The sequence below is a fragment of the Streptomyces sp. NRRL F-5755 genome (assembly GCF_001279365.1).
GTDB lineage: Bacteria > Actinomycetota > Actinomycetes > Streptomycetales > Streptomycetaceae > Streptomyces > Streptomyces rimosus.
This window is the reverse complement of the sequence record NZ_LGCW01000288.1, coordinates 1-57671: the sequence shown is the minus strand read 5'-3', so window position 1 is coordinate 57671 and position 57671 is coordinate 1. Positions and strand designations below refer to the sequence as shown.

Annotated in this window: 51 protein-coding genes and 1 pseudogene (1 of these 52 running past the window's edge); 27 read left to right on the top strand and 25 right to left on the bottom strand. The window is 72.4% G+C overall.

The features are described 5' to 3' along the window. The 5 genes from ADK86_RS29990 to ADK86_RS29970 form a co-directional block, all read right to left on the bottom strand. On the bottom strand, positions 1-737 hold the 5' portion of the coding sequence (locus ADK86_RS29990) for a DUF475 domain-containing protein (RefSeq protein WP_053699429.1). It extends 433 nt beyond the left edge of the window; the window shows 737 of its 1170 coding nt (coding positions 1-737); the start codon lies at positions 735-737; its stop codon lies off the left edge, out of view. Positions 738-792: 55 nt separating this feature from the next. After that, positions 793-1368 (bottom strand): TerD family protein, encoded by a 576-nt coding sequence (locus tag ADK86_RS29985; protein WP_003979714.1) that lies wholly within the window; start codon positions 1366-1368, stop codon positions 793-795. Between the two features lie 254 nt (positions 1369-1622). Then, positions 1623-2198 (bottom strand): TerD family protein, encoded by a 576-nt coding sequence (locus ADK86_RS29980; protein WP_030597448.1) that lies wholly within the window; start codon positions 2196-2198, stop codon positions 1623-1625. Positions 2199-2368: 170 nt separating this feature from the next. After that, positions 2369-2827, bottom strand: coding sequence for a peroxiredoxin (locus tag ADK86_RS29975; protein WP_003979716.1), 459 nt, complete (start codon positions 2825-2827; stop codon positions 2369-2371). Positions 2828-3032: 205 nt separating this feature from the next. Beyond that, the gene (locus ADK86_RS29970) at positions 3033-3473 is read right to left on the bottom strand and encodes a DUF3052 domain-containing protein (protein ID WP_003979717.1); all 441 of its coding nucleotides are present in this window, start codon (positions 3471-3473) and stop codon (positions 3033-3035) included. A gap of 469 nt (positions 3474-3942) precedes the next feature. Between ADK86_RS29970 and aceE the strand changes: the two genes are divergently transcribed. Beyond that, positions 3943-6675, top strand: a complete 2733-nt coding sequence (gene aceE, locus ADK86_RS29965) for a pyruvate dehydrogenase (acetyl-transferring), homodimeric type (RefSeq protein WP_053699428.1) — start codon at positions 3943-3945, stop codon at positions 6673-6675. Positions 6676-6834: 159 nt separating this feature from the next. On the opposite strand, the gene ADK86_RS29960 is transcribed toward aceE, so the two are convergent. The 4 genes from ADK86_RS29960 to ADK86_RS45300 all read right to left on the bottom strand — a co-directional run bounded on the left by ADK86_RS29960 (position 6835) and on the right by ADK86_RS45300 (position 9466). Further along, positions 6835-7164, bottom strand: a complete 330-nt coding sequence (locus ADK86_RS29960; RefSeq protein ID WP_053699427.1) for a hypothetical protein — start codon at positions 7162-7164, stop codon at positions 6835-6837. A gap of 69 nt (positions 7165-7233) precedes the next feature. After that, positions 7234-7638: a peptidase inhibitor family I36 protein gene (locus tag ADK86_RS29955; RefSeq protein ID WP_030597457.1), complete on the bottom strand. Its 405-nt coding sequence runs from the start codon at positions 7636-7638 to the stop codon at positions 7234-7236. Between the two features lie 269 nt (positions 7639-7907). Next, positions 7908-8771 (bottom strand): MFS transporter, encoded by an 864-nt coding sequence (locus ADK86_RS45305; protein ID WP_267888820.1) that lies wholly within the window; start codon positions 8769-8771, stop codon positions 7908-7910. Then, positions 8693-9466: an MFS transporter gene (locus tag ADK86_RS45300; RefSeq protein ID WP_267888818.1), complete on the bottom strand. Its 774-nt coding sequence runs from the start codon at positions 9464-9466 to the stop codon at positions 8693-8695. Before ADK86_RS45300 ends, ADK86_RS45305 begins: the two co-directional genes overlap by 79 nt. Positions 9467-9580: 114 nt before the next feature. Here ADK86_RS45300 and ADK86_RS29945 point away from each other — a divergent pair, with 114 nt between their 5' ends. The 7 genes from ADK86_RS29945 (at position 9581) to ADK86_RS29915 (ending at position 17873) form a co-directional block, all read left to right on the top strand. Next, entirely contained in the window at positions 9581-10339 is a 759-nt protein-coding gene (locus ADK86_RS29945; RefSeq protein ID WP_234346090.1) for a TetR family transcriptional regulator, read from the top strand. A gap of 259 nt (positions 10340-10598) precedes the next feature. After that, positions 10599-11819, top strand: coding sequence for an alpha/beta hydrolase (locus ADK86_RS29940; RefSeq protein WP_053699426.1), 1221 nt, complete (start codon positions 10599-10601; stop codon positions 11817-11819). A 265-nt stretch (positions 11820-12084) separates the two neighbouring features. Beyond that, entirely contained in the window at positions 12085-12981 is an 897-nt protein-coding gene (locus tag ADK86_RS29935) for a DUF4429 domain-containing protein (protein WP_053699425.1), read from the top strand. A gap of 181 nt (positions 12982-13162) precedes the next feature. Then, positions 13163-14506: a sensor histidine kinase gene (locus ADK86_RS29930; RefSeq protein ID WP_234346089.1), complete on the top strand. Its 1344-nt coding sequence runs from the start codon at positions 13163-13165 to the stop codon at positions 14504-14506. After that, positions 14503-15183 (top strand): response regulator, encoded by a 681-nt coding sequence (locus ADK86_RS29925; protein ID WP_003979726.1) that lies wholly within the window; start codon positions 14503-14505, stop codon positions 15181-15183. The genes ADK86_RS29930 and ADK86_RS29925 overlap by 4 nt, the downstream gene beginning before the upstream one ends. Positions 15184-15398: 215 nt before the next feature. Continuing rightward, positions 15399-16565, top strand: a complete 1167-nt coding sequence (locus ADK86_RS29920; protein WP_053699424.1) for an alpha/beta hydrolase — start codon at positions 15399-15401, stop codon at positions 16563-16565. 69 nt (positions 16566-16634) lie between these two features. After that, entirely contained in the window at positions 16635-17873 is a 1239-nt protein-coding gene (locus tag ADK86_RS29915; RefSeq protein ID WP_053699423.1) for an acyltransferase family protein, read from the top strand. An 84-nt stretch (positions 17874-17957) separates the two neighbouring features. Here ADK86_RS29915 and ADK86_RS29910 read toward each other — a convergent pair whose 3' ends face one another. Continuing rightward, a complete protein-coding gene (locus ADK86_RS29910) occupies positions 17958-18986 on the bottom strand; it encodes an aldo/keto reductase (protein ID WP_053699422.1) in 1029 nt (342 codons plus the stop codon). Positions 18987-18993: 7 nt separating this feature from the next. Continuing rightward, the gene (locus ADK86_RS29905) at positions 18994-19467 is read right to left on the bottom strand and encodes a MerR family transcriptional regulator (RefSeq protein WP_078952350.1); all 474 of its coding nucleotides are present in this window, start codon (positions 19465-19467) and stop codon (positions 18994-18996) included. Positions 19468-19647: 180 nt separating this feature from the next. Between ADK86_RS29905 and ADK86_RS29900 the strand changes: the two genes are divergently transcribed. Beyond that, on the top strand, positions 19648-20466 hold the full coding sequence (locus ADK86_RS29900; protein ID WP_030183464.1) for a serine hydrolase domain-containing protein: 819 nt from the start codon (positions 19648-19650) through the stop codon (positions 20464-20466). A gap of 65 nt (positions 20467-20531) precedes the next feature. Here ADK86_RS29900 and ADK86_RS29895 read toward each other — a convergent pair whose 3' ends face one another. Continuing rightward, the gene (locus tag ADK86_RS29895; RefSeq protein ID WP_053699421.1) at positions 20532-21248 is read right to left on the bottom strand and encodes a pirin family protein; all 717 of its coding nucleotides are present in this window, start codon (positions 21246-21248) and stop codon (positions 20532-20534) included. 31 nt (positions 21249-21279) lie between these two features. On the opposite strand from ADK86_RS29895, the gene ADK86_RS29890 reads away from it, so the two are divergent. The 5 genes from ADK86_RS29890 to ADK86_RS29870 all read left to right on the top strand — a co-directional run bounded on the left by ADK86_RS29890 (position 21280) and on the right by ADK86_RS29870 (position 26272). Continuing rightward, entirely contained in the window at positions 21280-22470 is a 1191-nt protein-coding gene (locus ADK86_RS29890) for a PucR family transcriptional regulator (protein ID WP_030597484.1), read from the top strand. Between the two features lie 89 nt (positions 22471-22559). After that, on the top strand, positions 22560-23501 hold the full coding sequence (locus ADK86_RS29885) for an ACP S-malonyltransferase (RefSeq protein WP_199834499.1): 942 nt from the start codon (positions 22560-22562) through the stop codon (positions 23499-23501). A 13-nt stretch (positions 23502-23514) separates the two neighbouring features. Then, positions 23515-24561 carry a ketoacyl-ACP synthase III gene (locus ADK86_RS29880; RefSeq protein ID WP_053699419.1) on the top strand — a complete coding sequence of 349 codons (1047 nt, stop codon included), beginning with the start codon at positions 23515-23517 and terminating at the stop codon, positions 24559-24561. 118 nt (positions 24562-24679) lie between these two features. Further along, a complete protein-coding gene (locus ADK86_RS29875; protein WP_053699418.1) occupies positions 24680-24928 on the top strand; it encodes an acyl carrier protein in 249 nt (82 codons plus the stop codon). 78 nt (positions 24929-25006) lie between these two features. Beyond that, positions 25007-26272 (top strand): beta-ketoacyl-[acyl-carrier-protein] synthase family protein, encoded by a 1266-nt coding sequence (locus ADK86_RS29870; RefSeq protein WP_053699417.1) that lies wholly within the window; start codon positions 25007-25009, stop codon positions 26270-26272. A gap of 73 nt (positions 26273-26345) precedes the next feature. On the opposite strand, the gene ADK86_RS29865 is transcribed toward ADK86_RS29870, so the two are convergent. After that, entirely contained in the window at positions 26346-27221 is an 876-nt protein-coding gene (locus tag ADK86_RS29865) for an NAD(P)-dependent oxidoreductase (RefSeq protein WP_053699416.1), read from the bottom strand. 55 nt (positions 27222-27276) lie between these two features. After that, positions 27277-27771, bottom strand: coding sequence for a DUF3145 domain-containing protein (locus ADK86_RS29860; RefSeq protein WP_030597503.1), 495 nt, complete (start codon positions 27769-27771; stop codon positions 27277-27279). Positions 27772-28097: 326 nt separating this feature from the next. Here ADK86_RS29860 and ADK86_RS29855 point away from each other — a divergent pair, with 326 nt between their 5' ends. Both ADK86_RS29855 and ADK86_RS29850 read left to right on the top strand, forming a co-directional pair. Then, positions 28098-28991 (top strand): SGNH/GDSL hydrolase family protein, encoded by an 894-nt coding sequence (locus ADK86_RS29855; RefSeq protein WP_053699415.1) that lies wholly within the window; start codon positions 28098-28100, stop codon positions 28989-28991. Positions 28992-29129: 138 nt separating this feature from the next. Then, the gene (locus ADK86_RS29850; protein ID WP_053699414.1) at positions 29130-29915 is read left to right on the top strand and encodes a DUF4097 family beta strand repeat-containing protein; all 786 of its coding nucleotides are present in this window, start codon (positions 29130-29132) and stop codon (positions 29913-29915) included. Positions 29916-29917: 2 nt separating this feature from the next. On the opposite strand, the gene ADK86_RS29845 is transcribed toward ADK86_RS29850, so the two are convergent. Then, positions 29918-30316: a hypothetical protein gene (locus tag ADK86_RS29845; RefSeq protein WP_053699413.1), complete on the bottom strand. Its 399-nt coding sequence runs from the start codon at positions 30314-30316 to the stop codon at positions 29918-29920. 79 nt (positions 30317-30395) lie between these two features. Further along, a complete protein-coding gene (locus ADK86_RS29840; protein WP_053699412.1) occupies positions 30396-32933 on the bottom strand; it encodes a beta-glucosidase family protein in 2538 nt (845 codons plus the stop codon). A gap of 149 nt (positions 32934-33082) precedes the next feature. On the opposite strand from ADK86_RS29840, the gene ADK86_RS29835 reads away from it, so the two are divergent. From ADK86_RS29835 to ADK86_RS29825, 3 genes are all read left to right on the top strand, one after another. Then, complete coding sequence (locus tag ADK86_RS29835) at positions 33083-33715, top strand: TetR/AcrR family transcriptional regulator (RefSeq protein WP_053699411.1); 633 nt, start codon at positions 33083-33085, stop codon at positions 33713-33715. A gap of 63 nt (positions 33716-33778) precedes the next feature. Then, positions 33779-35113, top strand: coding sequence for a pyroglutamyl peptidase (locus tag ADK86_RS29830; protein ID WP_107088595.1), 1335 nt, complete (start codon positions 33779-33781; stop codon positions 35111-35113). Continuing rightward, entirely contained in the window at positions 35110-35925 is an 816-nt protein-coding gene (locus ADK86_RS29825) for a carbon-nitrogen hydrolase family protein (RefSeq protein WP_063789117.1), read from the top strand. The genes ADK86_RS29830 and ADK86_RS29825 overlap by 4 nt, the downstream gene beginning before the upstream one ends. A 326-nt stretch (positions 35926-36251) precedes the next feature. Here the strand turns inward: ADK86_RS29825 and rbsK are convergent, their stop codons facing one another. The 6 genes and pseudogenes from rbsK to ADK86_RS29790 form a co-directional block, all read right to left on the bottom strand. Next, complete coding sequence (gene rbsK, locus ADK86_RS29820) at positions 36252-37166, bottom strand: ribokinase (RefSeq protein WP_234346087.1); 915 nt, start codon at positions 37164-37166, stop codon at positions 36252-36254. Further along, positions 37159-39167, bottom strand: a pseudogene (locus ADK86_RS45750) (substrate-binding domain-containing protein). The gene rbsK and the pseudogene ADK86_RS45750 overlap by 8 nt, the downstream one beginning before the upstream one ends. Continuing rightward, the gene (locus ADK86_RS29805) at positions 39157-40803 is read right to left on the bottom strand and encodes a sugar ABC transporter ATP-binding protein (RefSeq protein WP_053699409.1); all 1647 of its coding nucleotides are present in this window, start codon (positions 40801-40803) and stop codon (positions 39157-39159) included. Before ADK86_RS29805 ends, ADK86_RS45750 begins: the two are co-directional and overlap by 11 nt. Further along, the gene (locus ADK86_RS29800) at positions 40800-41867 is read right to left on the bottom strand and encodes a LacI family DNA-binding transcriptional regulator (RefSeq protein ID WP_053699408.1); all 1068 of its coding nucleotides are present in this window, start codon (positions 41865-41867) and stop codon (positions 40800-40802) included. Before ADK86_RS29800 ends, ADK86_RS29805 begins: the two co-directional genes overlap by 4 nt. Positions 41868-42110: 243 nt before the next feature. Continuing rightward, positions 42111-42539 carry an organic hydroperoxide resistance protein gene (locus tag ADK86_RS29795; RefSeq protein ID WP_030597537.1) on the bottom strand — a complete coding sequence of 143 codons (429 nt, stop codon included), beginning with the start codon at positions 42537-42539 and terminating at the stop codon, positions 42111-42113. Between the two features lie 299 nt (positions 42540-42838). Beyond that, a complete protein-coding gene (locus ADK86_RS29790; protein WP_053699407.1) occupies positions 42839-43861 on the bottom strand; it encodes an NADP-dependent oxidoreductase in 1023 nt (340 codons plus the stop codon). A gap of 88 nt (positions 43862-43949) precedes the next feature. Between ADK86_RS29790 and ADK86_RS29785 the strand changes: the two genes are divergently transcribed. The 3 genes from ADK86_RS29785 (at position 43950) to ADK86_RS29775 (ending at position 46019) form a co-directional block, all read left to right on the top strand. Further along, the gene (locus ADK86_RS29785) at positions 43950-44381 is read left to right on the top strand and encodes a MarR family winged helix-turn-helix transcriptional regulator (RefSeq protein WP_053699406.1); all 432 of its coding nucleotides are present in this window, start codon (positions 43950-43952) and stop codon (positions 44379-44381) included. Between the two features lie 155 nt (positions 44382-44536). Beyond that, on the top strand, positions 44537-45175 hold the full coding sequence (locus ADK86_RS29780; protein WP_053699405.1) for a DsbA family protein: 639 nt from the start codon (positions 44537-44539) through the stop codon (positions 45173-45175). A gap of 40 nt (positions 45176-45215) precedes the next feature. Further along, positions 45216-46019 (top strand): maleylpyruvate isomerase family mycothiol-dependent enzyme, encoded by an 804-nt coding sequence (locus ADK86_RS29775; protein WP_053699404.1) that lies wholly within the window; start codon positions 45216-45218, stop codon positions 46017-46019. Here ADK86_RS29775 and ADK86_RS29770 read toward each other — a convergent pair. Further along, a complete protein-coding gene (locus ADK86_RS29770) occupies positions 46006-47646 on the bottom strand; it encodes an MFS transporter (RefSeq protein ID WP_053699403.1) in 1641 nt (546 codons plus the stop codon). The genes ADK86_RS29775 and ADK86_RS29770 overlap by 14 nt on opposite strands. Positions 47647-47806: 160 nt before the next feature. On the opposite strand from ADK86_RS29770, the gene ADK86_RS29765 reads away from it, so the two are divergent. Beyond that, a complete protein-coding gene (locus ADK86_RS29765; protein WP_053699402.1) occupies positions 47807-48823 on the top strand; it encodes a GntR family transcriptional regulator in 1017 nt (338 codons plus the stop codon). Here ADK86_RS29765 and ADK86_RS29760 read toward each other — a convergent pair. Both ADK86_RS29760 and ADK86_RS43935 read right to left on the bottom strand, forming a co-directional pair. After that, the gene (locus tag ADK86_RS29760) at positions 48789-50024 is read right to left on the bottom strand and encodes a helix-turn-helix domain-containing protein (RefSeq protein WP_053699401.1); all 1236 of its coding nucleotides are present in this window, start codon (positions 50022-50024) and stop codon (positions 48789-48791) included. The two genes, ADK86_RS29765 and ADK86_RS29760, sit on opposite strands and share 35 nt — an antisense overlap. A gap of 14 nt (positions 50025-50038) precedes the next feature. After that, positions 50039-50182 carry a hypothetical protein gene (locus ADK86_RS43935; protein WP_165417060.1) on the bottom strand — a complete coding sequence of 48 codons (144 nt, stop codon included), beginning with the start codon at positions 50180-50182 and terminating at the stop codon, positions 50039-50041. Between the two features lie 203 nt (positions 50183-50385). On the opposite strand from ADK86_RS43935, the gene ADK86_RS29755 reads away from it, so the two are divergent. From ADK86_RS29755 to ADK86_RS29740, 4 genes are all read left to right on the top strand, one after another. Beyond that, entirely contained in the window at positions 50386-51333 is a 948-nt protein-coding gene (locus tag ADK86_RS29755) for a DUF3068 domain-containing protein (RefSeq protein ID WP_053699400.1), read from the top strand. Between the two features lie 216 nt (positions 51334-51549). Further along, positions 51550-52782, top strand: coding sequence for a glycosyltransferase family 4 protein (locus ADK86_RS29750; protein ID WP_053699399.1), 1233 nt, complete (start codon positions 51550-51552; stop codon positions 52780-52782). A gap of 7 nt (positions 52783-52789) precedes the next feature. Beyond that, positions 52790-53515 carry a class I SAM-dependent methyltransferase gene (locus ADK86_RS29745; protein WP_053699398.1) on the top strand — a complete coding sequence of 242 codons (726 nt, stop codon included), beginning with the start codon at positions 52790-52792 and terminating at the stop codon, positions 53513-53515. After that, a partial coding sequence (locus ADK86_RS29740) for an alpha-(1->3)-arabinofuranosyltransferase domain-containing protein (protein WP_053699397.1) occupies positions 53512-57671 on the top strand: 4160 nt, incomplete at its 3' end. The genes ADK86_RS29745 and ADK86_RS29740, both read left to right, overlap by 4 nt.

The window sequence follows — 57671 nt, the reverse complement described above, 5'->3', positions numbered from 1 at the left end:
GAGGCCGCGCCGTTCGAGCCGGCGCCCCCGGATACCACGGCCGCCTTCGCCGCCGGGGCGTCGTCGTCCTCGTCGTCCTCGGCCTCCTCCAGCTTGTCCTCGAAGTAGCCGGAGATGCCGCCCACGACCAGATACGTGAGCAGGCCGGCGACGCCGGAGAGCAGCACCGTCGCGCTCTTGTCACCGCCGCCGTGCGCGACGTCGGTGGCCACCGTCATGGCCGTGACCAGCAGGACGACCAGCGCGATGATGACGGACAGCATGTCCAGCTTGCCCATTTTGGCGAGCGGCCGCTCCAGCCAGCCCAGCCACTTGTGCTCGCGCTCCTCGAAGATGAAGTCGAGGAAGATCATCAGCAGGAACATGCCGCCGAAGGCCGCGATGGCCGGGTGGGCCGCCGTGACCAGGTGTTCGTACTGCGGCTTGTCGTTGATCGCCAGGTTGACGGCCTCGATCGGCCCCATCTTCGCGGTGATCGCGACGATGACCACCGGGAAGACCAGACGCATGCCGAAGACGGCGATCAGAATGCCGACGGTCAGGAAGATCTTCTGCCAGAAGGCGTTCATCTTGCGCAGAATGCCGGCGTTGATGACCGCGTTGTCGAACGAGAGCGAGATCTCCAGGATCGACAGGATGCCGACGATCGCGAGCCCCTGCCACCCCCAGAGGACGCCGGCCAAGGCCAGGCCCGCCGCCGTGATGGCGAACGACCAGCCAAAGGTTCTCAGGAGCACTGCCTAACCCATTCCCTCGCTGTGTGGGGTCCCCCGCGCTGGGCGCGCGGCGCCTTTACGAAACGTTGACCCCGAAGTCTAGAGCGATGCCTCGCAACCCCGACGCGTACCCCTGGCCCACCGCGCGGAACTTCCATTCACCGCTGTACCGGTAGACCTCACCGAAGATCATTGCCGTTTCGCTGGAAGCGTCCTCGCTGAGGTCGTAACGCGCCAGCTCACTGCCGTCGGCCTGATTGACGACCCGGATGAAAGCGTTGCTGACCTGGCCGAAGCTCTGGCCGCGCAGATCCGCCTCGTGGATCGAGACCGGAAATACGATCTTGTCGACCTCGGCGGGAACCTTGCTCAGGTCGACGAGAATCGACTCGTCGTCCCCCTCGCCCTCACCCGTGAGGTTGTCGCCGGTGTGTTCGACCGAGCCGTCCGGGCTCTTGAGATTGTTGTAGAAGACGAAGTACTCGTCCCCGAGCACCCGCCCCGACCTGCACAGCAGCGCGCTGGCGTCCAGATCGAACGGCGCTCCCGTGGTCGAGCGCGCGTCCCAGCCCAGGCCGACCATGACCTGCGTGAGATTCGGCGCGGCCTTGGAGAGGGAGACGTTGCCTCCCTTTGCGAGCGTGACGCCCATGGTGTTCGCATCCTCCCCGGTGACGGTGGTGCCGCGGTGGTCCACGGCTTTCTACGGGTTCGTACACCGCCCGTACGACAGGACACGGCCCTGGATACGGCACCTTGACGGCGCGCGCGTGGACCGTGCGCGGTGCGCGCACGCCGCTCTCCGGGGTCCGCGTCCCGTACGGGGGCGTACGGGCTTCAAGCACGCCCGGCGCCGTACGCCCCGGGACAGGGGTGTACGGCGCCGGGCGCGGAAGGTGACTCCGGTCAGACGTTGACGCCGAAGTCCTGCGCGATGCCGCGCAGGCCCGAGGCGTAGCCCTGACCGATGGCACGGAACTTCCACTCCGCGCCGTTGCGGTACAGCTCGCCGAAGACCATGGCGGTCTCGGTCGAGGCGTCCTCGCTCAGGTCGTAGCGCGCGAGCTCGTTGCCGTCGGCCTGGTTCACGACGCGGATGAAGGCGTTGCGGACCTGGCCGAAGCTCTGCTGGCGGTTCTCGGCGTCGTAGATCGACACCGGGAACACGATCTTGGCGACGTCGGCCGGCACCGCGGCCAGGTTCACCTTGATCTGCTCGTCGTCGCCCTCGCCCTCACCGGTGATGTTGTCGCCGGTGTGCTCGACCGAGCCGTCCGGGCTCTTCAGGTTGTTGAAGAACACGAAGTTCTGGTCGTTGGCGACCTTGCCCTGGTCGTTGGTCAGCAGGGCGCTGGCGTCCAGGTCGAAGTCCGTACCGGTGGTGGTACGGGCGTCCCAGCCCAGACCGACGACGACCGCGGTCAGATTGGGGGCTTCCTTCGTCAGCGAGACGTTGCCGCCCTTGCTGAGGCTGACTCCCACGAGTCCTCCTTGGGTTCGAGGGGTACGAAATGCTTTGCGCCCCCATCGTGCATGGCATCGGATCAACGATTTGATCCTAGTGACCGGTTCCCACCGATTACAGGTTCCGGTCCGGACACCGCTTCGATGTCGCGGCCCGGGCCGTCCGGCCGGCCCGGCGCGCGCCCCGGTCAGAGGGTGTCGAGCGCCTTGAGGTAGTCGTTGAGGTCACGGGCGTCGGGCAGGCCGTTGACGACCGTCCAGCGCACCACGCCCTCCTTGTCGATGATGAAGGTCCCGCGCACCGCGCAGCCCTTTTCCTCGTCGAAGACGCCGTACGCCCGCGACGCCTCGCCGTGCGGCCAGAAGTCCGACAGCAGCGGGTACTCCAGGCCCTCCTGCTCGGCGAAGACGCGCAGCGAGAAGGGCGAGTCGTTGGAGACGGCCAGCAGCTGCACGTCGTCGTTGACGAACTTCGGCAGCTCGTCGCGCAGGGCGCACAGCTCGCCGGTGCACACGCCGGTGAAGGCGAAGGGGTAGAAGAGGAGGACGACGGCCTTCTCGCCGCGGAAGTCGGAGAGCTTGACCAGCTCGCCGTGCTGGTTCTTCAGCTCGAAATCCGGAGCCTTCGTGCCGACCTCGATCGCCATGGGGACCGTTCCCTTCGCAGACGCCGTGAGCGGGCGCGCCGCCGTGCCCGGACGCCGTTCCCGGCGTACGTACGGGCACCGCCGCCGACGGCCGCTCCGGCGGATTCCAACAGGTTGCGGCCAACCCTACGCGCCGGCGTGCACACACCGAGCCCCCCACCGGATCACCCGGCGGAGGGCTGGGTACGGATCGTGGGGGCGCGGCTCAGCGCTTGCCGGACTTGGCGCCCTTGGGGGTGACCAGGCGGCTGCCGCTCCAGTCCTTGCCCGCGTTGATGCTCCGGGTCTGGCTCAGGCCCGCGGTCTGCGCGGCTTCATTGATGTCGCTCGGCTCGACGTACCCGTCACGGCCGGTCTTGGGCGTCATCAGCCAGATCTCGCCGCCCTCGTCGATCAGACCGATGGCATCCACCAGCGCGTCCGTGAGGTCGCCGTCGTCATCGCGGAACCACAGCACCACGACGTCGGCGACGTCGTCGTAGTCCTCGTCAACGATCTCCTGGCCGATCACGGCCTCAATGGCTTCGCGGAGCTCCTGCTCGACGTCGTCGTCGTAGCCGATCTCCTGGACCACCTGTCCGGGCTCGAACCCCAGCTTGATGGCCGGGTTGGTCCGCTCCTCCGCGTGGTCCGCGGTCGCGCTCACGGATTGCCTCCTGTCATGTTTCGGTAAATGGCTTGCACCCACGCACGCGCGGGGCATTGGGCGTAGTCCACACGGGCCGGGCGGATCGCGCAAGTACCCGGCGGCCGAGACCGTCGAAACGGTGACGTTTACCGCCGTCTCGCCGCAACTGCGACCCCGCGCGCACGGCGGGAAGTGATTCACCCCACACCGTTTCGTGGTCTTTATGTAGTTTTGAGAGGGGACTGCGCCCTTTGGGGGTCGCCACCCCGCACCCGTACCCCTCTTCGGGGTTCGCACGACCGTACGGCAGCCGGTTTCGGCGTGGGCGTATGGTTGCGATTTGGCCGACCTGAAAAACCGGCCTTTCAGCGCCCGTCTCTTAGGGAGTGGTTACCCACCGGTAGAGATGACGTATCCCGGCGAGCCGGTACACGATGGAAGACGGCGCGACACCAAGCAGAGCAATACCGAACAGCGAAGGAACAGCGTGGCTTCCGGATCCGATCGCAACCCGATCATCATTGGCGGCCTTCCCAGCCAGGTCCCGGACTTCGATCCCGAAGAGACCCAGGAATGGCTCGACTCGCTCGACGCAGCCGTCGATGAGCGAGGCCGGGAACGTGCCCGCTACCTCATGCTCCGCCTGATCGAGCGTGCCCGCGAGAAGCGCGTGGCCGTGCCCGAGATGCGCAGCACGGATTACGTCAACACCATCGCGACCAAGGACGAGCCGTTCTTCCCCGGCAACGAGGAGATCGAGCGCAAGGTCCTGAACGCCACCCGGTGGAACGCCGCGGTCATGGTCTCGCGGGCGCAGCGCCCCGGTATCGGCGTCGGCGGCCACATCGCCACCTTCGCGTCCTCCGCCTCCCTCTACGACGTGGGCTTCAACCACTTCTTCCGGGGCAAGGACGACGGCAAGGGCGGCGACCAGATCTTCTTCCAGGGCCACGCCTCGCCCGGCGTGTACGCCCGCGCCTACCTGCTGGACCGCCTCACCGAGACGCAGCTGGACGCCTTCCGCCAGGAGAAGTCCAAGTTCCCCAACGGCCTGTCCAGCTACCCGCACCCGCGGCTGATGCCGGACTTCTGGGAGTTCCCGACCGTCTCGATGGGCCTCGGCCCGCTCGGCGCGATCTACCAGGCCCGGATGAACCGCTACATGGAGGCGCGCGGCATCGCCGACACCTCCGACTCGCACGTGTGGGCCTACCTGGGCGACGGCGAGATGGACGAGCCGGAGTCGCTCGGCCAGCTGTCCATCGCCGCGCGCGAGGGCCTGGACAACCTGACCTTCGTGGTCAACTGCAACCTGCAGCGCCTGGACGGCCCGGTCCGCGGCAACGGCAAGATCATGCAGGAGCTGGAGTCGCAGTTCCGCGGCGCCGGCTGGAATGTGATCAAGCTGGTGTGGGACCGCAGCTGGGACCCGCTGCTGGCCCAGGACCGCGACGGCATCCTGGTCAACAAGCTGAACACGACCCCGGACGGCCAGTTCCAGACGTACGCGACGGAGACCGGCGCGTACATCCGCGAGCACTTCTTCGGCGACGACCACCGCCTGCGCGCGATGGTCGAGAACATGACCGACCACCAGATCCAGCACCTGGGCCGCGGCGGTCACGACCACAAGAAGATCTACGCGGCGTACGCGGCGGCCAAGGCCCACAAGGGCCAGCCGACGGTGATCCTCGCGCAGACCGTCAAGGGCTGGACGCTCGGCCCGAACTTCGAGGGCCGCAACGCGACCCACCAGATGAAGAAGCTGACGGTCGAGGACCTCAAGGGCTTCCGCGACCGGCTGCACCTGCCGATCCCGGACAAGGACCTGGAGGACGGCCTGCCGCCGTACTACCACCCGGGCCGCGACTCCGAAGAGATCCAGTACATGCACGACCGCCGCAAGTCGCTGGGCGGCTATGTGCCGACCCGCGTCGTGCGGGCCAAGCCGCTGCCGCTGCCGGACGAGAAGGCGTACGCGGGCGCGAAGAAGGGTTCCGGTCAGCAGAAGATCGCCACGACCATGGCGTTCGTGCGGGTCCTGAAGGACCTCATGCGGGACAAGGAGATCGGCAAGCGCTTCGTGCCGATCGCGCCCGACGAGTACCGCACCTTCGGCATGGACGCGTTCTTCCCGTCCGCGAAGATCTACAACCCGCTGGGCCAGATCTACGAGTCGGTCGACCGCGAACTGCTGCTGGCCTACAAGGAGTCGCCGACCGGCCAGATGCTGCACGACGGCATCACCGAGGCCGGCTGCACCGCCTCGCTGATCGCGGCGGGCTCCGCCTACGCCACGCACGGCGAGCCGCTGATCCCGGTCTACGTCTTCTACTCGATGTTCGGGTTCCAGCGGACCGGTGACCAGTTCTGGCAGATGGCCGACCAGCTCGCGCGCGGCTTCGTGCTGGGTGCGACCGCCGGCCGTACGACCCTGACCGGTGAGGGCCTCCAGCACGCGGACGGCCACTCCCAGCTGCTCGCCTCGACCAACCCGGCGTGTGTCGCCTACGACCCGGCGTACGGGTACGAGATCGCGCACATCGTCAAGGACGGTCTGCGCCGGATGTACGGCGAGAACAGCGAGGACGTCTTCTACTACCTCACCGTCTACAACGAGCCGATCCAGCACCCGGCCGAGCCGGCGGACGTGGACGCCGAGGGCATCATCAAGGGCCTGTACCGCTTCAAGCAGGGCGAGAAGGGCGAACACGCGGCCCAGATCCTCGCCTCCGGCGTGGCGGTGCCGTGGGCGCTGGAGGCCCAGCAGATCCTGGCCGACGAGTGGAACGTCAAGGCGGACGTCTGGTCGGCGACCTCCTGGAACGAGCTGCGCCGCGACGCGGTGGAGGCCGAGGAGCACAACCTGCTCCACCCGGAGGAGGAGCAGCGCGTCCCGTACGTGACGCAGAAGCTGGCCGACGCCGAGGGCCCGAAGGTGGCCGTTTCCGACTGGATGCGGGCGGTTCCGGACCAGATCGCGCGCTGGGTGCCGGGCACCTACCAGTCCCTGGGCGCCGACGGCTTCGGCTTCGCGGACACGCGTGGCGCGGCCCGCCGCTTCTTCCACATCGACGCGCAGTCGATCGTGCTCGGCGTGCTCACCGAGCTGGCCAAGGAGGGCAAGGTCGACCGTTCGCTGCTGAAGCAGGCGATCGACCGCTACCAGTTGCTGGACGTCGCCGCCGCCGAGGCCGGCGAGGCGGGCGGCGACGCGTAGGCGTCCCGCTACCGTCAGCGGCTCGTAGAGCCACAGCGCGGCGCCCCCGGCCGGAACTCTCCGGCCGGGGGCGCCGCGCTCTGCTGTTCCGGTGGTCCCGTCCGCCGCCGGATGCCCGGTGACGGACAGGTGATCGCCTACGGCTGCCGCGGGGCCCGGTCAGACCGGGAAGCCCGCGGCGACGCCGGCGATCCGGATGATCGCCAGCACCGTGTCGATCGCACCGAGGACCACAGCCACCAGTGCCGGGAGCGCCTGGCTTCCGGCACTCCACCGGCGGCCCATCGCGAGCCACCCGAGGAGCACGGCCACCGGTCCCAGGACGATGCTGAGGATGAAGAATCCGGCGACCGCGCAGATGAGTCCGATCACGCCCAGCGTCGCGCGGTCCGGCCCGCTCCGAGGTCCCGTCCGGCCCCGTGAGCGGGGGGTCTTGCGCGAGTGGGTACGCCATCGCGTACGGCTGTGCTGTCCGAGGCCCGCCATCATCCCTCCCGAGGGTCGTGTGGTCCGGGCTCGCCACCCGGGTACCCCGCGTCGCCGCCTCCACTCCCCCGCTCAGCGCTCCCAGATTTTGAACGCCCGCACCTGGTAGGGGGATTCGGGCACCCAGCTGCCGCCGCCCGGGTAGGTGTCGAACTCCCCGGTCTCCTGGCACTCGGCGCTCTGGTACGTGGTCACCGGCCGCCCGGTGCGGTTGGCGAAGGAGGCGGCGCGGGCCCCGGCGGGCAGCGTGACGCAGCTTTCGATGTCGGTGTCGGCCAGTTCGTGGACCTGCCGCTCGCCGCTGAAGCCGCGGCCCGGCCAGAGGCAGAACTGACCGGTGGCGCAGTCCCCGGCGGCCGGGCCGGTGTGCGCCCGCGGCCGCGGCTGCGGCGTGCCGTGCGCGGGCGGGACGCCGAGGTGGGCGGCGGCCAGTGCGGCGGCTCCCGCGATCAGGAGGCCGGTGTGGACCGTACGCATGTGGATCACTCCCCCGTGGAGTACGAAGTGGGCTGCCGCGGCGGGCGGTTGGCCGCCGCGGGGTCGGTGATCCGAGCTTGGCGGGGTGCGGGGGCGGGCGCCAGGCCCGCACGGATCGGTCCACCCGGACAGGCGATGCGCTGCCGCCGGGCGTTCAACGGGGCCCGCACGGACGCCGGTTGACGCGGTTCACGGGCGTACGGCCCGGTCAGCGTACGCGCGGGTGCGGAGAACCGCGCGTCAACGCGACCCGGTCGTCCGGCGGACGGTCAGATGTGTCCGACGCCCGCGCCCGCCTCCGCGTTCGCGCCGCGCTTGGTGAAGAGCGCGACGACGGCCGCGACGACCGACACGGCGCAGGCGACGGTGAAGGCCAGGCCCATGCCCGAGACGAACGTGTCGTGCACCGCGGTGCCGATCCGGTCGACGATCTGCGGCGTCATGCCCGGGGCCTGGGCCACCTGCGGCGGCACCGCGCCGACCTCGGCGGCGGCCTTCAGGGCCGGGTCCGGAGCGCCCGGCAGGCCCGCCTTGGTCCAGTTGCCCGCGAAGTCCGAGCTGACCTTGCTGGACATCACGGCGCCGAGCACGGCCGTACCGAGGCTGCCGCCGACCTGCATGGCGGCCTGCTGGAGGCCGCCCGCCACGCCGGAGAGCTCCAGCGGCGCGTTGCCGACGATGACCTCGGTGGCGCCGACCATGACCGGCGCGAGGCCCAGGCCGAGCAGCGCGAACCACAGGGACATGGTCGGCGTGCCGGTGCCGGTGGTCAGCGTCGTCATGCCGAACATGGCGACGGCGGTGCAGACCATGCCGCCGACGAGCGGGATACGGGGGCCGAACTTGGTGATCAGCGCGCCCGCCGCGGGCGAACCGACGATCATCATCGCGGTGAGCGGCAGCAGGTGCAGGCCGCTGTCGACCGGGCTCAGACCGTGCACGTTCTGCAGGTAGAAGGTGACGAAGAAGAGGCCGCCCATGAAGCCGAAGGCCATCAGCACCATCAGGACCGTACCGGCCGTCAGCGGCACGGAACGGAACATCCGCAGCGGGATCAGCGGCTCGCGGACCTTGGTCTCCAGGATCGCGAAGGCGGCGAAGACGACGACGCACCGGCCTTGATCAGGGCCCAGATGAGGCAGAACATGCCACCCGAGAGCAGCACGATGCCGGGGATGTCGAAGGAGCGCGGGGCGTTCTGGGCGCGGTGGTCCTTGAGGATGACCAGGCCCAGGACCAGGGCGAGCACACCGACCGGCACGTTGATGAAGAACACCGACTGCCAGCTGACGTGCTCGACGAGCAGGCCGCCGACGATCGGGCCGCCGGCGGTGGAGGCGCCGATGACCATGCCCCAGATGCCGATGGCCATGTTGAGCTTCTCGGCCGGGAAGGAGGCGCGCAGCAGTCCGAGGGCGGCGGGCATCAGGAGCGCGCCGAAGATGCCCTGGAGCACGCGGAAGGTGATGACCAGCGAGACCTCGCCGGACAGACCGATCGCTCCGGAGGCGAGCGCGAAGCCCACCACGCCTATGAGGAACGTCTGCCGGTGGCCGAAGCGGTCACCGAGCTTGCCGGCGGTGATCAGCGAGACGGCGAGGGCCAGCAGATAGCCGTTGGTGATCCACTGGACGTCGGCGAGGGACGCCTTCAGGTCCGCCTGGATGGCCGGGTTGGCGATGGCGACGATGGTCCCGTCGAGGGCCACCATCATCACGCCGATCGCGACGGAGAACAGGGTCAGCCACGGATGGCCCCGGAGTCCCTTGCGAGGCTCCGGTACGGGAAGGTCCGGTGCTGCTTGGGCAACCGGGGTCTGAGAGCTCATTCTCCGAGGCTAATGTCAGCCACTGACAGTTGACAAAGCAATTCATGAGTCGGTAACTGTCATCTAGCTCACAGGTATTCTGAGCAGCGGCAACAACGAGAAAGGCGGCGCAGGATGACTCCCTCCACGCCGCAGGTGACACGACCTGAAACCGCCTGGTCACCCGGTCCGGGCGACGGGGACGCGACTTCTTCCGCGGGCGCCGGCCCGGCCTCCGGGCGTCCGGCGCGGCCCGCCCCCGCCCCTTCCGGCGGCCTGCGCGAGCGCAAGAAGCAGCGCACCCGCGACGCGCTGATCCGCTCCGCCCTCGAACTGTTCACGGCGCACGGCTACGAAGAGACGACGATCGACGAGATCGCCGAGGCCGTCGACGTCTCGCAGCGCACGTTCTTCCGCTACTTCGCGAGCAAGGAGGAGGTCGTCTTCGCCGTCCACGAGATGGTGGAGGCGCGCTTCGCCGAGGAACTGGAGCGGCGGCCGGAGGGCGAGGCGCCTTTGGAGGCGCTGCACAACGCCGTGATGTCCTCGTGGGACGACATCGGCGGCGCGATCCAGTCGGTGATTCCGCTGGAACTGCACATGCGCACCTACCAGATGATCGAGTCGACGCCCGCGCTGGTCTCCGCGCACTGGCGCCGCTACGCGATCCTGGAGGAGCAGATCGCCCGCCTCATCGCCCGGCGCGAGGGCGTGGACGTGATGACGGACCCGCGCCCGCGGGTCGTCGTGGCGGCGTTCAGCGGGGTGATGCGGATCGCCGGGAAGGTGTGGGGCGAGGGCGAGGACGTGAGCGTGGAGTCGATCCGCGAGATCACGGAGGAGTACCTCGCGCAGATCGTTCCGGCCGTGAGCGGTGAGTGGCGGGGCCGGTAGGCGGCGAGCGGCACGGCCGGTGAGCCGACGGCCGCGGCGGTCCGCCCGTGCCCCCGGCCGCCGCGCACCCAGTCGCAGCACCCCCGAACACCGCACCCCAGCCCGCCCCACCCGACTACCTACCTGAGAATGTTTCTGCACGTCTGAGCGCCGACCCACCTCGCGGCGTGTCCGTTGTGGCGCCAAATGCGCAGGTCGAAACGTGATATCCCTCACGGGCTGAGCGGGCGCCCCGCCCCGTCTCCTAGGGTGGCCCGCGGTGACTTCTTCGTTCTCGGGGCTCGGCGCTCCCTCCTTCGGTTTCCTGCAGTCCACCGCCTGGCGTGCGGCACTCGCCCTGGTGGTGGTGTTCGTCATGCTCGCGATGACCGGCTGGACGGCCGTCAGAGGCACCAAGGACGACGCCAATCCGCTGGCCACCGCGCGGGCCGCCTGGGACCACGCCTCCTTCCGGGGGCACCGGCTGCCGGACACCGGCTCGGCGCCCGGCACGCTCGCGGCCTTCTTCCGGTCGCTCGGCCGCGCCGACCGGGCCGCGCTCGCCGACCGCTTCCCGCTGGTGGTCGGCAACATGGGCGGCGCCCCTGTGGACCTGCGCTACCGGGCCAACAAGAAGGCGTTGCGGCAGGCCGGCGACGCGGCGCGCAAACGGATGCACGACCAGCGGCTGACGCCGGTGGGCCGCCAGGACGCGGGCCGCCTGATGCACCGCTTCGAGTCCATGGGCACCGCGGGGCGGCAGATCCTCGCCTTCGACCCGGCCGGCGGCGGCCGGGCCGCCGAGGTCTTCGGCGACCTGGGGCATGCCCACCGCGTCTCCGTGGTGGTGCCTGGCGTGGACACCAACCTGGCCACCTTCGAGCGCACGGCGCGCGCCACGAGCGCGCCCGCCGGCATGGCCAAGTCGCTCTACGACGCGCAGCGCGCCGCCCGCGCCGACGCCCGTACGGCGGTGATCGCCTGGGCCGACTACACCGCGCCCGCCGGGCTCGGGGTCGACGCCGCCACCGGGCAGCTCGCCGCGCAGGGCGCGCTGCGGCTGAACGCGCTGGTCCGGGCGCTGCCGAAGAGCGCGTCCGTATCGCTGATGTGCCACAGCTACGGCTCCGTGGTGTGCGGCGTCGCGGCCAACCGGCTGCCGTCCTCCGTGACCGACATCGCGGTGGCGGGCAGCCCCGGCATGCGGTCGGAGACCGTCACCGGGCTCGGTACGCACGCCCGGGTCTGGGCCATGCGGGACGCCGACGACTGGATCCAGGACGTGCCGTACATGGAGGTCGGCGGGCTCGGCCACGGCGCCGACCCGGTCACCCCGGCCTTCGGCTCGCGGGTGCTGTCGGCCCGCGGCGCCGAGGGACACGCCGGGTACTTCGAGCCCGGCACACAGAGCCTGCGCAACTTCGCGATGATCGGGGTGGGCTCGGTCGCCTCGGTGGACTGCGCCCCGCAGGACCGGGACTGCTCGGCCGATCTTGCCTGAGCCGCGGCGCCCGGAGGCGGGCTCCGGGAAGGGAACGCCCTGGCCGGAAGGCAGGTGCGTGGCGGGCCGGGAGCACCGGCCGCGCGCGGGCCGCTCCCCGGCCGGGCCGCCGGACCGGATTCCGGTGCCGGATACCGGAGTCACGGGTCGCGCGCTCCGGACGCACCGGGCTCGCGGGCGGCATGGGGCAAAAGCGGCTTGACGCGCGTAGCGCATGAGGTCCGGAAGGGGGACGGGCGGGCGACCGCCGCTTACGATGAGCCGCATGGGTGATGTGCTGGCCGGTTTTCACGCCGTCTGGGAGTTCGACACGGACTCCGTGCTCATCCGCTTCGAACGGGGGATCCGCAGGCCGAAGCTCTTCCAGGCGCTCGGCGAGCGGCGCGTCCCGTACGAGGCGCTGAAGTCCGTCGAGCTGACGCCGGGCAGGCGCGGCACGGTCGTGCTGCGCGCGGTGCCCCGGCCGGGCGCCGACCCGCTGCTGGAGGCCGCGGCCGGCCAGCTCAAGGAGGATCTCGACCCCTACCGCCTGGTGCTGCCCGCCGAGCGCGAGGTCCTGGCCGAGTACTACCGGGACGAGCTGCGCGGTGCGCTCGGGCCCGACGCCGCGCGGCCCGCCGGGGAACACCTGGTGGCCGCGCCGGAACCGCCGCTGACCTTCAAGGCGTACGACGGCAAGGCGTCGTTCGACGGCAGCGCGGTCGCGTTCCGCTGGTTCTGGACGGGGGCCTCGTCGGCCAAGTGGAAGTGCGGCGACCAGAGCTTCCCGGTCGACGGGCTGGCCGGGGTGGAGTGGCGCTCGCCGGAGGGCGGCGCCGGGGTGCTGTCGGGCAACGGATATCTGCGGCTGGTGGAGAAGGGCGCGGAGGGCCGGCGGCCCGGCGAGGCGGACCAGGACCCGGCCTCGGTGGTGTTCGGGCTCGGGTACGGGCCGGTGCACGAGTCGCTGCCGTTCGCCGCCGCGGTGCTCCAGGCCGTACGGGCCGCCGGTCCCGACGGAGACGCGGGGCCGCGCCGGGCGGTGCGGCCCCGCGACGATACGCGGCGCGATCCGGCCGATATCGCGGACCGGATACGGCAGCTGGGCGAGCTGCACACGGCGGGGCTCCTGACGGACGCCGAGTTCACGTCGAAGAAGGCCGAGCTGCTGGCGGAGTTGTAGCCGGGGCGGAGGGCGGCGGAGCGCCACGGGGCAACGGCCGCCACGCGTCGCGCCCATGCCGAGGCAGCGCGTCGTGCCCGTACCGAGGTACGACGCCACCGCCCCCGTACCGCGGTATGACGGCAGCACCCACCCCGGTATGACGCCCCGGCGCCCGGACGCCGCTTACGCTGACCAGGCCATGAAGACCACACCACCGCGCCGCACGGACGGCCTCCGCCATCTCCGCCCCCGCCTCCGGCGGGCCGGGCGGCAGGCGTTGCGCACCCTCGCCGAAGATCTCGGGACGCCGACGGGGCCCGGTGTCCCGCTCTTCGGCCAGGTGCAGAACCGCTGGCTGCGCCTGCTGCCGTACGTGGTCGTCTTCGCCTTCATGGTCTCGCTGCTGCCCACGACCGTGAACGTGCTCATGAACGACTACGGGCTCAGCGGCGGCCCGGCCGGCACGCTGGCCATCGCCCAGACGGTGCCGCTGCTGCTGGCGGTGGCCCGGCCGCTCCAGGCGTGGTGGGTGATCTTCACGGCGGATGTCGCCGGCGGCATCGTGCTGGGATTCCTGCCGAGTACCGACGACCACGTCTGGCCCTGGCCCCCCACGGTGATCGTCGGCTATCTGGTCCTGATGCTGGCGCTCTCGCTGCGCGAGCGCCGCCGCACGCTGATGGCCGTCTGGGGCGCGACCGGCGCGGTGAGCGTCTTCTTCGAGATGGTCCGGCCGAACCACGGCGACGGCACCTGGGTGCTGATGTTCACCCTCTCCGGCGTCGTGCTGCTGGTGGGCGCCGCGCTCCGGGAGCGCGGGGCCGCGCAGCGCAAGCTGATCGAGCAGGAGAACATCAGCGAGGCCGAGCGCGCCATGCGCACGCTGCTGGAGGAGCGCACCCGTATCGCGCGCGAGCTGCACGATGTCGTGGCCCACCACATGTCGGTGATCACGGTCCAGGCGGACAGCGCGCCGTACCGCATCAGCGGCATACCGGAGGCCGCGCAGGAGGAGTTCAGCACGATCGCGGCCACCGCGCGGGAGTCGCTGGCCGAGATGCGGCGGCTGCTGGGCGTGCTGCGCAGCGAGGAGACGGAGCGGCACGGCGGCCCGGAGAAGGCACCGCAGCCCGGTCTCGCGCAGGTGGCGAAGCTGGTCGAGGGCACGGTGCGGGCCGGGGTGCCGGTCGAGCTGACGCTGCCCGACGGGCCGGTGGCCCTGGCGTCCGCGGTGGACCTGTCGGCGTACCGCATCGTGCAGGAGGCGCTGGCCAACGTCGTACGCCACGCACCGGGCGCGCACACCCGCGTGTCGGTCACGGTCGACGAAGAGGGCGGCCTGCTGACCGTCCTGGTCGTCAACAGCGCCCCGCCGCACCCCGCAAAGCCGCTGGAGACCTCCGGTACGGGCCACGGCCTGGTCGGCATGCGCGAGCGCGTACGCCTGGTGGACGGCACCCTGGACACCGGGCCCCTGCCCGACGGCGGCTTCCGTGTAGCCGCCCAACTCCCCATAACAGCAAAGGACCATAACCCCGCATGACCACTCGGGTGATCATCGTCGACGACCAGGCCATGGTGCGCGCCGGCTTCGCCGCGCTGCTCGCCGCGCAGAGCGACATCGACGTCGTCGGTGACGCGCCGGACGGCGCGCAGGGTGTCGAACTGAGCCGCCGTACGCACCCGGACGTGGTGCTGATGGACGTCCGGATGCCGGAGATGGACGGGCTGGAGGCGGCCCGGCAGCTGCTGGACCCGCCGCCGGGCGTGGTGCACCGGCCGAAGGTGCTGATGCTCACCACCTTCGACGTGGACGACTACGTATACGAGGCGCTGCGCGCCGGGGCGTCCGGATTTCTGCTCAAGGACGCGCCGCCGGCCGATCTGATCTCGGCGGTACGGGTGGTGGCGGCGGGCGAGGCGCTGCTCGCGCCGTCCGTGACGCGGCGGCTGATCGCCGACTTCGCCCGGCAGCGGCCCGCGCCCCGCAAGGACCGCACCGCGCTGCGGCTGAACGGGCTGACGCCGCGTGAGACGGAGGTGCTGGAGCTGATCGCCCGCGGTCTGTCGAACCAGGAGATCGCCGAGTCGCTGGTGCTCGCCGAGCAGACCGTGAAGACCCACATCGGCCGGGTGCTGGCCAAGCTGGAGCTGCGCGACCGCGCGCAGGCGGTGATCTTCGCCTACGAGTCGGGGCTGGTGTCGCCGGGGGCGAACTGAGGGCCGGGGCCCTTCCCCCGGCCCGGTCGGTGCGGCCGGGGTGGGGCTAACCCCCCGATGGGGGCTGGGGGTGGCCGGTCGTGCTGGAGGACGAGCGCGGCGCGGACCCCCTACCCCGGTATCAGCGGACAGTTGGCTCCGCGGTGTGACGTGCCGTCACCCACCCGCTTCTTACGTTTCCCTCCGCCACACCAACGGAAGAGGGAGACCCCACCATGTCCAAGCCGCGCCGGTCCACACAACGCGGTAGGCGCACGCTCGTCGCGGTCGCACTGGCGGCGGCGGTCGTCGGCGGTACCGGCGGCTGGGCGGCGGGTTCCACCCAGGACGCAGTCACCGGGCCCGCGCCCGGCGCCGCGGCCTGGCGCGCGGACCACTCCGTCGGCAAGCGGCTGCCCGACCCGGCGACCGCGACCCCGGCCGAGGTCGCCCGGTTCTTCCGTTCGCTGACCGAGGCCGAGCGCCAGGAACTGACGGTGCGTCACCCACTGACGGTGGGCAACCTCGACGGCGCGCCGCTCGCCCTGCGCTACCAGGCCAACGCCCTCGCGCTGAAGGCCGAACGCGCGCGCCAGCTGGCCCGCGCCACCGACCCCGCCGGGACGCTCCAGGACCACCAGGAAGCGCGCCGGCTGGCAGACCGCTACGCCGAACTGCTCCGCCCCGGCCGCCAGATCCTCGCCTTCGACCCGCGCGGCAGGGGCCAGGTGGCCGAGGTGTTCGGGGATCTGGCGACAGCGCGGCGTACGTCCGTGTTCGTGCCGGGCTCGGACATCGACCTGTCCTCGTCCGACCGGGCGCGCGACCCGTACGGCACGCCGTCCGGCATGGCCAAGTCGCTGCGGGCCCGGATGGCCGCCGAAGCGCCCGGCGTCCGTACGGCCGCGATCGCCTGGACCGGTTACACCACCCCGCTCGGCCTCGGCCCGGACGCCGCGACCGGCCGCCTCGCGGAGGCCGGCGCCCCGCGCCTGGCCCGCTTCCTGGACGGGCTGGCCGCGGTCGGCGTACCGGCCCCGGCCCTGCTGTGCCACAGCTACGGATCGGTGGTCTGCGCCCTGGCCGTACCGGACCTGGAGCGGGGACGGATCTCCGACCTGATCGTCTTCGGCTCACCCGGCATGCGGACGGACAGCGCGGCGGCGCTGCGCACCACCGCCCGGGTGTGGGCCGCCCGCGACGCCTCCGACTGGATCGGCAACGTGCCGCACGTCGAGTTCCTGGGCCTGGGCCACGGTACGGACCCGACCGACCCGGAGTTCGGCGCGCGCCGGGTGCCCGCGCGGACGGCCGAGGGACACACCGGCTATCTCGCGCCCGGTACGGACTCGCTGCGCAACTTCGCCGACATCGCGCTCGGCCGCTACGACCGGGTGCGCTGACGGGCGCGGCCGCCCCGCCCACCGCCACCGGTCCTTCCCGCCCTTTCGACACCGCGAAAAGAGGCCCCCATGGCCACCCCGCTCCCGGCCCCGCTCCTGGCCCCCGTCCGCAAGGCCGTGCGCACCATAGAGGGCCGTACGCCCGCCCACCGCGACCGCGCGATCGACGGTCTGCGCGCCCTCGCGCTGCTCGCCGTGCCGACCGGTCACTGGCTGCTCGGCGGCTTCACGCTCGACGCCGACGGCGCGCTGCACAACGCCAGCCCGCTGTCCTCGTTCGCCGCCCTGGCGCCCGCCAGTTGGGTGCTCCAGATGCTCGGCATCTTCTTCCTGGTCGGCGGTTACGCGTCGGTGCTGTCCTTCCACCGCGCGGCCGGGCGCGGCGAGCCGACGGGCCACTGGCTGCGGGCGCGCCTCGCCCGGCTGGGCCGTCCCGTCCTCGGCGTGACCGCCGTCTGGGCGGCGCTGATCCCCGTACTGTCCGCGTGCGGCGTGCCCGAGCCCACGCTCCGTACGGGAGCGACGCTGGTCATCCAGCCGCTGTGGTTCGTCGGGGTCTACGCGGGCATCACCGCGCTCACCCCGTACTGCGTCCGCGCGGCCCGCCGTATGGGCGCGTGGGCCGCGGCGCCGCTCCTCGCCGCCGTCGCCGTGGTCGACTTCCTGCGCTACGGGCCGTACGCCGACGCGATGCCGTCCTGGCTGAGCCTGCTGAACCTGCTGCCGGGCTGGATGTTCGCCTACCAACTGGGCGTGTCCTGGGGCGAGAAGCGGCTCGGGCGGCGCGCCGCGTGGACGCTGCTGCTCGGCGGTACCGCGTTGTTCGCGGCGCTGCTGCTCTTCTTCCACTACCCGGCGAGCATGGTCGGCGTCCCGGGCCAGGACCGTACGAACTCCCACCCGCCGTCCCTGCTGGTCCTCGCGCTGGCCGCGGCCCAGTCCGGCGCTGCGGTCCTGCTGCGCGACCGCATCGCCCGGCTGCTGCGCCGCCCGGCCCTCTGGGCGCCGGTGGTCGTCGTCAATCTCTGCGCGATGACGGTGCTGTGCTGGCACCAGACGGCGATGTTCTCGGCGGCCGTGCCCGCGTCGTTCGCCGGTGTCGTGCCCGGTCTCACCACGGCGCCGGACACCGCGGGCTGGATTCTCGCCCGCCTCGCCTGGCTGCCCGTCTTCGCCGTCGCGCTGGTGCTCATCGGCCGGGTGACCCGCCGTTTCGAGGCGCCGTGGACCGGGATGACGGCGGCCCGGCGGGCGGTCGCGGGGACCCTGGCGGCGGCGTTCGCGGTGTTCGCGCTGGGGCTGGCCTGAGGCGGGCCGTGGCCCGGGAAGGGCCGGCGGGTGGTGCCGCCAGGGGGGACGGCACCGCTCGCCTCGCTCTTGTCCTGCCGGTCGTTACTCGCGGCCCACCGAGGTGAACGACATGTCCGCGTACCGGTCGCCCGCGACCTTGCCCGCGACCGGCTCCAGCCGGGCCAGTTCCTCCTCGCCGAGCACGATGCGGGTGGCGGCCGCGTTCTCCTCGATACGGCTGCGCTTGCGCGTGCCCGGGATCGGCACCACGGCCAGGCCGTGCACCTGCGCCTGCTGCTGCACCCAGGCCAGCGCGATCTGCCCGAGCGACGCCCCGTGCGCGGCGGCGACCTCGCGCACCGGCTCCAGCAGGGCCGCGTTCGCCTTCGCGTTGTCGCCCGTGAAGCGGGGCTGCTGGCGGCGGAAGTCGTCCTCGGTCAGCTCCTGTTCGGCGCTGACGAACGAGCCGGTCAGGAAGCCGCGGCCAAGCGGCGAGTACGGCACGAAGCCGACACCCAGCTCCCGCGCGGCCGGCACCACGCCGTCCTCCACGTCCCGGCTGAACAGCGACCACTCCGACTGCACGGCCGCGATCGGGTGCACGCCCTGTGCGGCGCGCAGTTCGCTGCCGGTGACCTCGCTCAGGCCCAGGTGCTTGACCTTGCCCTCGGCCACCAGCTCGGCCATCGCGCCGACCGTGTCCTCGATGGGCACGTTCGGGTCCCGGCGGTGCATGTAGTACAGGTCGATCTCGTCCACGCCGAGGCGGCGCAGGCTGGCCTCGACGGCCTGGCGGATGTAGGGGCGGTCGTTGCGGATGGACCGCTTGGCGGGGTTCAGCGGGTCGTCCGGGTCCGCGGCGATCGCGAACTTCGTCGCGAGCACGACCTCGTCCCGGTGGGCCCGGACGAACGGCCCGATGAACTCCTCGTTGTGCCCCACGCCGTACATGTCGGCGGTGTCGAAGAGCGTCACGCCCAGTTCGAGCGCCCGCTCCAGCGTCGCCCGCGCCTCGTCCTCGTCCTTGGTCGGGCCGTAGGCGAAGCTCATGCCCATGCAGCCGAGGCCCTGGACACCGACCAGCGGGCCGGCGGCCCCCAGGCGGACGGTTTCTATCTTCTCGGTGGTCATGCCGACCTCAGACTCCCTCCGACGCCCGGCGGGCGTCCGCATAAGCATCGATCTTGTAGTCGAGGACCCGCAGCGTGCTCTGCAGCTCGGCGATCCGCTCCCGTACGTCCTCGCGGTGCGCGGTCAGCAGCTCTTCCCGCTCGGCGAAGGTGTGCTCGCCCTCGCGCACCAGCTCGGCGTAGCGGACCATGTCCGCCACCGGCATGCCGGTCAGCCGCAGTTTCGACACCAGGTCCAGCCAGTCCAGGTCGCGGTTGCTGAAGCGGCGCTGGCCCGTGTGCGTACGGTCCACGTGCGGCATCAGCCCGATCCGTTCGTACCAGCGCAGGGTGTGGGCGCTCAGTCCGGTGTGCTCGGCGACCTCGCTGATCGTGTACTGGTCGCGGCCGGTGGGCCGCGGGTGCAGGACCGGGCCCTTGCACCGGGGCGGTGCCGACAGCCCCTGGTCCGCCACCCTCGTGTCCGTCGCCGTCACCGTCATGCCGCGCCTCCCGTAGTCGCCGGATGTCCCGGACCCCTCTCACGACGACCTCAACGCTAGAGAGTTCGAGCGCACTCCAAGCAAGCGGGGTTTTTGACCGGGCCTTGAAGGAAGCACGAGCCCGGCGTCCCGTACCCGGGCCGTCCCGGGCGCGGGAGCGGTGGCGTTAGGCTCGTGGCCATGTCCTTGCAGAGCCTTCGGATGATCGAGAACTGGCCGGTGCCGACCGCGGCCGCCGCCGTCGTACGGACCGACGGGACGGTGGCCGGCACGTACGGCCCGCAGGAGCACCGCTTCCCCCTGGCCTCGGTCACCAAGCCGCTCGCCGCGTACGCCGCGCTGCTGGCCGTCGAGGAGGGCGCGGTCGAGCTCGACGAGCCGGCCGGTCCCCCGGGCTCGACCGTGCGCCATCTGCTCGCGCACACCTCGGGGCTGGCCTTCGACGAGGACCGCGTGCAGGCCGCGCCGGGCGAGCGCCGCCTGTACTCGAACGCGGGATTCGAGGCGCTCGGCGACCACATCGCCAAGGCCACCGACATCCCCTTCCCCCAGTACCTGCGAGAGGCGGTCCTCGAACCGCTCGGCATGACCGCCACCGACCTGCCGGGCTCGCCCGCCAAGGACGGCGTCTCGACCGTCGCGGACATGGCCCGGTTCGGCGCCGAACTGCTCGCGCCGCGCCTGCTGGCGCCGCAGACGCTCGCCGAGGCGACGTCGGTGGTCTTCCCCGGCGTACGCGGCGTGCTGCCCGGCTACGGCATGCAGAACCCGAACGACTGGGGCCTGGGCTTCGAGATCCGCGACGGGAAGTCGCCGCACTGGACGGGCGCCGCCTCCTCGCCGCGCACGTTCGGGCACTTCGGCCAGTCCGGCACGTTCCTGTGGGTGGACCCGGACGCGGGCGCGGCCTGTGTGGCGCTGGCCGACCGGGCCTTCGGCCCATGGGCGATCGAGGCGTGGCCGCCGCTGACCGACGCGGTCCTCGCCGAGCTGCGCTGAGCGCGGACAGCGGCGCGGTGGCCCGGTTCGCCGCGCTCCCGGGGCCGGTGGCCGGGCGCCGGCCCTCAGCCGTACGACGGTTCGCCCGGCATCTCCCACATCAGGCACTCCGTGTCGCCCTCGGCGGCCAGCTCCAGGTCCGCGGCGTCGGTGATCCGCGCCGCGTCCCCGGCCGCCAGGCGTTCGTCCGCCAGCCGGACCGCGCCGCGCACGACGTGGACGTACACCCGCGGCGCGTCCGGCAAGGCCGAGCGCGCGCCGTCGGCCAGCCGCCGCAGATGCAGCAGCGCGGCGGCCCCGGGCACCGCGTACGGCGTCCCGTCGGCGATGCCGCGCACCACCTCGTACTCCGGTTCGCCGCCGGGTCCGGCGGGCGCGAGCCACATCTGCACGAAGCGCAACGGTGCGGTGCCGTCGTTGCGTTCCTCGTGCCGCACACCGTCCGCCGCGCTGAGGCGCTGCACGTCGCCGGGGCGCACCACGGTCTCGTGGCCGGTGGTCGAGTCGCGGTGGGTCAGCTCCCCCTCGACGACCCAGGTGACGATCTCGGTGTCGCGGTGCGGATGCTCGTCGAAACCCGCGCCCGGCGCCAGCCGTTCCTCGTTGCAGGCGATGAGCGCGCCGAAGCGCAGGTTGTCCGGGTCGTAGTGCGGGCCGAAGGAGAAGGCGTGCCGCGTCTCGATCCCGGCGGCCGCATCGCCGCCCGGATACCGTTCGTCGCCCCTGTGTACGTGGATCACCCGACCACCGTAGTCCCCTCCCGTCCCGGCCCACCGCGCCATCACACCGCCCCGATAAGGCAGGCTTGTCCCCGTGTCTGAACCCGCATCGCGCGACGCGCACCCGCATCCGCACACCGCGACGCTCCGCCGGCTGGAGAAGTCGTCCGGCAAGCTGGCCGCGAACGCCATCGCGCGCATGGACGCGCAGCTGCCGTGGTACCGCGCCATGCCGCCGGAGAACCGCTCGTGGATCGGGCTGGTGGCCCAGGCGGGCATCGCGGCCTTCACCGAATGGTTCCGGCACCCGGAGACGCCGCAGGCCATCAGCACCGATGTCTTCGGTACGGCGCCGCGCGAGCTGACCCGGGCGATCACGCTGCGCCAGACCGTGGAGATGGTCCGTACGACCATCGAGGTCATGGAGGCCGCGATCGACGACGTGGCGGCCCCCGGCGACGAGGGCGTGCTGCGCGAGGCGCTGCTGGTCTACGCGCGCGAGATCGCCTTCGCCACCGCCCAGGTGTACGCGCAGGCCGCGGAGGCGCGCGGCGCCTGGGACGCGCGGCTGGAGTCGCTGGTGGTCAACGCGGTGCTCTCCGGGGAGGCGGACGAGGGCGCGGTGTCGCGGGCCGCCGCGCTCGGCTGGAATAGCCCCGAACATGTGTGCGTTGTGCTGGGTACGGCCCCGGACGGGGACAGCGAACTGACGGTGGAAGCCATCCGCCGCGCGGCCCGGCACGCCAAGCTCCAGGTGCTCACGGGCGTCCTGGGCAGCCGTCTGGTGGTGATCGCGGGCGGCTCGGACGATCCGCTCAAGGCGGCGAAAGCCCTGATCGGACCGTTCGCGGCGGGCCCGGTGGTGGCCGGTCCGGTGGTCGCCGACCTGCTGGCGGCGACGCGCTCGGCGCAGGCCGCGGCGGCCGGGCTCAAGGCATGTGCCGCTTGGCCGGATGCCCCCCGTCCCGTACTGTCCGACGATCTGCTCCCGGAGCGGGCGATGGCGTCCGACCCGGCAGCGCGTGAGCAGCTGGTGGAGGAGATCTACAGACCGCTGGAGGAAGCAGGCTCGGCACTCCTGGAGACGCTGAGCGTGTATCTGGAACAAGCCAGCAGCCTGGAGGGCGCGGCGCGGATGCTGTTCGTCCACCCCAACACCGTGCGCTACCGGCTGCGACGTGTGACGGACGTCACCGGGTGGTCACCTTCCGACGTACGCTCCGCCTTCACGCTGCGTATCGCGCTGATCCTGGGGCGTCTGGCCGACGGTGACAGCCAGCTCTAGGCTTTTGTAGAACACCAACAATTCCCCTGATGGTTCTTCGTCCCTGTCCCCACGGGCGGGCGGGACCTCCCACAAGAGAGAGTGTGAGGGTGCTCGTACTCGTCGCTCCCGGCCAAGGCGCTCAGACGCCCGGCTTCCTGACCCCCTGGCTCGACCTCCCCGGAGTCGAGGACCGGCTTCGCGCGTGGTCGGCCGCCATCGACCTGGATCTGATCCACTACGGCACGAAGGCCGACGCGGACGAGATCCGCGACACCGCGGTGGCGCAGCCGCTGCTGGTCGCGGCCTCCCTGATCTCCGCCCGGCAGCTCTTCGCGACCTCCGAGGACTTCTCCCGGCTGGTCGGCGCCGCCGCCGGACACAGCGTCGGCGAGCTGGCCGCTGCCGCCCTGACCGGCGTGCTGTCCGAGGACGAGGCGCTCGGGCTGGTACGCAAGCGCGGCCTGGCCATGGCCGAGGCCGCCGCCGTCACCGAGACCGGCATGGCGGCCCTCCTCGGCGGCGAGCAGGACGTCGTCCTGCCGCACCTGGAGAAGCTGGGCCTGACCCCCGCGAACGTGAACGGCGCGGGCCAGATCGTGGCCGCCGGCACCGCCGGGCAGCTGGCCGCGCTGGCCGAGGACAAGCCCGAGGGCACCCGCCGCGTCGTACCGCTGAAGGTGGCCGGCGCCTTCCACACCGTCCACATGGCCCCGGCCGTGACGGCGCTGGAGGAAGCGGTCGGGCAGCTCACGCCCGCCGCCCCGCACACCCGGTACGTGTCCAACAAGGACGGCCACGTCGTCACCGACGGGCAGGACGTCGTCCGCCGCCTGGTGGGCCAGGTGGCCAACCCGGTGCGCTGGGACCTGTGCATGGAGACGTTCAAGGAGCTGGGCGTCACCGGCATCATCGAGGCCAGCCCCGGCGGCACCCTCGTCGGCATCGCCAAGCGCGCGCTGCCCGGCGTCAAGACGCTCGCCCTGAAGACCCCGGACGACCTCGACGCGGCCCGCACGCTGATCGCCGAGCACTCTGCCCCGGCCGAATAGGAGCCCCGAGAGCATGACCTCGAAGATCAAGCCCGCCAAGGGCGCCGCGTACGCGCGCATCATGGGCGTCGGCGGCTACCGCCCGACCCGCGTGGTGCCGAACGAGGAGATCCTCAAGCACATCGACTCCTCCGACGAGTGGATCCGCTCGCGCTCCGGCATCGCCACCCGGCACTGGGCCGGCCCGGAGGAGACCGTGTCGGCCATGTCCGTGGAGGCGGCCGGCAAGGCCATCGCGGACGCCGGTGTCACGCCCGAGCAGATCGGCGCGGTGATCGTCTCGACCGTCTCGCACTTCAAGCAGACGCCGGCGATCGCCACCGAGATCGCGCACAAGATCGGCGCGGGCAAGCCCGCCGCGTTCGACATCTCCGCCGGCTGCGCCGGATTCGGCTACGGTCTCACCCTCGCCAAGGGCGTGATCACCGACGGTAGCGCGGAGTACGTGCTCGTCATCGGCGTCGAGCGGCTGTCGGACCTGACCGACCTGGAGGACCGGGCCACCGCGTTCCTCTTCGGCGACGGCGCGGGCGCCGTGGTCGTCGGCCCCGGCAAGGAGCCCGCGATCGGCCCGACCGTGTGGGGCTCCGAGGGCGACAAGGCCGACACGATCAAGCAGACGTTCGGCTGGGACGTCTACCGCCGCACCCCGGTGCCCGGCGGCGACGGCCCCGAGGCCCGGATGGCGCTGGACGAGATCCGCTACCCCGCCATCACCCAGGAGGGCCAGGCGGTCTTCCGGTGGGCGGTGTTCGAGATGGCCAAGGTCGCCCAGCAGGCGCTGGACGCGGCCGGGGTCAGCCCGGACGACCTGGACGTCTTCATTCCGCACCAGGCCAACATGCGGATCATCGACTCGATGGTGAAGACCCTCAAACTGCCGGAAAATGTCACGGTCGCCCGTGACGTGGAGACCACCGGCAACACCTCGGCCGCCTCGATTCCGCTCGCCATGGAGCGGCTGCTGGCGACCGGCCAGGCCAAGAGCGGGGACACCGCGCTGGTCATCGGCTTCGGGGCGGGTCTCGTGTACGCCGCGACGGTCGTTACCCTCCCCTAGGCAAGATCTGCGCAGCGCCATCCGCTCGAACGCGTCCCGGCGGCTGTACGGAGCTTGAACCACAACCCGGAACTGCGGACCTTCCAGTTCCCCGACACATCACCGAAGGAGCGCCATCATGGCCGCCACTCAGGAAGAGATCGTCGCCGGTCTCGCCGAGATCGTGAACGAGATCGCCGGGATCCCCGCCGAGGACGTCAAGCTGGACAAGTCCTTCACCGATGACCTGGACGTCGACTCGCTGTCCATGGTCGAGGTCGTCGTCGCCGCCGAGGAGCGCTTCGACGTGAAGATCCCCGACGACGACGTCAAGAACCTCAAGACGGTCGGCGACGCGACCGAGTACATCCTCAAGCACCAGAGCTGATCCAGCTCCGGCGCATGTCGCCACCCCGCGGTGGCGCCGTCGATTCTCAACCCCTCGACCTGTGGAGTAGGAATTTCCGTGAACGCGACCAATCGCACCGTGGTCGTCACCGGTATCGGCGCAACCACACCGCTGGGTGGCGACAGTGCCTCGACCTGGGAGGGGATGCTGGCCGGCCGGTCCGGCGTCAGCGCCCTCACCCAGGACTGGGCAGCCGACCTCCCCGTCCGCATCGCCGCCTCGGCGGCCGTCGACCCGGGCGAGGTCATCCCCCGGGCGCAGGCCCGCAAGCAGGACCGCTCGGCGCAGCTCGCGCTGATCGCGGCCCGTGAGGCGTGGGCGGACGCCGGTTTCGACGCCAAGGCCGGCGAGGACGGTTCCGTCGACCCCGACCGGCTCGGCGCGGTCATCGCCTCCGGCATCGGCGGCGTGACCACCCTGCTGAACCAGTACGACATCCTGCGGGAGAAGGGCTCGCGCCGCGTCTCCCCGCACACCGTGCCGATGCTGATGCCGAACAGCCCGTCGGCCAACGTCGGCCTGGAGGTCAACGCGCGGGCCGGTGTGCACACCCCGGTCAGCGCCTGCGCCTCCGGCGCCGAGGCCATCGGCTACGCCATCGAGATGATCCGTACGGGCCGCGCCGACGTCGTCGTCGCGGGCGGTACGGAAGCCGCCATCCACCCGCTGCCGATCGCCGCGTTCGGCAACATGATGGCGATGTCCAAGGACAACGACAATCCGCAGGGCGCCTCCCGCCCCTACGACGCGGACCGCAACGGCTTCGTGCTCGGCGAGGGCTCCGGCGTGATCGTCCTGGAGTCGGCCGACCACGCCGCCAAGCGCGGCGCGCGGATCTACGCCGAGGCCGTCGGCCAGGGCATCTCCGCCGACAGCCACGACATCGTGCAGCCCGAGCCGTCCGGCAACGGCATCGCGCACGCCCTGCAGAACCTGCTCGCCAACACCGACCTCAAGCCCGCCGAGATCGCGCACGTCAACGCGCACGCGACCTCGACGCCGCTGGGCGACCTGGCCGAGCTGAAGGCGCTGCGCAAGGTCTTCGGCACCGAGGCCGACCACATGGCGATCTCCGCCACCAAGTCGATGACCGGCCACCTCCTGGGCGGCGCGGGCGGCGTGGAGACCGTGGCCTCGATCCTGGCGCTGTACCACCGGGTGGCGCCGCCGACGATCAACATCCAGAACCTCGACCCCGAGGCGGACGCGGACATCGTCCGCGACGTCAAGCGCGAGCTGCCCGCCGAGGGCACCATCGCGGCGCTGAACGACTCGTTCGGCTTCGGCGGTCACAACGTGGTGCTGGCTTTCCGGACCGTCTGACCGGGACCAGCCCGAGCGTCACAGGGGCCGCGCCGTTTCGGCGCGGCCCCTGTCGTCTGCGTACGGCAGGTTCTCAGCCGTCGAAGCTCGCGAAGTACGCCGCGGCCCCGTCCTCGTCGCCGTGCCCCTGCTCCTCCGCCCGGCGGAAGCGCTCCGCCGCCGCCGTCGCCAGGTCCATCCGTACGCCGGCCCGCTCGGCCGCCTCCGCGATCAGCCGGGCGTCCTTGCGCGCGGCGGACACCGTGAAGCTGGCCGGATAGTCGCCGGAGAGGATCAGCTCCGACTTCATCCGGAGGTACGGCAGGTCGAGCGGGCCGCCCGCGACCGCGTCCAGGAGGGCGCGCGGGTCCACGCCGAGGCCCTGGGCGAGCGCGAGCGCCTCGCCGGTGCCGTTGATGACGGTGAGCACCCAGCTGTTGACGGCCAGCTTGAGGCGGCTGGCCGTGCCCGCCGCCGCGTCCTCGCCGAGCCACAGGGTGCGCTGTCCGACGACGTCGAGGACCCGTCCGGCCCGTTCCCGTACCTCCTGCGGCCCGGCCGCGAGAACCGTCAGCAAGCCCTTCTCGGCGGGTTCCTTCGTGCCGAGCACCGGCGCGTCGACGAGGTCCAGTCCGTGTTCGCGGGCGAAGGCGGCGAGCGGGGCGACTCCGTCGGCACCGACGGTGCTCATCTGGAGCCAGAGGGTTTTGGCGCGCAGCGCGGGGGTGCTCTGCCGCATCGCGTCGAGGACGGCGGGTCCGTCCAGCAGGACGGTCAGGACGGCGTCCGCGCCGTCCACCGCCTCGGCCGGGGTGTCCACCACCCGTACGCCGTCAGCGGCCAGCGGTTCGGCCTTGGCGCGGGTGCGGTTCCACGCGCGGACGGCCAGGCCCGCGGCGGCGAGGTTGCGGGCCATCGCCGAGCCCATGATTCCGGTGCCGAGCACCGCCACTGAGGTCTTGTCAGGCATGTCCCGCACGCTACGGCTTGGAGCGCGCTCCAGGGAAAGCGTGACGCGGCCGGCCTCAGACGACCTGGTGCAGCCAGCGGACCGGGGCGCCCTCGCCCGCGTACCGGAAGGGCTCCAGCTCGTCGTCCCAGGGCTTGCCGAGCAGCTTGGCGACCTCGGCCGCCAGCTCCGTCTCGCCGCCCGCCGAGCGGGCCAGCGCGGCGCGCAGCCGGTCCTCCGGAATGAGGATGTCGCCGTGGATGCCGGTGACGGCGTGGAAGATGCCCAGTTCGGGGGTGGCGCTGTAGCGCTCGCCCTCGGCGGTGGCGCAGGGCTCGGCGGTCACCTCGAAGCGCAGCAGGTGCCAGCCGCGCAGCGCGGAGGCGAGTTTGGAGGCCGTACCGGCCTCGCCCTGCCAGGAGAACTCGGCTCTCCACGTCCCTGGGGACGCCGGCTGGCGGATCCAGTCGAGGTTGACGCGCACACCGAGCACGCCCGCGACGGCCCATTCGACGTGCGGGCACAGCGCGCGCGGCGCGGAGTGGACGTACAGAACTCCACGTGTCGTCACCGGGACCTCCGATACGGTTCGAGGTTCGCCTTCCCCAGCGGCCTCGTGCCCGTTCCGGTCGCGGCCGGGACAGCTGCAAGCATTCTGCCCCAGTGATCACGTCGGCACCAGCATCCGAGGTTACCTACAGTAAACACCATTAGCCCCAATTTGCCGCAAAAGGGACAGTAAATGACGTGATGTAATGCATCCGTGCCGACTGTGCCGGTGCCGTCGGGCGAGGACCCTACGGGTCACGGCACAAGCTACCGCGCAAGCAGCCGTCGAGGGGTGACGTACCGTCGGTACCGAACAGATATCACTCGCACGCCGGAGGGGGACAGGGGATGACAAGGGTCAATCGGCCCTTTCGGCCAATCAGGGCCCGCACCGCCGCGGTCGCCGCCGGCACGGCGACCGCGCTTTTTCTGTCCCTGGCCGGCTGCGGCGACCCGGACGACGGCGGCCGTACGGCACATCGCCCCGCCCCCAGGCCCTCCCCGGCGTGGCGCACCGACCCCGCGTCCGTCGCCGCGCTCGGCGACTCCATCACCGTCGGGTTCGACGCCTGCTCGGTCCTTGCCGACTGCCCCGCCGTCTCCTGGGCCACCGGCACGGACCCGCAGGTGAACAGCGTCGCCCGGCGGCTGGTGAAGGACCCCGCCACGCACAGCTGGAACTTCGCGAGGACCGGCGCGCTGATACGCGACCTGCCGGGCCAGGTCGACCGGGCCGTACGGAAGCGGCCCGAGCTGGTCACCGTCCTGGTGGGCGCGAACGACGCCTGCCGCAACGAGGTCGGCGCCATGACCTCCGAGGCCGCCTTCCGCGCCGATTTCGAGACCTCGCTGCGCACGCTGCGGCGGGCCCTGCCCAAGACGCAGGTGTACGTCGCCGCCGTCCCCGACCTGATGCGGCTGTGGTCGCAGGGACGGCAGAACCAGCTCGGCAAGCAGATCTGGAAACTGGGCATCTGCGGCTCGATGCTGCGCGACCCGGACGACCTGTCGAAGGCGGCGGACACCCGGCGGCAGAGCGTGCGGGAACGGGTGCAGGCGTACAACAAGGCCCTGGAGTCGGTCTGCGCGAAGGACGCGCTGTGCCGCTTCGACCGCTCCGTCTTCGACTTCCGCTTCACCGGCGCCGAGTTGAGCGCCTGGGACTGGTTCCACCCCGGCCGGGAGGGCCAGCGGGAACTGGCGGAGATGGCGTTCCGAGAGATCACCCGTAAGGGGACGTAGCGGACTGGACGGGACGGAGCCGGGCAAGCGGACACGGCACCCCGGCACCGGTCACCGGGCGCCCCTTAGGGGAGGCGGCCGGGAGATCGTTCCTTCTGGGGATACGTACGGGACGCGGGCCGCGAGAGGATGACCGGCATGACCGCACGCCGCCCCGCCAGACCCGGACACCGCACCACCCGCACCGCCCTGGCCTCCGCCGCCCTCGTCACGCTGGCCGTCGTCGCCACCGGCTGCGAACTGACCGACGAGGTCACCGAGAGCGAGCAGACCTACACGGTGGACGGAAAGACCACGAAGCTGGACGTGTCGACGCCGGGCGGCGACATCAAGGTCGTCGCCGACGACACCGCCGAAGGCCGGGTCAAGGTCACCGAACGGCTCGAATACGGCAAGCAGAAGCCCGCCACCCGGCACTCCCTCAAGGACGGCGCCCTGAACCTCACCGCGGAGGACTGCGGCCGGTCGAACGGCAGGTGCAACGTCAGCTACGAGGTGCGGGTGCCGCGGTCGGTGGCGGTCACCCTCCGCACCGACGGCGGCAACATCGGCGTCACGGGCATCACGGGAACCGTCGGCACCAGGACCAGCGGCGGGAACATCGACGTCCGGCAGACCGCCGGCCCCCTCACCGCCGAGACCAGCGGCGGCGACATCACCATCAGCGACGCCCGGGGCAAACAGACCACCGCGCACACCGACGGCGGCGCCATCGACGCCCGCTTCACCGCCGTACCCGACCGCGTGACTACCGACTCCAGCGGCGGCAACGTCTCCGTCCGCCTCCCCCAGGGCCGCTACGCGATCGACGCCACCACGGACGGCGGCAACCGCAACGTCACCGGCAGCGTGGACAACGCCTCCCCGCACAAGATCAAGGCGCACAGCGACGGGGGCGATGTGGGGGTGACGGTGGGGCGGTGAGGTCAGGCGGCCTCACCGCCGCTCACTATGCGATCGCGGTACGCGCGCCAGGCGTCGAAGGCCGACCGCGCGGAATCCGCGGTGAGGAAACCGTCCGTGCCGGTGGCGACGGCCCGGGCGTTCAGCTTGTCCGCGACCGCGAGCGCCGCATGGGCCGCGGTCTCGCAGTCACCGTGGATGAACAGGGTGGCTCCGGTGACCGGCGCGTCGTTCGCCTCCTTGACCGGGGTGCTGAGGGAGAAGCCGGGCCCTTCGTAGTCGCCCCACCCGTCCTCCGTGCAGATGATGCCCGGCAGGCACGCGTCGAGGGCGGCACGGATCTCCCGGCCGGTGCCCAGGCTCGGCGGATCCCAGTCATGGGCGATCTCCTCCACCGACGTGATCCCGGGCGGAAACCGCATGATGCAAACGTCCCGACTCATGCGCTCAACGTAGGCGACGGCACTGACAATCGGGCCGCCACCGGCCGCCCCGCGCTGGTCAGGCCACCGTCACCCGCGCCGCCAGCCGCCGGTCGGTGACGCTGCGGGCCGCTTCGATCGCGTAGGTGCCGTCGACGAAGCGGCGGGTGCCGGACCGCTCGTCCCAGATCTCGAAGGCGCGGCGGGGCAGCGCGATCTCGGCCTCGGCCGTTTCGCCCGGGGCGGCCTCCACCGTCGCGAAACCGGCCAGCCAGCGGTCCGGGCGCTCCGCCGGTACGTGGCCCGCCACCCTGGTCAGGGGCGCGAGGTAGATCTGTACGACCTCGCGCCCGTGCCGCGAGCCGGTGTTGCGCACCCGGACGCGGGCGCGCGCCGGGGTCGCCTCCAGGGACTCGTAACTCCAGTCGGTGTAGCCCAGGCCGTGCCCGAAGGGGTACGCAGGTGCCGGGCCCGCCTCCTTCCGCTCCCGGCGCTGCCAGGCGCGGTAGCCGATGAAGACGCCCTCCTCGTAGTGGATTTCGCCGTCCACCGGGGTGACCTGGGTGACCGGGGCGTCCGCCAGGCGGGCGGGCCAGGTGGTGGGCAGCCGGCCGCCCGGCTCGTGGGTGCCCAGCAGGACGTCGGCCAGCGCGGCCCCCGCCTCCTGGCCCGGGAACCAGCCGAGCAGGACGGCGGGCACCTCGTCGCGCCACGGAAGCTCCACCGGGGAGCCGGAGTTGACGACCACGACCGTGTACGGGTTGGCCGCGGCCACCCGGGAGACCAGTTCGTCCTGCCGGCCGGGCAGGGCCAGGCCCGTGCGGTCGAAGCCCTCGGACTCGGTCTCCTCGGTGGTGGCCACGACCACGATCGCGGCGTCCGCGCCCGCTGCGGCCCGTACCGCCTCGTCGAGCTCGGCGTCCGGGTCGAGCCGCGGCTCCGCATGGCCGAGCGCGAAGGTCAGTACGGGCATGTCCGCGCCGAGCCCGGTGCTGAGCGGCACGAACCGCAGCGCCACGTCCACGTCCTGCCCGGCCGTCAGTTCCGTCTCCAGGCGATGCTCCGCCGGGTTCATGAACGCCTCGAACGGGTCGTCCGTCTCCGGGGCGCAGGAGGCGTCGAACAGCACCCGGCCGCCGACGGTCAGGCGCAGCTCACCGGTGCCGGAGACGGCGAAGGTATGGGCGCCGGACACCTGCGGGGTGAAGCGGCCGGCCAGTTCCACGCTGTGCAGGGTGCGCGGTGTGACCCCGTCCGGGAGGCGGCCCATGGCCTGCACCTTGCCGTCGAACTGCGGCTGTTCGGCGAGCAGCGCGCCGTCGGCGCCGTAGTAGCGGGCGCACAGGTCGAAGCCCGCGCGGGCGTGCGGGACCTTCGTGCGCGCGTCGGCGCCGACCGCGTAGGTGACCTCGGTCCCGGCGGGCAGGGCGGCGCGCAGGCCGTCCAGCGGGGAGACGATCCGCTCGGGGAAGACGGTGGCGGAGCCGCCGCCGAGCACCCGGGCGTCCTTGGCGGCGGCACCGATGACGGCGATCTTGCGGAGGGTGCGGGTGGGCAGGGGGAGGGCGCGGGGCGAGCCGGCCTCCTCGGTCCGTACGGCCGGCTCGCCTCGTACCACCGGCTCGTTGCGTACCAGTACGAAGGACCGGCGGGCGATCTCGCGGGCCAGGGCGCGGCCGTCGATGTCCTTCGGCACGTCGGCCGGGGTGACGGCGGGCGGGACGCTCTCCAGGCAGCCCGTGCGGGCGGCGAGCAGCAGCACGCGGCGGACCGCGGCGTCCACCTCGGCCTCCATGACCCGGCCCGCGCGGACGGCGTCCGCGAGCGCCGGCCCGAAGACCGTGTGCGGGCCCGGCATCGCGAGGTCCAGGCCGCCGCGCAGCGCCCGTACCGTGTCGCGGGCCGCCGTCCAGTCCGAGACGTTGACCCCGTCGAAGTCCCACTCGCCCCGCAGCACGCCGTCGACCAGTTCGCGGTGTTCGGTCATCGTCGCGCCGTTGACCTGGTTGTAGGCCGTCATGATGCCCCAGGGGCGGGCGGTTTCGACGATGTGCTCGAAGGGCGCCAGGTACAGCTCGCGCAGGGGGCGCGGGGCGATCCGGTTGTCGACGGTGAAGCGCTCGGTCTCGGCGTCGTTGCCGACGAAGTGCTTGACGGTGGCGCCGACCCCGCCGTCCTGGACCCCGGCGACGTATCCCGCGCCGATCACGCCGGTCAGGTACGGGTCCTCGGAGAAGCACTCGAAGTGCCGGCCGCCGAGCGGGGAGCGGTGCAGATTGACGGTGGGCGCCAGGAGGACGTGCACGCCTTTGCGGCGCGCCTCCTGGGCGAGCAGCCGGCCGGCGCGGCGCGCCAGGTCCGCGTCCCAGGTGGCGGCCAGCGCGGTGGGGCTGGGGAGCGCGACGGACGGGTCCCCGGCGCCCCACTGCCGGCCGCGTACGCCGACCGGCCCGTCCGACATGACCAGCGACCGCAGCCCGATCTCCGGGACCGCGGGCAGCGTCCAGACGTCCTGCCCGGCCAGCAGCCGGGCCTTGGTGTCCAGGTCCAGCTTGCCGAGAGCGTCCTCGACGGCCGGGGCGACGGCCGCGGCGTAGGCGCTTCGGTGGTCGGTCATACGGCTCTCCCTGTCGTGGACGTACGCATCCGGGACGTACGGATCCGGCCCCTCGGCCTGATTGTGACGGTTTCACCTGGCGGACGGTAGGTACCGTTATCTTCTGGTTATCCGACGGATGGGGCAGGCCGCGGGGTTACGCTCGGCCGGTGACTGCACGAGACCAGCCCCGGCCGTCCGGCCGCCGGAGCGGCGGGGGGCGCGAGGCGCAGCGCGCGGAGCGGCGCGAGGCGATCCTCCGGGCCGCCATGGAACTGATCGCCGAGCGCGGCTACCGGGGCACGTCACTCGCCGCCGTCGCCGAGCGCGCCGGACTGACCCAGCAGGGCCTGCTGCACCACTTCCCCAGCAAGGAGCTGCTGCTGGTCGGCGTCCTGGAGGCGCGCGACCAGTGGGACACGGCCGCCGCCGCGGCCACCGGCGCCTGGCGCACGGACACGCTGGCCGGGCTGGTCGAGTACAACGCCGGGCGGCCCGGCGTCGTCCAGACGTACACGGTCCTGGCCGGGGACAGCGTCACCGAGGGCCATCCGGCCCGCGACTTCTTCGAGCGGCGGTTCCGGCGGGTGCGGGAGACGCTGGCCGAGGTGCTGCGGACGGAGTACGGCGACCGGCTGCCGGGCGGGCTGACGCCGGAGCGGGCGGCCCCGCTGCTGGCCGCCGTGATGGACGGGCTCCAGCTCCAGTGGCTGCTGGAGCCGGGGGAGGTGGACATGACGGCGGCGTTCCGGGACTTCCTGGCGCTGCTGAGGGGGGACGAGGCGGAGCCTCCGGCCTCGTAGGGCGGTGGCCGCGCCGCGGATCAACCCCTTCCGCGATCAGCGCACCGCCGCTTTACTCACCCCATGAGACACATACGCACCAAGGTGGGCGTGGTCGGCGCCGCGTTGCTGACCGCCGCCCCGCTCGCCCTCAGCGCCCCCTCCGCCACGGCGGTCTCCCCCGCCACCGCCACTGCCACCGCCCGGCAGACGACGGCTGCGCCCACCGTCGAGGAGCAGCGGCTGTCGCAGCGCGTGCCGCAGGAGATCCTGCGGCGCAGCGGGTTCTCCGGGGTGGCCGGGACGTTCGCCGGCGGGCTCGCGCGGGTGGACTCCTATGGGGCGGCGAAACGGTACGTCACGGAGGCGGGGCGCGGCCTGTGGCGGCGCGCCGTGGACCGCGTCCAGGGGCGCGGGCCGCAGGGCGGCGACCTGAGCCGGGACGACGACCGGCCGCTGTACTGGGCGCGGCTGGGGATGACCAAGGCGCTCCGGGAGTGGAAGCCCGACTTCCGGCTGAGCGCGGACCAGCGGGACACGCTGATGGGGGCGCTGGAGCGCGGTTCGCGCGGGCAGGACTCGATCGACCTGCCCAGTGGCGGGCACTCCAACACCCGGGTGCTGCGCGTCGTGGTGACCGGTTTCGACCCCTTCCAGCTGGACGCGGACGCCCGGCGCAGCAACCCGTCCGGGGCCGCGGCGCTCGCCCTGGACGGCACCACGGTCCGTACGTCCTCGGGGCGGCTCGCCCGCGTCGAGACCGCCGTCTTCCCCGTACGGTGGGCGGACTTCGCGGCCGGCACGGTGGAGCGCACGCTCCTGCCGTACTTCCGGCGCGGGCCGCAGCAGGTGGACCTGTTCACCACCATCAGCCAGGGCCGCCCGGGGCAGTTCGATCTGGAGCGGACCAACGGCGCCTGGCGGGGCGGCTATCCGGACAACGCGCGGGAGTCGCGCACCGAGACGGTGCCCGTACCGAAGGACGTGCCGACCGTCCGGCCGCAGCCGCAGTGGACCACCACGACCCTGCCGTACGCGCAGCTCACCGCGGCGTCCACCGGGCCGTTCCCGGTGCGGGACAACACGGCGGTGACCGAGATCCCGGTGGGCGGCTCGTCGCCCGTCGAGCGGCCGGACGGTCCGACGCCGGGCTCGACGGCCCGCGAGGGCGGGGGCGGTGACTACCTGTCCAACGAGATCGGCTACCGGGCGACGCTGCTGCGGGACGCGCTGAAGCTGAAGGTCCCGGGCGGCCACCTGCACACGCCGGTGCTCCAGTTCGGCGCCGGGAACACCGACCCGAAGACCGGCGAGGTCACCGACCCCGGCTTCGTACGGAACCGGACCACCATCACCGGGCAGGTACGGAGCATCCTCACCGCCGCGTTGTCAGTGGCATCGGGCACCATGGAGAAATGATCGTCGCAGCAGCGCAATTCCCGTCCGCCGTGTTGGACATCGAGGCCAACGCGGCCCGGACCGCCGGGCTGATCGCCGAGGCCGCGGGCCGCGGCGCCGAGCTGATCGTCTTCGCCGAGCTGGGCCTGACGGGCTATGAGCTGGAGGCGATAGCCGCCGGCCCGGAGCGGTGCGTCCTCGCGCCGGACGACCCGCGGCTCGCCCCCGTCCGCGACGCCTGCCGGGCGGCGGGCGTCGCCGCGGCGGTCAGCGGCCCGGGGCGCGGCCCGTCGGGCACGGCGGACGGGATGGCGATCGCGACGTTCGTGTACGGACCGGACGGCGCACTGCTGACCCGTTACGACAAGCACCATCTGTACGGCCGGGAGACCGAGCTGTTCACCCCGGGACCCACGGCAGGCGGCCGCTTCACCTACCGCGGCCTGAAGTTCGCCCTCGCCACCTGCTACGACAACGCCTTCCCCGAGGTGGCGGAGCGGGCCGCGGCCGACGGCTGCCAGGCGTATCTGGCCAGTTCGTTCCACGACTCGGTGGAACGCACGGACGAGTACGCCACTCTGGCGCGCGACCACGGCTTCGACGTCCTGCTCGCCAACGGCACCGGCCCGCGAAGCGGGGGCGTGGGCTGCGGGTACAGCGGCATATGGGCGGCGGACGGTTCCGGCCTCGCGCGGGTGACCGGCGAAACCGGCCTGGGGCTCGCGGAGGTCGGTGTGACGGCTGGGCCGCTCTCGGAGGCCCGCGTGCCCTCCGGGCCGGACCCGGAGGAGTCGGAACCGGCTGGGATATCCGGAGGTCGGGCCGCCGGGTAGCGGGGCGACGCGAGTACGGGCCCCCGTCGCCTCCGTTCAGGCGGGGAGGTCGTCCGGCGACGGGGAGGACGACGGTGCGTCGGCTGGCCCGCTCCCGGAAGGCCCGGAACCGGCCGGGATATCCAACGGCCAGGCCGCCGGGCAGCGGAGGCGACGCAAGCACGGCGCCCCCGCCGCCCCCGTTCAGGCGGGCAGCCCGACCAGCGTCAGGTAGAACGGCGCGTCGGCCGGCCCACTCTCGGAAGGCTCGGAACCGGCCGGGATATCCAACGGCCAGGCCGCCGGGTAGCAGGGGCGATGCCAGCACGGCACCCCACCACCCCCGTTCAGGCAGGCAGTTCGTCCAGCGTCGGGTAGGACGGCTGGGCGCCTGCCTTGGTTACGGCTGCTGCGCCGACTCGTACGGCGAAGCGGGCCGCGGCCGGGAGGGAGTCGCCGCGGGCCAGCCGGACGGCGAGGGCGCCGGTGAAGGCGTCGCCGGCGCCCGTGGTGTCGACCGGGTCGACCTTCACGCCCGGGACCCGCTCGCTCCTGCCCTCGCCGTCCACGACCAGTGCGCCGTCGCCGCCGAGGGTGACGACGACCGAGCGGGCGCCCTGGTCGCGCAGGGTGCGGGCCCAGTCCTCCGGTCCGCCTTCGCTGCGGCCCGCGAGCTGCTGTGCCTCGTGCTCGTTGACGACGAGGGGGTCGGCGGCGGCGAGGAGGTCCGGGTCGAGGCGGTCGGGGGTGGGTGACGGGTTGAGGACGACCCGGGTGCCGGTCTCCGTGGCGGTGGCCGCGGTGGCCCGTACCGTCTCCATCGGGACCTCGAACTGGAGGGAGACGGCGGCGGACCCCGCGATGACCTCGCGGGCGGCGGCGACGTCCTCGGGGGTGAGCGCCGCGTTGGCGCCCGGGGAGACGACGATGCTGTTGTCGCCGTCCGGGCCCACGATGATCATGGCGGTGCCGGTACGGGTGCCGGGCGCGGCGATCACCTGCGAGACGTCCGTGCCCGCCTCGCGCTGCGCGTTCAGCAGCAGTTCGCCGTACGCGTCGTCGCCGACCCGGGCCAGCAGCCCGACCCGGCCGCCCAGCCGGGCGGCGGCAGCGGCCTGGTTGGCACCCTTGCCGCCCGCCGACTCGACCAGGTCGGAGCCGTGCACGGTCTCCCCCGCGCCGGGCCGCCGCGCCACCCGGACCGTCAGGTCCGCATTGGCCGAGCCCACTACCAGTACGTCGTACATCTGCTTCTCACCCATCGAATTCCGCCGCGTTCTTGCTGGTCACCAGCACGACCGGCACCTTCACCTGTTTCGGCGGCCGCTCGCCGCGCGCCGCCCTGAGCGCCTGGTCGACGGCCTGCTTCCCGAGCAGCCTGGGCTGCTGGGCGACCGTGGCGGTCAGCGTCCCGCCGCGGACGGCGGCGACACCGTCCGGCGTGCCGTCGAACGCCACGATCTTCACATCCTTGCCCGCCCTGGCGCCCAGCGACTTCGCGGCGCCGAGGGCCATCTCGTCGTTGGCCGCGAAGACGCCGCCGATGTCCCGGTGCGCTTGGAGCATATTGGACATTACGTCCATACCCTTGGTCCGGTCGAAGTCGGCGGGCTGCCGCGCCACCACCTCGATGCCCGGGTACCGCTTGATGCCCTCCTCGAAGCCCTGCCCGCGCTCGCGGGCGGCCGAGGTGCCGGGCTGCCCCTCCAGGAAGGCCACCTTTCCCTTGCCGCCGAGGGATTCGGCGAGCGTCTTCGCGGCGAGCCGGCCGCCCGCGACATTGTCGGAGGCGATGGTCGAGCCCACGTCGCCGCCGTTGACACCGCGGTCGATGGAGATCACCGGCACCTTGGCCCGGTTGGCGACGCCGACGGCCGGTACGGCGGCGTCGGAGTCCACCGGGTTGATGATCGCCGCCTTGACGTCCTGGCTGGTGAACGTCTCCATCTGGTTGATCTGCTGCATGGGGTCGTTCTGCGCGTCGGTGATGTTGATGTGCAGGCCGCGCCGGTCCGCCTCGGCCTGCGCGCCCTCCTTGATGCCGACGAAGAACGGGTTGTTGAGGGTGGACAGGGCCAGCCCGAGGTCCGTGTTCCCGCCCCGGTCGCAGCCGGACAGGACGAGGGCTCCGGCCAGGACGGCCGCGCCGAGCAGCCCCGTACGCCTGCCGGTACGCCGGCCGAGCCTCCCCGTACCCGTACGCCTGCCGACCGGCCCCGCACCCGTACCCGGGCCGGACCGCCACGCACGCCCCCTCATCGCCCGCTCCGGCGCCGCAGCGTGTCCAGGAGCACCGCCAGCGCGATGACCAGGCCGGTGGCCACCTGCTGCCAGAACGCGGAGACGCTCAGCAGGTTGAGGCCGTTGCGCAGTACGGCGAGGATCAGCGCGCCGATGAGCGTGCCGGACGCCTTGCCGGAGCCGCCGGAGAGGCTGGCGCCGCCGATGACGACGGCGGCGATGGCGTCGAGTTCGTAGCCGACGGCGGCCTGCGGCTGGGCGGAGGTCAGCCGGGCCGCGAGCACGATGCCCGCGACCGCCGCGAACACCCCGGACAGTGCGTAGATGACCAGCTTGCGGCGCTTGACGTCGATGCCGGAGAGCCGGGCCGCCTCCTCGTTGCCGCCGATCGCGAACATCGCGCGGCCCGCGTACGTACGGTTGAGGACCAGGGCTGCTATGAGGCCCATCGCGATCATGACCAGGACCGGTACCGGCAGCCACCCGCCCAGCGTGTCCCCCAGCCTGCTGACCGAGGCGGGGAAGGCGACCGGCGAGCCGCCGGTGATGACCAGGGCGAGACCGCGGCCGATGGAGAGCATCGCGAGCGTGGCGATGAAGGCGGGCAGCTTCCCGTACGCGACCAGCGCGCCGGAGACCAGGCCCGCCACCGCGCCGACCGCCAGGCCCAGCAGCACGGCGATCCACACCGGGAGGCCCGCGTCGGTCGCGGCCCAGGCGACGACGGTGGCGCTGAGCGCCGCGACCGAGCCGACCGACAGGTCGATGCCCGCGGAGACGATCACGAAGGTGACGCCGAAGGCGAGTACGGCGGTGACGGACGCCTGGACGCCGACGTTCAGGAGGTTCTGTCCGTTCAGGAAGTCCCCGGACAGCGCCGCCATCACCACGACGAGGGCGATCAGGCCGCCCAGCGGGCCGTTCTTCAGGACGGCCCGGGTGAACCAGGGGCCGGACCCGGCACCGGGCGGGGCCGTGCCGACCGCCTCGGCGCCCGCTCCCGTCTTCACATCAGCGGACATCGGAGCCCTCCATCGCGCTCTCGTTCGTGTGTCGCGGACCGGACGCGCCGGCGGGCCGTACGGCCAGTTCCATCACCGCGTCCTGCGTCGCCTCGTCGGCGGACAGCTCACCGGCGAGCCGTCCCTGCGCCATGACCAGCACCCGGTCGCTCATGCCGAGCACCTCGGGCAGGTCGCTGGAGATCATCAGCACCGCGCGGCCGGCCGCCGTCAGCTCGTTGACCAGCTGGTAGATCTCGACCTTCGCGCCGACGTCGATACCGCGCGTCGGCTCGTCGAGGATCAGCAGCCGGGTGTCGGCCAGCAGCCACTTGCCGATGACGATCTTCTGCTGGTTGCCGCCGGAGAGGGTGCGGACGTGCTGCCCGAGCCCGCTCATCCGCACCTTCAGCTGCCCGGCCACCTCGGCCGCCGCGCGCCGCTGGCCGCGCCGGTCCACCAGGCCGCCGCGGGTGTCCCGGTCCAGCCGGGCCAGCGTCAGGTTGTCCTGGAGGGACGCGTCCAGGACCAGGCCCTGGCCCTTGCGGTCCTCGGGGACCAGGCCGAGCCCGGCGCGCATCGCGGCCCGTACATCGCCGGGGACCAACGCCTGCCCGTCGATCTCGACGGTCCCGGCGTCGTAGCGGTCCACGCCGAACACCGCCCGCGCGACCTCGGTACGGCCCGCGCCGACCAGGCCGGCGAGGCCGACGACCTCACCGGCCCGCACCTCGAAGTCGATGTCCTCGAAGACCGGGGTGCCGTTGGGGCCGTGCCGGGTCAGGCCGCGTACGCGCAGCAGCGGCGCGCCGGGGGCTTCCGGGCGCTGCCGGGGGTACTGCTCGGCGATGTCGCGGCCCACCATCAGGCGGATCAGCTCGTCCTCGTCCGTACCGGCCGGGACCTCGGCCACCGAGCGTCCGTCGCGCAGGACGGTGACCCGGTCGCCCAGGGCGCCGATCTCCTCCAGGTGGTGGGTGATGAAGATGATCCCCACCCCTGCGTCGCGCAGTTCGCGGACGATCGCGAAGAGCGTTTCGACCTCTTCGGAGGTCAGTACGGCGGTCGGCTCGTCCATGATCAGGACGCGGGCGCGCAGGCTCAGCGCCTTGGCGATCTCGACCATCTGGAGGCGGGCGATGCCCAGTTCGGCGACCGGGGTGTCCGGGGAGACGTCGAGGCGGACCCGGCGCAGCAGTTCGGCGGCGCGCGCCCGCATCGTCTTCTTGTCGATGAGGCGGAGCGCGGTGCGCGGCTGCCGGCCGAGGAAGATGTTCTCCGCGACGGTCAGGCCGGGGACGAGGTTGAACTCCTGGTAGATGGTGGCGATACCGAGCCGTTCGGCGTCCTGCGCGGAGCGGATGCGCACCTCGTGGAGGCCGTCGGGAGCCGCGGTGGCCACGGGGTCGTCCGCCGGGCCGCCGGCCACGAGGATGCGCCCGGCGTCCGGCCGGTGGGCGCCGGAGAGCATCTTGATCAGGGTGCTCTTGCCCGCGCCGTTCTCGCCGAGCAGGACGTGCACCTCGCCCGCGCGCAGGCTCAGGTCCACGCCGTCCAGTGCCCGTACGCCGGGGAACGACTTCGCCACCCCCTCGACGCGCAGCAGTTCGCGGCCGGCCGGTGCGTCGTCCCGAACGTCGTCGTTGACGTCGGTCATGCGCTGCCCCTCTCCTGTCGGGTCTCCTGTCGGGTGTGGTCCTGCCGGGCCGTGCAGTCCTCCTGGCCGGTGGCCGGTTCGCCGCAGGAACGGCGGATGACGAGCCGGGCCGGCAGCAGTACGGAATCGGCCGGGCGCCCCTCGATCCGCTCCAGCAGGGTGCGCACGGCGGCCCGGCCCAGTTCGCGGGTGGGCTGGGCGATGGCGGTGAGCGGCGGGTCGATGTGCGCGAACCACGGCACGTCGTCGTAGACGACGAGCGCCACGTCGCCGGGCACCCGCAGCCCGCGCGCGCGGATCTCGTCCATCGCGCCGAGCGCCATCAGGTTGTCGGTGGCCAGTACGGCGTCGGGCGGCTCGGGCAGGTCCAGGAAGCCGCGCATCACCTGGCGGCCGCCGGTGTGCTGAAGGTCGGGCGTGGAGCCGACCCGCTCGTCCGGGAGCGCTATGCCGTGCGCGGCCAGGGCCGTACGGAAGAGTTCCAGCCGCTCGTCGCCGGTCGGCGTACCGGCCGGGGCGACGATGATCGCGGGGCGCCGCCGGCCGAGCGCCGCGAGGTGCGCGGCGAGGGCGGTGAGCGCGGCGCTGCCGTCGGCGCGTACGCACGGCGCGTCGACGCCGGGCACGATCCGGTCGAGCAGCACCAGCGGAGTGCCGGAGGCGACGACCTCGCCGAGCATCGCGGAGCCGGTGCCGGCCGAGCTGACCAGCAGGCCGTCGATGCGGCGGTCCAGCAGCGTACGGATGTAGTCGTCCTGCTGGCCGGGGCGTTCGGCGGCGTTGCCGATGATCAGGCTGTAGCCGAGGCCGCGGGCCGCGTCCTCGACGGCGTCGGCGAGTTCGGTGAAGAACGGGTTGGTCAGGTCGCTGATGACCAGGCCGAGCGTGCCGGTACGGGCGGTACGCAGGGCGCGGGCCACGTTGTTGGGCCGGTAGCCGAGCTCCCGGACGGCGGCGAGCACCCGCTCGCGGGTCTCGGCGACCGGGCTGCGCCCGTTGAGCACGCGGGAGACGGTGGCCACGGACACCCCGGCCCGCTCGGCCACGTCCTTGATCTTCGCCATGGGCGCCCTTGCCCTTCCCTGGAACCGGTCGAGGACACCGAAAGTTCCGGGCGTCTCGATCGCACGCCGGTGTGTAATCGATTTCGTGTGGCCATACGTAATCGATTACACGGCGGTGGCGTCAAGATACGGCGGGAGTGGCCTGTGTCACACGGGGCGGCAGTGGCGGGCGGGCTCCGCCCCCGTACGGCCGAGGGCCGCATCCCCCACGCAGGGATGCGGCCCTCGGTACGGCATGGCGCGTCAGGCGACGGTCAGCTTGACGTCGATGTTGCCGCGGGTGGCGTTCGAGTACGGGCAGACCTGGTGGGCCTTCTCGACCAGGTCCTTGGCGGTGGCCGCGTCCACGTTCGGGATGGACGCGGCGATCTCGACGGTGAGGCCGAAGCCGCCGGACGGGGTCTTGCCGATGCCGACCTTGGCGGTCACCCGGGAGCCGGAGACATCCGCCTTCTCCTGACGGGCGACGACACTCAGCGCGCCCTGGAAGCAGGCGCTGTAGCCGGCCGCGAAGAGCTGCTCGGGGTTGGTGCCGGCGCCGCTGCCGCCCTGTTCCTTGGGCGGGTTGACGACGACGTCCAGCTTGCCGTCGTCGCTGGCGACGCGGCCGTCCCGGCCGTTCTCGGCGGTGGCGACGGCGGTGTAGACCACGTCTACGGGCTGGATGGACATAGAAGATCCTCCTGTGGTTCGCCGCGACTCGCGCCCACGATCGCGACGGCTTGGTGTGAGCCTAGTGGCCCGGCGGCGCCGGGCGGAGGTGTGGATCAGTCCGTGAGACCGGGTCAGTCCGTGGGACCGGATCCGTGAGACCGGGTCAGCCCGTGAGGTCGGTTCAGTCCGTGGGACCGGGGCGGCCCGGCCGGTCGGACCGGGACGGGACTGTCCCGCGAGACGGCGTCGATCCGCGAAACGGGGCCGATCCGGCAGTCCGGCCGGTCCGCGCGTACGGGCCGGCCCCTGGGGACCGCTCAGTCCGTCAGGTCGACGATCATCTTGCCGGTGTTGTCGCCGCGCAGCAGGCCGAGGAACGCCTCGACGCCGTTCTCGACGCCCTTGACCTTGGTCTCGCGGTACTTCAGCTCGCCCGAGCGCACCCAGGCCGAGACCTCCTGCACGAACTGCTCCTGGAGGTGGCTGTGGTCGGCGACGAGCATGCCCTGGATGCGCAGGCGCTTGCCGATGACCAGCGCGAGGTTGCGCGGCGCGGGGGTCGGCTCGGTGGCGTTGTACTGCGAGATCATGCCGCAGACGGCGACGCGGCCGTGGGTGTTGAGCGAGTCGATGGCGGCCTCCAGGTGGTCGCCGCCGACGTTGTCGAAGTAGACGTCGATGCCGTCCGGGGCGGCCTTGCGGAGCTGGTCCTTGACGGACTCGTCCGACTTGTAGTTGAAGGCGGCGTCGAAGCCGTACTCCTTCGTCAGCAGCTCGACCTTCTCGTCGGAACCGGCGCTGCCGATGACGCGCGCGGCGCCCTTGAGCTTGGCGATCTGGCCGACCTCGCTGCCCACCGCGCCGGCCGCGCCGGACACGAAGACGGTGTCGCCCTCCTTGAAGGAGGCGACCTCCAGCAGGCCCGCGTAGGCCGTCAGGCCCGGCATGCCGAGCACGCCCAGGTAGGCGGAGAGGGGGGCCAGTGAGCCGTCGACCTTGGCGGTCTTCTTGGCGTCCACGACGGCGTACTCGCGCCAGCCCTTGAAGTGCAGGACGTGGTCGCCGACCGCGAAGCCCTCGGCGTTCGACGCGATGACCTCGCCGACCGCGCCGCCCTCCATCGGCTGGTCGAGCTGGAAGGGCGGGGTGTAGGACTTCACGTCGTTCATGCGGCCGCGCATGTACGGGTCGACGGAGAAGTACAGGTTGCGGACGAGGAGCTGTCCCTCGCCGGGCTCGGTGACCGCGGCCTCGCGCAGCGCGAAGTCCTCCGGCTTCGGCCAGCCGTGCGGGCGGGCGACCAGGTGCCATTCGCGGCCGGACGTGGGCAGTGCGGACATGGGCTGCTCCTCCTAAAATGCTTCAGGTCCTGAAACAACCATGCTCCTAAATATTTCAGGTTGTCAAGCAATTCGGTATCCTGGTGCCATGACCCCCCGCGCAGACCCTTTGACCGTCGAGGTCGTCGAGCTGATCGGCACCGTCGTGGCCCGCTACTACGAGGAGTACGAGCACGCGGCGGCCGAGCACAGCCTCACCGGCGCCCAGGCACGGGTCCTGCGCCTGCTCGCCCATGAGCCGATGCCGATGCGACGGATAGCGGCGAGCCTGAAGTGCGAGCCGTCGAACGTGACCGGCATCGTGGACCGCCTGGAATCCCGGGGCCTGGTCGAGCGCCGCCCGGACCCGGCCGACCGCCGGGTCAAGCTGGCCGCCCCCACCGAAGCGGGCCGGGCGACGGCCCAACAGCTGCGCGACTCTCTGGACTTCGCGCGCGAGCCGCTCGGCGAGCTGTCCGTCGCGGAGCGCGCGCTGCTCAAGGAACTGCTCCAGCGGATGCTGGGCATCACGCCGGAGTAGGACCGGCGCTCAGGGCGGCGCCCGAGGGACGCGAACCGGCGGACCGAGCCCGGTGGACGCGGACCGGAGGGTTCCACCGGTTGGTTTCGGCCCGACGGCCGCGGCGTGGCGGATTCCGCCCGGTCAAAAGTTCCGGATCGAACTATCGTGGCGTCATGACTGTCCAGAATGCGACTTCCCCGGAAACCACCCGTCACACGGTCGACTTCTACTTCGACCCCCTTTGCCCGTTCGCCTGGATCACCTCCCGCTGGATCCTGGAGGTGGAGCGCCACCGCGACCTGGACCTGCGCTTCCGCGTGATGAGCCTGTCCGTCCTCAACGAGGGCCGCGAGGACCTGCCCGAGCAGTACAAGGAGCTGCTGGCCAAGGGCTGGGGCCCGGTTCGGGTCTGCATCGCCGCCGCCCAGGCGCACGGCGAGCCCGTACTGCGGGACCTTTACACCGCGCTCGGCACGCGCCTGCACAACGACGGCCGCGACGATTACGAGGCCGTCATCAAGGAGGCGCTCGCCGAGGCCGGGCTGCCCGAGGACCTGGCCGGTGCCGCGGACAGCACGGAGTACGACGACGCGCTGCGCAAGAGCCACCACGAGGGCATGGACCCGGTCGGCGAGGATGTCGGCACGCCCACCATCCACATCGACGGCGTCGCCTTCTTCGGTCCGGTGCTGACGGCGATCCCGCGCGGCGAGGAGGCGGCGCGGATCTTCGACGGCGCCCGTCTGCTCGCCGGTTACGACAAGTTCTTCGAGCTGAAGCGGACCCGGACCGGGGGCCTGGACTTCAGCTGACCGGGGGCCGGTTGTCAGTGGCGGGACCTACCGTGGCGGCATGAACGCCTCGACGTACGACCGCCACTGCACCGAAATCGTGGCGCAGACCGAGCTGTTGCGCTCTCTCGTCAAGAAGGCGCACCACCTCAGAACGCCGGTGCCCTCCTGCCCCGGCTGGAATCTCGGCCAGCTGCTGCGGCATCTGGGCGGTGCCCACCGCTGGGCCGAGGAGGTGGTGCGCACGGGCGCGGCCGAGCCCCCGCCCGACGCCCGCTTCCGCGACCTGTCGCCGTATGCGGACGAGGACCCGGCACTGCTCGACGGCTGGCTGGGCGAGGGCGCCGCCCTGCTGGCGGAGACGCTGCGGGCCGCCGGGCCCGGCGCGGAGGCGTGGGTCCCGCTCCCCCGGCTGGCCCCGGCCGCCGCCTTCTACGCCCGCCGGATGGCCAACGAGACGGTGATCCACCGCGCCGACGCGTTCCTGGCCGCCGGCGCGGAGTTCACCCTCGATGAGCGGGTCGCCGCCGACTGCTTCACCGAGTGGCTGGAGCTGGGTTCGCAGCCGGAGGTGTTCGCTCGCCGCCCGGAGATGCGCGAACTCCTGGGTCCGGGCCGGACGTTGCGCTTCCAAGCCACCGGCGTGGCGCCGGAGACGACCGCCGACTGGCTGGTCGATCTGACCGGCGAGGCGGTCGCCTGGCGCCACGCACCGCGGGAAGAGTCGGCCGTGACACTGCGCGGCCCGCTGACCGACCTGCTGCTGGTCGTCTACCGAAGACTGCCCGCCGACCACCCCGGTATCGGGATATCCGGCGACCGGCGACTGCTGGACTTCTGGTGGCAGCGGGTCAGCTTCGGGTGACCGGGGCGGCCGGAGCGTCCGACGCAACCGGAGCGTTCGACACGGCCGGAGCGTCCGGGGTCTCCGTGCAGCTCTGCCCCGTTTCGCGCTCCCCCGTCGCCGTCTGTATCCGTACGCCCTTGAGCAGCGCCACCGCCAGCAGCGCCCCCAGCACCATCACGCACGCCGCGCCGACCAGCACCGCGTGCAGCCCGTGGAGGAACGCCGTGCGGGCCGCCGACAGCAGCATCTCCCCTGCCCGGCCCGGCAGTTCCCCCGCGACTGCCGCCGCTCCGGCCAAGGTTTCCCGTACGGTGTCCGCCGCGCCCGCGGGCAGTCCGCCCGGCACGGCTCCGTCGATTTCGCCCCGGTAGACGGTGTTGCCGAGAGTGCCCAGCAGCGCCAGCCCCAGCGCGCCGCCCAGTTCCGAGCCGGATTCCAGGAGGGCGGAGGCCGAGCCCGCGCGCTGCGGCGGTGCGACGCCCAGGGCCAGTTCGGTGCCGAGCGACATCACCATCACCATGCCCGCCCCGTAGATGCTGGCCCCCAGCAGTACGGTCCACAGGGGCGTGTCCACCTCCGTCCAGGACACCCACAAGAATCCCCCGGCGGCGGCCAGGAACCCGCCGGCGATGACGAACGCCCGGTCCATGCGCTGCGCGAGTGCGGCGGCGGCCGGGGCCATGCCGCCCACCGCGATGGTCGGCACCATGTTCCACAGCGCCGCTTCCAGCGGGCTCGCGCCCCGTACGGTCTGGAGGTACTGGGTGACGAAGACCGCGCTGCCCACCAGCGCGAACATCGCCAGCAGATTCATCAGGACGGAGACCGAATAGCCGCGGTGCCGGAAGAGTTCCAGGTCCAGCATGGGGTGCCGGGCGGTGCGCTGCCGGTACACGAAAGCGGCGGCGGCCACCAGCCCGGCCGCCAGGGCCACCACGGGCAGTGCCGAGAACCCGTTCCGGGCCAGCTCCTTGACGCCGTAGACGATCGGCAGCATCGCGGCCAGCGAGAGCAGCGCGCCCGCCAGGTCGAAGCGGCCCGCCGCCGGGTTCTTGAACTCCGGCAGGAGCAGCGGTCCGGCCACGAGCAGCAGCACCATTGCCGGGGTGTTGATCAGGAACACCGATCCCCACCAGAAGTGCTCCAGCAGCAGGCCGCCGAGCACCGGCCCGACCGCGATGCCGCCCATCATGGCGCCGGACCAGATCGCGATGGCCCGGCCGCGCTGCTTGGCGTCGTGGAAGAGGTTGCGGACCAGGGCGAGGGTGGACGGCATGAGGGTGGCGCCGCCGATGCCGAGCACCGCGCGGGCGGCGATGAGCATGCCGGCGCTCTGCGCGTACGCGGCCAGGACCGAGGCGATGGCGAAGAGGACGGCACCGGAGAGCAGCAGCTTGCGGCGGCCTACGCGGTCGCCGAGCGCGCCCATGGTGATCAGGAGTCCGGCGAGCACGAAGCTGTAGACATCGAGGATCCACAGCTGCTCCACGCCGGTGGGCGCGAGTTCGGCGGAGAGGAACGGCACGGCGAAGTAGAGCACCGAGACGTCCATCGAGACGAGCAGGCAGGGCAGCAGGAGCACCACGAGCGCGGTCCACTCGCGCCGCCCGGCGCGGGACGGTGGTGTGTACGGAGTAAACGCCATGCCAGGGAAGGTAGGCAGTGCACGCTTACACCGCAAACCCCTTGGCGCAGTTGGACAGTAGAAATGCATCACACTAGTGCACTTGGGCGGTACACCTCCGCGTCAGGGCAGTACTGTTACCCACACAGACCCCTGGTGCACTAGTACGGAGGATGCCGCCGTGGACCGTCGGAACCCGTCTTCGCCCCCGCCCCCGTACCGTCGGATCGTCGCGGAGATCCGGCGGCGCATCGAGCGCGGGGAGCTGGCCGAGGGCGACCGTGTGCCCTCGACGCGGCAGATCACCCGGGAGTGGGGCGTGGCGATGGCGACCGCGACCAAGGTGCTGACGACGCTGCGACAGGAGGGGCTGGTACGGGCCGTGCCGGGCGTGGGGACGGTGGTGGCCGCAACCGGAGTGCGCGCGGACGACGCGCCCGCGCCCCGGACACGGGCCGTCGGCGGCCCCGGCGACAGCCCTCGGCTCGCCCCGGCCGCTCCTGGCCGGCCCTCCCCGCAGACCCCCGGCCTGAACCGCGCCCGCATCATCCGGGCCGGCATCCGGATCGCCGACGCCGAGGGGCTGCGCGCGCTGTCGATGCGCCGTATCGCCGCCGAGTTCGGCGTGTCCTCGATGGCGCTCTACCGCCATGTGGCGAACAAGGAAGAGCTGGTCATGCTGATGGCGGACGCCACCTTCGCGGAGATCGAACTGCCCGACCCGGCGCCCCGGCACTGGCGCGCGCGGATGGAGGCCGGGGCCCGGCTCCAGTGGAAGCTGTACCAGCGGCATCCCTGGGTGGCCCAGTACCTGTCGCTCACCCGCCCGCAGCCGATGCCGCACGCGATGGTCGTCATCGAGTGGACCATGGCCACGGTGACGCGGTTCGACCCGCTGACCAAGCTGCGGCTGGCTCTGACGCTGATCAACCACGTACGCGGCACGGCGGTCGCCCTGGAGGAGGACCTGGAGGCCGAGCAGCGGACCGGCATGGACGCGGAGCAGTGGATGGAGTCGCTGGGGCCGGAGTACGAGCGGATCCTCAGGTCCGGATCGTTCCCCATGTACGAGGGGATCAACGACATGGACGACGCGGGGACGCTGCGGCTCGACGCGATGTTCGAGTTCGGTATGGCCCGGCTGCTCGACGGCTACGAGGTGTTCATCGAGGGCAAGAAGGCCGCCCCGGCACACTGAGCTCCCCACGCAACCGCCGCGCCCGCAGAACCAGTTCCAATTCGAAGCGGCGGTCCGGATCATCCACCTCGTCGCCCCACAGCTCCCGAATCTGGCGCAGCCGGTAGCGCACGGTCTGCGGGTGGACACCAAGCCGGGCCGCCACCTCAGGCGCGCCCCCGCGCGTCTCCAGCCAGGCGAGCAAGGTTTCGGCCAGGCGGCGGCCGTGAGTCGGGCCGCAGTGCGCGAGGGGTTTCAGTCGCCGCCTGGTCAGGTCCTCGATCAGTTCTTCCGGCGGCAGCAGTACCAGCGCCTCGGTGTGTTCGGTGCAGTGCAGCAGCTGTCCGGCGGGCAGCAGGCCGCGTTCCATCAGGTCGACGGCGGCGCTCGCCCAGCGCAGGGACTTGGCCGCGTCGGCCAGGGGTACGGCCGGGCCGAGCGCGCCCGACCAGCCGGCCGTAGCGCGCTGGAGCAGTTCCCGGCGCCCGGCGGCGTCCGGTTCCGGTACGACCATGCGGGGCCGCTCGCACTCCATGTCCAGCAGGACGTCCGTACCGACGGCGGGGGCGACGGACTCGCGGGCCGGGCGCAGCAGTACGGCAACCGCGACCTGTCCGGGCAGCGACCAGCCGATGCGGGCGGCGCGGTCGGTGAGTGCGGGCGCCGTGTGCGCGCGGGCTCCGGCGGTGAACAGCTGCTCCATGAGGCGCCGTTGGTGCCGCAGCCGCTCGCCCGCCTGGCGGGCCGCCGCCTCGGCGAAGCCGCGTACGGATTCGGCCACCAGCCCGTCCAGGTACTCGAAGCCGGATTCGGCCAGTTCGTACATGGCGGGGGCCGGGATCGCCACCTGCTGGCCGATCTCGGCCAGGCGCCGCCAGGCCAGCCGTACGCCCAGCCGGTAGATCGCCTGGAGGGCGTCCAGGCTGCGCCCCTGGATGCCCGCGCCGCGGCCGAACTCCTGGAAGATCCGCGGGTGGACGTGCGGCAGGTCCAGGCCGGCGGACATGTGCTGGACGAAGTACTCCAGGGACTGCCGGATTCCGGTCAGGGCCCGCGGCTCGCCGTACTCGTCCAGGGCGAGCGGCAGCTGCGGGTATTCGCGGCGGATCTCGGCCAGGATGCGCTGGGCAAGATCCGGGACCTCGTCGAGGGCGCGGGCGGCGAACTCCCGTACCTGCGCCGGGGGTACGTCGCGCCACGCCGAGCGGACGGTCTCCACCACGCCTGCGCCCTCCTCTACGGCGTCCGGCCGAAGGTCACCAGGGGCACGTTCGGCTGCTCCGGCGTGGCGTCGAGGGCGGCGACGATGCCGAGGGCGGCGCCCACGGCGAGGGCGGCGGCGGCCAGCGAGGTCAGTACGGCGGCGAGCAGTCTGTGCATGGCGCGGCGGGCCCCTTCGTGGCGGGTACGTCGAGGGTGGCGCGGCGCACCGGTCCGGCCCGGTCCGCGGACGGCCGCGGTGCCTGCCGAGTGTGTGGGGGCATTGACGGCATGTCAAGCAGTCGCCTACGGTTCCCGCCCGTTCACCCGGACCACCGCCACGCCGCACGCGCACTGCCCCCGCCGCCCTCAGGAGTGCTCGTATGCGTAAGACCGCCTCGCCCTTTTCCCTGGTCCTGCTGGGACTCGGCGTCTTCCTGCTGGTGCTCGCGCCGATGCTCGCCTGGTACGTGGCGCCGCGCGCCCAGCGCACCCCGGTGGACGTCGATGTGACCACCGTCTTCACCGGTACCGGCAGCTACTTCGACACCGAGTCCCTGCGCACCAGGAACAAGCAGAAGATCACCATCACCCGGCATGTGCTGGGCGACGTGGCGGAGAGCGAGCGCAGCGGGCGGGCCGTGTGGGACGTGTCCACGACCGTGGACACGCCGGTGACGCTGGAGCTGCGGGACCCGCGCAAGGCGTTCCAGTGGACGGTGGAGCGCTGGGTGACCGACCGGCGCACCAACGCCCCGGTGCACTGCTGCCAGGAGGCGCCGACCCGCTTCGAGGGGGAGGCGTACCTGAAGTTCCCCTTCGACGTGCAGCGCCGGACCTACCGCTGGTGGGACAACACGCTGGGCGCCGCGGTCCCGCTCCGCTTCGCGGGCACCCAGCGGGTGCGGGGGTACGAGGGCTATCGCTTCACCGGGACCGTCGAGCCGACCAGGACGGGCAGCCGGCAGGTGCCGGGGCGGCTGGTGGGGCGGCCGGCGCAGGGCCAGGTCCAGGCCGAGGAGTGGTACGCGAACCGACGTATCGAGCTGGTCGTCGACCGGCGTACCGGCCGGATCATCAACGCGTCCATCTCCCCGCACAAGACCCTGCGGGCCCCCGGCGCGCAGACCGACGCGGTGACCCTGCTGCGCGGCGACGGCCTGGAGTTCACCCCGGCGACGCAGCGCAGGCAGGTGGCGCTGGCGGACGCGGACAGCACCAAGCTGGAGCGCGTCGGCGAGACGGCGCCGGTCGTGGCGGCGGTGGCGGGCGGCGGATTGACGCTCTTCGGTGTGGTGCTGGTGGTGCGGGGGAGGCGGCGGTTCAGCTGATCCTGCGCGAAGTGATGAGGCGTCAGGTCAAAGAGGCGCGGAAATTGTCATCCCGGTGAGTAGCCGCATCGAACAGGGCGGCGAAAACTATCCAGCTCACCCACCGAAGGCCCCACGACACGACGCTGTTCCCCGGCCGGCAGGCCCGCACGGCTCAGTACGCAGTACGTCCCCCCACACCACTGGTACCGCACCCTGAGACGAGTTGGAGCGCACATGCCCCAGCACGTACGACCGTCCTCGTCCGCCGCACCGCTCGCACGTCCCGCACCACCCGCACCAGCACGTCCCGCACCGTCCGCACCACCGGCATCCCCCGCTGCCGAGGCACCATCCGTCCGGTCCGCACACCACACCCCCGCGCTCCCCCACCGCATCGTCTTCCTCGCCCGCCGCGATCTCGGCAACCCCGCCGCCGGCGGCTCGGAACTGCTCGTGGACCGCATCGCCGAGGGCCTGACCGCGCACGGCCACGAGGTCACCCTGCTGTGCGGCGGCCCGGCGGCCGAGCACGGCTACCGCGTGGTCTCGGCAGGCGGCGACGCCGGGCACTACCTGCGCGTCCGCCGCCGGCTCGCCCGCCGCGTCGGCCCCTGCGACCTGCTGGTCGAGGTCTGCAACGGCATGCCGTACCTGGCCCCCCTCTGGCACCGCGGCCCGACGCTGTGCCTGGTCAACCACGTCCACACGGACCTGTGGGGCCTGCGCTACCCGGCGCCCGCCGCCCGGCTCGGCCGCCGCCTGGAGCACTGGGCGCTGGCCGGCGCCCACCGCGGCAACCTCATGGTCGCGGTGTCCGGCTCGACCGCCGCCGCGCTGCGCGGGCTCGGCGTCGCGCGGGACCGCATCCGGCTGGTGCACAACGGCGTGGCCGAGCCGGGGCCGCTGCTCCCGGAGTCGCCCGAGCCGCTGTTCCTGGCCATGGGGCGACTGGTCGAGTACAAGCGCGTCGATCTGCTGCTGCGCTTGTGGGAGCGGGTGCGGCCGGTCACCGGCGGCCGGCTGGTGATCGTCGGGGACGGTCCGGAGCGCACCCGGCTGGCGGCCATGGCCGGGCCCGACGTGCACTTCACCGGCCGGATCAGCGAGCAGGACAAGCACGAACTGCTGTGCCGTGCCTGGCTGTTGCTGCACCCGTCACTGGTCGAGGGCTGGGGCCTGGTGGTCATGGAGGCCGCCGCCCGGCACACCCCGACGGTCGGCTTCGACATCCCCGGCCTGCGCGACTCGGTGGACGACGGCACGACCGGGCTGCTGGCCCGCGGTGAGAGTTCCTTCGCCGCGCACTGGTGCACGCTGGCGCTCAGCGGCGCGCGCCGGCACGCCCTGGGCGCCGCCGCCGCGCGCCGGGCCGCCCGGTTCCGGTGGAGCGCCACGGTGCGCAGCTTTCGCGCGGTGGCGGCCGAGTCGTACGACCGGGCCCACCTCGACCTCCCCGCCGGGCGGTGATGCTGAGGTGCGGGACCCCTCCCTGCGCAGATCACTCACCCTTTTCCGCGCCTTCCTGCGCGAACAGCACGACCCCGAGCGCTGTTACGGCCTGCTCGCGCAGGACGCCGCCGACCAGATCGAACAGTACGAGCCGCTGAAGGGCCGCGTCGTCGCGGACATCGGCGGCGGCAGCGGGCACTTCACCGAGGAGTTCCGGCGCCGCGGCGCGCAGTGCTACCTCTTCGAGCCCGACCGGCGCGAGCTGACCGCCCGCGGGCGCACCCCGCCGGGCGCGGTGCTCGCCGACGGCTACCTCCTCCCGCTGGCCGACGGCACCGTCGACGTGTGCTTCTCGTCCAACGTCCTGGAGCACGTGGCGGACCCGCGCACCTTCCTGAGCGAACTGGTGCGGGTCACCAGACCCGGTGGCCTGATCTACCTCTCGTTCACCAACTGGCTCTCCCCGTGGGGTGGACACGAGACGGCTCCCTGGCATTACCTGGGCGCCGGGCGGGCCCGCACGCTCTACCGGTGGCGCACCGGCCGGACCGCCAAGCACACCCTGGGCGAGAACCTCTTCGCCCTGCACGTCGGCCCGACCCTTCGGCACATCCGCTCCCGCGACGACGTACGGATCGTGACGGCCCGCTCCCGGTACGCGCCGTTCCTCGCCGAAACGATCCCGCGCCTGCCGGTCGTCCGGGAAGTGGCCACCTGGAACCTCCTTCTCATCCTGCGGCGGTTGCCATGACCCAGACGCTCGTGTCCAGCTCACCGGGTTCGCCGGACGCCGGGGGCACCCCGGCGACCGCGCCGGGCGCGCCGCCGCCCGGACCGCCCCGGTCCCGGCGCTGGCTGCTGGCGTTCTGGGCCCTGGCCTTCGTGCTCTTCCTGGTGCCGTCCTCCGGGAAGATGACCTTCGAGACCAAGCTGGGCGTGACCACCGACCCCTGGAAGTTCCTGAGCGATCTGGGACAGCTGTGGCACGACCGGGCGGGCTTCGGCGGCATCACGGACCAGTACGTCGGCTACGCCTTCCCGTCCCTCCCGTACTACGCCCTCGCCGATCTGGTGCACCTGCCGGTGTGGATCGCCGAGCGGCTGTGGATGTCGCTGATCGTCACCACCGCCTTCTGGGGTGCGCTGCGGCTGGCCGAGCGGCTGCGCGTCGGCTCCCCGCCGACCCGGCTGCTCGCCGCCGCCGCGTACGCGCTGTGGCCGGTCTTCACCATGCTCATCGGCTCCACGTCCGCCGCGGCCCTGCCCGGCGCGCTGCTGCCGTGGGTCCTGCTGCCGCTCACCGACCACCGCGCCCCGGCCCGCCTGGCCGCCACCCGCTCCGCGCTGCTCATCCCGTTCATGGGCGGCGTCAACGCGGCCTCGACACTGGCCTCGCTGCTGCCCGTCCTGCTGTACGTGCTCTCGCGCACCGGGCCCCGGCGCAGATCACTGCTGGTGTGGTGGATTCCCGGCGTCGTCCTGGCGACCGCGTGGTGGGCGGTGCCGCTGCTGCTGCTCGGGGTGTACGGCGAGAACTTCATGCCGTACATCGAGCAGGCGACCACCACCACCGGCACCATGTCGGCGACCGAGCTGCTGCGCGGCGCCGGCAACTGGGTCGGCTACCTGAACTTCGGCGAACCGTGGCTGCCCGCCGGCTGGACCCTGGTGGCCGGGGCCGGCGCGGTCCTCGGGACGGCACTGGCCGCAGCGCTGGGCCTGGCCGGGCTGGCCCGCCGGGACGTGCCGGAGCGGCGCTGGCTGCTGCTGACCGTGCTGGTCGTGGCCGGTATCTGCCTGACCGGGTACGCCGGTTCGCTGGGCGGCCCGTTCCACGGGCTGTGGCAGGACTGGCTGGACGGCTGGCTGCGGCCGTTCCGCAACATCTACAAGTTCCAGCCCGGCCTGGCCCTGGCACTCGCCTTCGGCCTCGCCCACATCCTCGGCGTGGCCGCCGAACGGCGCGGCACCCGGCGCGTACCGGGGCGGCAATACGTGCCCCTACTGGTCGCGTTGCTGACGCTCCCTGCCCTCGCCCTCCCGTACCTCAACGGCACCGTCCTCCAGCCGGGCGCCTTCAAGAAGCTGCCGTCCGCCTGGGAGCGCACCGCCGACTGGCTCAAGGCGAACACCCCCGACAACCGCGCCCTCATCGTCCCCGCCACCGCGCACGGCATCTACACGTGGGGCTCCCCCATCGACCACCCCCTGGACGTGCTGGCGGAATCCCGCTGGGCGCAGCGGGACTTCGTGCCGTTCGGCACGCCGGGCGTGCGGCGCGCGCTGGACGCCGTAGAGCAGGCCCTGATGTCCGGCTCGCAGGTGCCGGGGCTGCGCGACTTCCTGGGCCGGGCGGGGCTGCACGACGTGGTCGTACGCAACGATCTCGACCCCGACCAGATCGGGTACGTGCCGACGCAGACCGTCAAACGCACCCTGGAGGCGTCCGGATACCGGAAGGTGGCCGCCTTCGGGCCGCTGACCACCGACGGGAAGATCGCCCCCGGGACGCCGGTGCAGATCCAGGGCCTCTACCCGCGCCAGCGCGCCGTGGAGATCTACGAACCGGTGGACACCCCGCGGCCCGGCCCGGTCACCGCCCTGCCGGTCGCCGACACGGCGCAGGTCAGCGGGGGGCCGGAGGCGCTGCTCCCGCTGTCCGCCGACCCCGCGCTGCGGCACCGCCCGGCCGTGCTGACCGGCGACAACCACCCGGGCGTCGGCACCCCGCCGCTCCAGCTGACCGGCGACGGGCTGCGCCGTGCCGACACCCGGTTCGGGCTGGTCAACTCCAACACGTCCTACACGTACACGCCCGGCGAGCGAAATCACCCGGACAGCCTGCAAGATCCCGGGCGCGCGCCCCGGCAGATCCTGCCGACCGAGGGCATCGCGCACCAGACCACCGGGGTGCTGCGCGGCGCCGCCTCCGTCACCGCGTCCAGCAGCGGCAACTGGCTCTTCCACCTGCCGCAGTACGACCCGGCGCACGCCTTCGACGGCGATCCGAAGACGGGCTGGGCGGAGGGCAGCGCGGGCGATCCGGTGGGCCAGTGGCTGCGCATCGGCTTCACCCGGCCCACGTACATACCGTCCACCATCTCGCTGACGCCGCTGCCCGGCGACGGAATGCGCGCGGCGCCGACCTCCGTACTCGTCCAGACCGACCGGGGCAGTGTGGCCACCCCGCTGCTGACCAACGGCCAGAAGCAGCGGATCTGGGCACCGGCCGGCACCGCGAAGTGGCTGAAGATCACCATCACCGCGTCGCAGACGCCGCGCGCCGGGCTGTCCGGCGCGGGCTTCTCCGAGGTGTCCATCCCGGGCGTGCAGGTCACCCGGCTGCTGCAACTCCCGGCGGACGCCGAGAAGTCGACGTCCCCGGCCGCTACGTACTCGCTGCATCGCGGCAGCGACCCCGGCGGCCTGTCGCCGGTCTCCGCCGAGGTGGGGCTGCACCGGCAGTTCCGTACCGGTACGGGCGGGTCGTACCAGGTCTCCGGCCGGGCGGTGGCCGTACCGGGATCCGAACTCGACCAGTTGCTGGACCGGGTGGCGCCCGGGAAGAAGAACCGGATCACGGCGACCGCCGACTCCACCGCCTTCGGCTCCGGGCCTCAGCTCAGCCCCCGCAACCTGGTCGACGGCGACCTGACCACCGCATGGATCGCGGGCGACAAAGCGACACTGCACCTGCGCTGGTCCGGCAAGCGCAGCATCGACCGGATCGTGCTGGCCGCGGCGGGCGGCGTGTCCACGCGCCCCGAAGAGGTCCTCATCAACTCGCCCGACGGCGCGGCGACCACCGGGGTGGACGAGAACGGCTGGGCCCGCTTCGACCCCATCACCACCGACCGCCTCGACATCACCATCAGCAAGGTCAAGGACCTCACCGTCCACAACCCGGTGGTGGGCGAGGCCCTGCAACTGCCCGTCGGCCTGAGCGAGGTCTATGTCCCCGCCCTGGACGACCTGCGGTCGCCGCCGCCTTCCGCGGGCGACCGGTTCTCGCTCGCCTGCGGCCAGGGGCCGTCGCTCGCCGTGGACGGCACACTGCATGCCACCAAGGCGTCCGGTTCCGTACGCGATCTGATCGAACGCCGACCGGTCAAGGTCGAACTGTGCGCGGGCGAGGCGCGCGACGGGCGGCTGGACCTGCCGTCCGGACAGCACCGGGTGGAAGCCGGCGACCAGGGACCGCTGGCGCTGACGGACGTCACCCTCAGCCGGGGCAGCGCCCCCGCGCCCGCCACCGAGCGGCGGAGCGTCACCGCGCGGGACTGGGCGGGCGACCGCCGCACGGTCCAGGTGGGCGCGGGCGGGGCCGCCTACCTCCAGACGTACGAGAACGCCAACGCGGGGTGGCGCGCGACGCTCAACGGGCGCGAACTGTCGCCCGTGCGCCTCGACGGATGGCAGCAGGGGTTCCTGATCCCGGCGGGCGAGAGCGGCATGGTGCGGCTGACGTACGCGCCGTCCACCACGTACGACCTGGGGCTGTTCGGCGGCGCGCTCGGCATCGCGCTGCTCATCGGCTCCGCCCTGGTACGCCGGACACGGCGCACCCCACCGGAGCCGCAGGCGCCGCCCGCGCCGTCCTGGGTGCTGGGAGTCGTCGCCCTCACCGCGGTCGTGGCTCTCGCCGCCGGCCCGTACGCGGTGATCGTGCCGCTGCTGGCCCTGCTGGCCCGGTTCCGCCACGGGCTGCTCGTACCGCTGGCTCTGCTGGCCATGCTGGGGGCCGGGATCACGGCGGCCCTCGACGCGGGCGAGTCCCCCGCCGACGGCGAAGGCCCGTTCAGCGCCGCTGCTCAGGGGCTGGCCCTGCTGGGGCTGGCGGCGGCGGTGGTGACAGTTCCGGCCGGGAAGGGGCGGCGTGGGGCGCATGCGGGGGCGGGGGCGGGGCC

Coding starts and splice junctions, on each gene's coding strand:
- ADK86_RS29775 (WP_053699404.1), top strand. CDS start 45,216: ATGAACGCCTCGACGTACGACCGCCACTGCACCGAAATCGTGGCGCAG.
- ADK86_RS29905 (WP_078952350.1), bottom strand. CDS start 19,467: ATGACGGTGACGGCGACGGACACGAGGGTGGCGGACCAGGGGCTGTCG.
- ADK86_RS29840 (WP_053699412.1), bottom strand. CDS start 32,933: ATGACCGACCACCGAAGCGCCTACGCCGCGGCCGTCGCCCCGGCCGTC.
- ADK86_RS29955 (WP_030597457.1), bottom strand. CDS start 7,638: ATGCGTACGGTCCACACCGGCCTCCTGATCGCGGGAGCCGCCGCACTG.
- ADK86_RS29945 (WP_234346090.1), top strand. CDS start 9,581: ATGACTCCCTCCACGCCGCAGGTGACACGACCTGAAACCGCCTGGTCA.
- ADK86_RS29800 (WP_053699408.1), bottom strand. CDS start 41,867: ATGGCGAAGATCAAGGACGTGGCCGAGCGGGCCGGGGTGTCCGTGGCC.
- ADK86_RS29930 (WP_234346089.1), top strand. CDS start 13,163: ATGAAGACCACACCACCGCGCCGCACGGACGGCCTCCGCCATCTCCGC.
- ADK86_RS29910 (WP_053699422.1), bottom strand. CDS start 18,986: ATGACCACCGAGAAGATAGAAACCGTCCGCCTGGGGGCCGCCGGCCCG.
- ADK86_RS29805 (WP_053699409.1), bottom strand. CDS start 40,803: ATGACCGACGTCAACGACGACGTTCGGGACGACGCACCGGCCGGCCGC.
- ADK86_RS29850 (WP_053699414.1), top strand. CDS start 29,130: ATGACCGCACGCCGCCCCGCCAGACCCGGACACCGCACCACCCGCACC.
- ADK86_RS29915 (WP_053699423.1), top strand. CDS start 16,635: ATGGCCACCCCGCTCCCGGCCCCGCTCCTGGCCCCCGTCCGCAAGGCC.
- ADK86_RS29830 (WP_107088595.1), top strand. CDS start 33,779: ATGAGACACATACGCACCAAGGTGGGCGTGGTCGGCGCCGCGTTGCTG.
- ADK86_RS29855 (WP_053699415.1), top strand. CDS start 28,098: ATGACAAGGGTCAATCGGCCCTTTCGGCCAATCAGGGCCCGCACCGCC.
- ADK86_RS29880 (WP_053699419.1), top strand. CDS start 23,515: ATGACCTCGAAGATCAAGCCCGCCAAGGGCGCCGCGTACGCGCGCATC.
- ADK86_RS29985 (WP_003979714.1), bottom strand. CDS start 1,368: ATGGGCGTCACGCTCGCAAAGGGAGGCAACGTCTCCCTCTCCAAGGCC.
- rbsK (WP_234346087.1), bottom strand. CDS start 37,166: ATGGGTGAGAAGCAGATGTACGACGTACTGGTAGTGGGCTCGGCCAAT.
- ADK86_RS29845 (WP_053699413.1), bottom strand. CDS start 30,316: ATGCGGTTTCCGCCCGGGATCACGTCGGTGGAGGAGATCGCCCATGAC.
- ADK86_RS29770 (WP_053699403.1), bottom strand. CDS start 47,646: ATGGCGTTTACTCCGTACACACCACCGTCCCGCGCCGGGCGGCGCGAG.
- ADK86_RS29925 (WP_003979726.1), top strand. CDS start 14,503: ATGACCACTCGGGTGATCATCGTCGACGACCAGGCCATGGTGCGCGCC.
- ADK86_RS29895 (WP_053699421.1), bottom strand. CDS start 21,248: ATGGCGCGGTGGGCCGGGACGGGAGGGGACTACGGTGGTCGGGTGATC.
- ADK86_RS29790 (WP_053699407.1), bottom strand. CDS start 43,861: ATGTCCGCACTGCCCACGTCCGGCCGCGAATGGCACCTGGTCGCCCGC.
- ADK86_RS29960 (WP_053699427.1), bottom strand. CDS start 7,164: ATGATGGCGGGCCTCGGACAGCACAGCCGTACGCGATGGCGTACCCAC.
- ADK86_RS29780 (WP_053699405.1), top strand. CDS start 44,537: ATGACTGTCCAGAATGCGACTTCCCCGGAAACCACCCGTCACACGGTC.
- ADK86_RS43935 (WP_165417060.1), bottom strand. CDS start 50,182: ATGCACAGACTGCTCGCCGCCGTACTGACCTCGCTGGCCGCCGCCGCC.
- ADK86_RS45300 (WP_267888818.1), bottom strand. CDS start 9,466: ATGAGCTCTCAGACCCCGGTTGCCCAAGCAGCACCGGACCTTCCCGTA.
- ADK86_RS29785 (WP_053699406.1), top strand. CDS start 43,950: ATGACCCCCCGCGCAGACCCTTTGACCGTCGAGGTCGTCGAGCTGATC.
- ADK86_RS29875 (WP_053699418.1), top strand. CDS start 24,680: ATGGCCGCCACTCAGGAAGAGATCGTCGCCGGTCTCGCCGAGATCGTG.
- ADK86_RS29900 (WP_030183464.1), top strand. CDS start 19,648: ATGTCCTTGCAGAGCCTTCGGATGATCGAGAACTGGCCGGTGCCGACC.
- ADK86_RS29920 (WP_053699424.1), top strand. CDS start 15,399: ATGTCCAAGCCGCGCCGGTCCACACAACGCGGTAGGCGCACGCTCGTC.
- ADK86_RS29825 (WP_063789117.1), top strand. CDS start 35,110: ATGATCGTCGCAGCAGCGCAATTCCCGTCCGCCGTGTTGGACATCGAG.
- ADK86_RS29935 (WP_053699425.1), top strand. CDS start 12,085: ATGGGTGATGTGCTGGCCGGTTTTCACGCCGTCTGGGAGTTCGACACG.
- ADK86_RS29795 (WP_030597537.1), bottom strand. CDS start 42,539: ATGTCCATCCAGCCCGTAGACGTGGTCTACACCGCCGTCGCCACCGCC.
- ADK86_RS29755 (WP_053699400.1), top strand. CDS start 50,386: ATGCGTAAGACCGCCTCGCCCTTTTCCCTGGTCCTGCTGGGACTCGGC.
- ADK86_RS29865 (WP_053699416.1), bottom strand. CDS start 27,221: ATGCCTGACAAGACCTCAGTGGCGGTGCTCGGCACCGGAATCATGGGC.
- ADK86_RS29750 (WP_053699399.1), top strand. CDS start 51,550: ATGCCCCAGCACGTACGACCGTCCTCGTCCGCCGCACCGCTCGCACGT.
- ADK86_RS29975 (WP_003979716.1), bottom strand. CDS start 2,827: ATGGCGATCGAGGTCGGCACGAAGGCTCCGGATTTCGAGCTGAAGAAC.